Below are 55,473 nucleotides of genomic sequence, written 5' to 3' on the forward strand. Positions count from 1 at the left end.
CCGTCAGCCAGAAAAGATCAGACATGGTCACCGCTCGATTTTCGAACCGTGAATCACGCAGCAAAGCGGAAATCAATGGGTCCTGACCCTAACCGTACTGATGGCGCGCCGCCGTCCATCGGTATCCGTCAGCGGCTGTTTCCAGATATCCCAGACCGGGAAGAGAGATGTGCGACCCGCCCATCATTATGCGATCCGCAGCAACCATATCCATAGTCTTGACGCGGGTTTCACGTGCCAAATCCTGATCAGTGTCAAAGCCAATGGTCACGGCGGGCATAGCGAGTTGCACCGCTGGAACATGAACAATGTCGGCCGCAATAAGCAGGACATCGCCGTCACTTTCGAGCATCAGGCCCGTATGGCCGACGGTGTGGCCGGGCAGCGCCATAGTCGAGAGCCCAGGAGCGATTGCGGTTTCTTCAGCGCCAAAAGGCTCAATCCGTTCGCCAAAACCATCGAGGGCGGAGCGTGCAAGGTCAAACGCAGCTTTGAAGGCATCGGGAGCCTGCGCCTGAATCTCCTCGCTGGTCCAGAAATCGATGTCAGCGCTCGCTACCCGGAGTGTCGCGTTCAAATAAGGATTACCAGCTGGCGAAACCGTGCCGCCGATGTGATCGCCGTGCAGATGGGTGAAGACCACCGTGTCAATAGCGGCCGGATCAAAGCCGAGGGCGTTCATCACGGAGGGCAACTTGCCAAGGGTCGGTCCGAAGATTTCGCCGGTCCCCGCGTCGACCAATATTTTTCTATCACCAATTTCGACCAAAAACGCATTGACCGCGCTCGGATGCGCGTCGGTGGCTATGTGCGCATTGTCGAGCAAGGTCGCGAACTCTTCCGGTGTTACACCGGAGAGCATTTCAGGTCCGATCGAAATGAACCCATCGGACAGCACGTGCACCGTCGCCGAGCCCACCTGGTAGCGCCGCGCCGCTACGAGGCCCTCCGCTCCGAGGGGCGCGACGTTCCACCCCAATGCAGCGAGGCCCGAAGTGATGCCTGTTCCGGCCAAGAATACGCGTCTGTCCATGATTGTTCTCCCAAATTTCTCGAGACTACCCCTCACTGTTGCTACCCTAGCAGTAATGGGGACGGCGTGACACTAAGGTTGAATGCGGCGCCCGTTGAAAATTCAGTGATCGGCCAATCGCCGCTCGGTCTAGGCGAGCTCTGCAAAGGAAATCCATTGATTGCCGCGCAATCGACAAAGGTCCGGTATCACTGGCTGCGCTGCAACGCCCAAGTGTTCTGGCGAACGACCGCTTTGGGCCGTCCTCAAGAGAGCGCTCTAGTCCTCAAACGAAAATGCTGCGCTTGCCTAAAGGTCTGCCTTAAATCCAGGCCGGACGTGTCGAATGCGCTTCAACCGACTTTCTTGGAGTACATGTGCGAATTCGTTGTTGAAAGGTCAGGTGATAATTCGAAACCTGCCTTTTCAAGCACCCGAGCGCTTGCCGGGTTTTCAATGCTGACACCTCCCAGCAGCCTCACCGGGCCGTCCTTTTCTGCCGCTGACACCAAACCTTGGACGAGTTCTGTTGCGACCCCCTGACCCCAAGTTGCTTCACCGAGCAAATAGCCAATATGAAGTTCTGGCGCTTGCGAGTCACTGGGGTCGGACGCCAAAATCAACAGTCCGACTAATTCGGAGCTGTGCCTCCAGTTGACACGAAAAACGTCGCTTTCCTCAGCGCGTTCGTCCACCCAAGAAGCAATGTCGTCATCTCCGCTCAGGTGCAGAGGTGATGGAAGATGCTCAAGCACACGGCGTGACAATATCGCAGACAAAGCAATCTCCAGCCCTCGGCGCGCTTCCCGGTCTCCCAATGTCGATTGCCAACTGTGAACCGAAAGCCTTTCAGTGAGGAACGGATCCATGTGTCAGGTACCAGCATTTGAACTGAAGATGTCGTGAAGATACCGGATCACGGTGAAAAGTCGAATGTCCGTTTCGTCCGCAAAGTAGAAGTTCAAGCAAGTTGCAGCGAAAGACCGCTCTGCGGACAAAGTTGCCGTAGACTCATCGCTTTCTGATGACTGGTCTCAGCCCTAAGCGGACCTTCAAAATCCGACTTTGCAATTCTAGTGTTGCGGACAAGTTAGGCCGCGTACTGCCAAGCTCTGTTTCAGTTCATTTTGCCTGACAACGTTTGTGTCGGCAGTTGTCCAAAGAGTGCTCTGTAGTCTCGCGCGAACTGACCCATGTGCCAAAATCCGTAAGCGTTTGCGATGTCCGATATACTCTCCTCTGGCGAGCAGGATACCAGTTCATGGCGCACAGCACCGAGACGGGCTCTTAGATAAAACTGCTTGGGGCTCACCCCATATGTTTCCTGAAACGCGCGACGAAGAGTGCATGCGGATACCTGAATATCTGCACATACTTCACCGATTGACACGTTATCCATCAAATGGGCCCGCATGAACTCAACGGCTTGTTGTGCTAAACGGGTTCTATTTTTACTGTTTCGCCGATCACTCCATTTTTCGCCTACCACCAGCATTTCCAGAAGCTCTAAGATCATATCACTCTCTTCACTATCAGAGCTTGGTCCGGCCGCTGATCCAATTAGAAAGCGCGCTTTGTTTTTGACTAAGGAATGAAGCTTGCCAGCGTCGCTAACGAAAGATCTTATAGCGTCATTTCGCACGGTGCTGATATCAAGACCGCAATCGTTGGCGATCCGTTGAGCCCTTCGGATGTCGATGCCAAAGGTCAGGCCTGTGAGCGTTGAATTGCTCACGCCTTCAAAAGGGTCTCCGCTACCAAAATTCATCAGAGCGGTGTCTGAGGGTGAGCCGTTAAGCCAAGTCCGTACACTCCCTTTGTCTGGTAAGCCAAACGCTAGAATGTCAGGGCGAGAAACACCGGTTTGGTACACAGCCTTATCAAACGACAAATCAATCATTTGAAGGTCAAGACCTGCCCAAACGGATACCGAAGAGTTCATAGTTCCCTCTTCGATTTGGCGTAGCTCGACATCCCATTGGGACAGCTCGCGGAATTGCGAAGGGTCCTGCAAAAAAAGTGTGTTTGGGGCGCAGGTTTTTTTGGGGGCTGATCGTTTTTTGATGTCGTCCATTCCGCCCCGCAGGTAGTTTTCATGAAATGTTATTCGAATATGTAGGCTTGGACAATTGCAAGACAAAGCAGACAAATCGAGAGGGAAGAGGTTCGGACGCCCATCGTTGCCTGACGATACTGCGCGCACCGAACGCGTCGTAACGCTGCTAACCAAAAGCGAAAAAGAGTTGTTGCGCTCACAGGCTGAAGACAGCGAACTCTCCCTTTCAACCTTTTGCCATCATCTGATCCTTGAAGGTCTGAAAACAAGTAAATCATGAAACAGGGGTATCTCATGAAATCAAAACTGTTCCTCTCCGCGCTGGTCTTTGCCGGCTCCGCTATCACGGCGGCAGCTCAGGACAGCAATATCGTGCATGATGCGGAATACTATGTGCTGAAGCAGCAAAACGAAGCCGTTTGGGTCGAGAACGACGCACAGGTTGACCAACTGCTGGCCGATTTTCGTGAGAAAAACGGAGGGAACCCTCCAAACATCTTCTACATCCTTATTGACGATATGGGTTTTGGCGACATGGGTATGCCCGAGATGAACGCGATACGCGGGTATTCGACGCCCAATATCAACGCGCTCGCAGAGGAAAGCATGCGGTTTGCGCGCATGTATACCGAGCCGTCCTGTACACCGTCGCGGGTCGCCTTCATGACGGGTCGCCAGCCGTATCGCAATGGGATGGGCGATACGGCCGTCGACATTTCAGGTTTTGGCCTTGCCGATGAAGAAGTCACAATTGCCGAAGTTCTGAAATCCGTAGGCTACAACACCTCGCATGTTGGCAAATGGCACATGGGCGACATTCAGGAATCCTGGCCTACTTATCAGGGCTTTGACTACGCCGCGTTCCCCATCCATCAGCAGGGCCAGTTGGCCATCTTCAACGAAGATGCAGCCAAGGAAGAAATCACCATGGCCATAGGGGAAGACAACTACAATTCCAAATACACGCTGGATGATTGGTTTCGCCCTGATCCGGGACACATGATTACCGGCCTTGAAGCTGTTATTGGCGGGGAGGTTCGCGAAGTCCATATGGAACCGGGTGAGAAATGGACCCAGGACAAATACAATGAAATGAATATCCGCTATCAGGCACAGGCGATGGAACAGTTGCGCCTGCTAGCAGAACGGGATGAACCGTTCTTCCTGCAATACTGGCCGCTTGTCCCTCTGTCGACAACGCGCACGACGAGAGAGGCGTTCACGACACCCAACGGCGGTACATTCGTTGAAAGCATGGAAGAGCTGGATGAATGGATCGGGGTCATTCTGAACGAAGTCGATGCGCTGGGGCTCAGGGACAATACCCTAATCGTTTTGATGGGCGACAACGGTCACTTCACCAAATATGCCCCCGGCAGTGGGTTTTCGCCGCTGGTCTTCCGCGGCGGCAAGGCCGATACGTCTGAAGGAGGCGTTCGGGTGGACGCGTTTGCCCGCCTGCCCGGCTTGATCGAGGGAGACTCGATTGTATCTGACATTATTCATATCTCTGATTTGTTCACGTCAATTGCGCGTATCGGCGGAGCGATGGATGCCATCCCCCGCGACCGGATCATTGACGGTGTCGATCAGACGTCCCTGATGTTTATTGGCGATACGCATGGGCGCAGGGATCATGTACTGATCTACTCGATCAATTCGCTGAAAGAGGTGGTAAAGGAACACATCAAACTCAAAGTTCCGGCCAAAGGTGAAAATGCTATCGTGGCCAAGTTCTACAACCTGTTCCGCGACCCCCGCGAAGAACAGAGCGTATCGACCGAGATCGGAGCATGGGCTGGACACGAGTTTAACCGCATTATTGCCCGCCACCTGAAATTCAAGGAAATGTACCCCGATCAACCGGCCGCGACTGGACGTCCCTATGAAGGTATCGTGAACCTTCGTCCTGAAACCGTCGCAGCGGTGGATGCCTTTGTCGCCAAGCGGGACATTCAGCCCGACTAAAAGGTGAAGCTGATAAGAGTCATGCAAGCCCCGCATCAGATAATGATATGCTTGATGTGGGGCTTGGCATCCACAACAAAAATTCTGGAAACAATATGAAAATCCAAGCGCTTGTCCTTGCATTGGCGACTGGCATTGTTGCGGCCCCAGCAATCGCCGATGAAAACGCTTCAAACCCTTTGGCCGCAGTCAACAACACGGACATCCGGTATCAGTATTTTGATTTGGGCAACGGTGCTGACAAGCAGGACGCCTTTATAGATGGCGCATACATGCTGCGGCCTGATCTGAAACTGAAATATGAGTTGCACTACAACTCAACGGATGTGACTGGAACTCGGTTCACTGACTTTGAGAAATTGAGCCTCAAAGCGATCTATTTCCCTTCTCAGAGACCGCTCAACGAAACGTGGGCCATCAAGTCGGCCATTGGTCTGGAGTGGATACTGGACTTTGGCGACCCGGGAAAAGGGATCGGAACCGGGTCCGATCAAATTGCGCCTTTTGGCGGGTTCGCCTTTGCAAACACAAAATCAGGGCTGACGCTGATCCCACTGCTCCAGCATTTTGCTTCATACAATGGCCCGACGGACATAAACCAAACCGCGATGCGGTTGATTGCGCTACAACCGTTTGGCGATGGGTACTGGGCCAAGGCTGATATCAAAGCACCATATGACTGGGAGAACGATGCTTGGCCAGCGACCGCTGAGTTCCAGATTGGCAAGAACCTCAGTCCTGGCATCGCAATTTATGCTGATTTCCTCATCGGTATAGGTTCCGACCGCCCCTACGATAAAGGTGCCGGCTTAGGTTTGCGTTTCAACTACTAGTTCACCCACACCCAACCTCGGCGAAGATCATCTATGTCACAGTCCAGAACTCTGTTCAGCGATTTGTTTTCTGCGTTTATCTTGACCCTTCTTGGAACTGCCTTGAGCCAATCCCTGCCCGCTCCGGGTCGGTAGGAAACAAATTGGCGTCACGCCGCATCATTCTATCTGTTCACTCCGCTCTAAACTCGGGGAAGATCAACAGTCTCTGGGCGATCCGCTGAGTTGGATTTGAACCTTGAACCTGAATCCGTCGTTCGCGCTTCTAATCCCCAGCCATCGATGCTTAGGCCCAGAGTTCTGAGAAAATAGACTTCTAATACGATCTGTACCCAAGATTTTGCAAAGTCCGCTTTCTGCGCATTGCTGTCATTAGGACATCGCGCAGCATCGGTCAAAATGGGCTCAGTGCAGACGTTCGCACAGTTGCTGCGAATGACCGCTACGCGGACAAAGCGGACATATTCTTGCGCCGAATCTTGTCATCCGTATGCTCATTTTAACGACAGAAGAAACGGAGCATGCGCATACATGAAGTTTTTCTCCAGCAGATCTTTCTGGTCATTCTCAATGGTTTTGGTTGCGTTGACGACCTTACCAAGCCTTTCATTCGCACAAGTTTCGGAGAGTGTAACATCTCAAGTCATCTATGTTCCTTCCTATTCGCGAGTTTTTACGCAGGAGGGGCGCAGCGAACCGCTCTCGTCTACCCTCGTTGTGCACAACATTAGTCTGCAATCAGAGATCAAAGTTGAGCGCGTCGAATATTACGACAGAGCGGGGCAGCTTCTGGAAACTCTCATAAATGAGCCCGTTCAACTGATGCCATTTGGGTCGATGAATGCGCTTGTACCTATTGGTAGTGTCGGCGACGGGATTGGTGCGAACTTCATAGTTACTTGGTCGGCAGAAATACCGGTACTACCCCCCATCGTTGAAGCAATCATGGTCGGTGGAAGCGGCACTCAAGGGATCTCGTTTACAAGTCGAGGTCAGGTGTTGTCACAAAAACCGTAGCTCCCATCATCACTCTTGCTTCGACATAGCCAACTTGACCGTCAAGTTAGTGCTTAAGCACCAGTGACCAGCTCTCTGCCACTGCGGCTGGATCTAGCTTTGGGTTTCAGGCTGACATTGGTGCATTTGCTCAGAGGGCTACTCAGGGCGGAAAGCAGACAAAGCAGACTTAGGCAAAATATTAAATTGATCTGTTCCTTCATCGCCTTACGCTGGGGACAGGGAGGATCAGGTCATGTACCGCACATTCGTTTCTGCAATTTTTGTGGCCATTGCCACGACCTGCTCGGCGCAGGATTACGATATAGTCATAACGAACGGGCGGGTCATCGATCCTGAGACAGGATTGGACGCCATCCGAAATCTCGGGATCAACGGCGGCGAGATATCCGCAATCTCCGAGTTCGCCATGGAAGGTTCGTTGGAGATCGATGCAACTGATCTTGTTGTAGCGCCAGGGTTCATCGATTTGCATGCACACGGCATGAACTTGGGCGACATGCGTATGCAGGCGATGCAAGGCGTAACAACTGTTTTGGAGTTGGAGTCCGGTATCCTCCCTATTGCAGATTGGTATGCTGAAATGGAACGGCAGCAGACGCCACTGAACTATGGGGCGTCTGCCGCTTGGACCTTTGGCCGAATAGCTGCGTTCACAGGTGAAGGGCCTGTTGCCGAACTATCCTATTTTCAAGATGCGCAGAGGTTCGACGATTGGAAGACACAAATCGCTGATCCGCTTCGTATGGCGGAGTTGTTGGACTTAGTAGAGCAAGGATTGAAAGAGGGGGCATTGGGAATAGGCGTTAATGCAGGATACGCGCCTGGATACGGACAAAAAGAATACTTTGCTTTGGCAAATATGGCCGCTGACTATGGCGTGGCCACGTATACGCACGTGCGGTACGCATCGAATTTGGAACCGCAGGGGTCTTTTGAGGCAATAAAAGAATTGATTGCGAACGCCGCGCTTACAGGCGCACACATGCATATCTGTCATATCAACAGTTCTTCATTGGAAGACATCCACGCCACCCTTGATTTGGTAGAACGTGCGCAGGCTCAAGGCATTAACGTCACGGTAGAGGCCTATCCTTACGGTGCCGCGAACACCGTTGTAGGAGCCGCGATGTTCTCAGGAGACGGATGGCGAGAACGCATGAGCTCTACGGCACAGAACTTTCAACTGGGCTCAGATCGCATGACAGAAGAGGAGCTCACCGATTACCAGAACAACGAGCCTGGCACCTTTGTTACGTGGCATTTTCTGGACGAGAACGATCCTGATGCGCTCGCGCTATTGGATGCATCCGTTACCCACCCAGCAGTAATGATTGCCTCGGATGCGGTGTTCTGGTCCTACTTCGACGAAAGCGGGGCTGTTCTGAACTATGAAGGGAGTGATTGGCCACTTCCCGACAACGTTTTCAGTCACCCAAGGTCTGCTGGAGCGTTTACCAAAATCCTTCGGTCATATGTGCGTGAACGGGGTTTGCTGTCGCTCGAGGAGGCAATTCGCAAGATGTCCTTCATGCCAGCTTAAACGCTCGAGGAATTCGTTCCACAAATGAGGAAGAAGGGGCGGCTGCAAGTAGGAATGGATGCCGACATTGTCGCCTTTGACCCTACGACCGTATCAGATCTAGCCACATACGAAAACGCAAACCAACCCGCTGTTGGGGTGCAAGCCGTTCTCGTAAACGGCACGTTAGTTGTTGGTGATGGTGAACTCAAAATAGACGCTGACTCAGGTCAACCAATCCGCCGTAAGCTCGAAAGATAAGGTGACCGCTTTGGGCTCGATGCAGACATCTGACAATAATCGTCGGATGTCCAAGGCGAGATCGTAAGCGGACATTCGTTGACGGGGACTCTCTCCAGCACCGTGCCGTTCAAAGACTAGTGTCAGACTTTTCTCCTACGCCTGATCTGACGATATCCATCTCATCTGAGGGATAGGGCTCTAGCAGTTCAAACGCCCGCGCTGCGCTGCCATCCAACCAGACCTCATAGTCACTAGGACGGAGTATGACTGGCATTCTCTGCGGATGTATCGGACGCACAATTTCATTCGCTGAGGTGGTTATCACTGTGTACGCTGGAACCTCTTCTCGCCCTTCTTTGCCTTCGTATCGCGATACTTGCCACATCCCGGCAAACGCAAATGGTGGGCGAACCCCGGAGCCCTTGAGCGCGAACCAGTGGTATGTGGCTGGATTGCGCCCTTGCGCCTCGCAGAACGAACTTGCAGGTACGAGACAACGGCGCTCTTCGAAGCTGTTCTTCCACAGCCCGCTCTTCAGGACCTTGTCGTCCCGCGCATTGTTCCAGGCATGAGGTTGCAGGATGGCACCAGTCTTTTTTGATTTCTTGGTCGTTCGAAACCCCCATGACAAAGACACGAGTTCACGCGCCCCGTCTTCGTCTTTCCTGACGATGGGCGCCATGTGCTTTGGGTAGATTGCTGGAAGTGGTTCCGCGTTTCCGAGCCTGTCTTTTTCTAAAGCGACGTCGAATAGCTGCCGCATCGCATCTGCCGGGGTCGTATTCGAATAGAGGTTACAGTAAACCAGTGGCGGACCGAGGAGGATTCGAACCCCCGACCCCTTGATTCGTAGTCAATGCATATCCGACATGCACATACTTGAATCTACTATATAAACTATTGAATATAGTCGTTTTTATATAATTGATGATGACGCACGATGATTGACACTGACGCCTGATAACGTACATAGACTGACATATGACTGACACGAAGTGTAGGCACCTGGTAAAATGGCAATCAAACTTAGCGCCCGCAATCTGGCCGAGGCGCAGGCGGGGAAACTGATCTGGGATACTGAGGTTAAGGGCTTTGGCGCACGCAAAGCCAACAATGGGGATGTAACGCTATTCCTTAATTATCAGGTGCGCGGAACTGGGAAGTATAAGCGCCTCACAATTGGCAAGCTGGGCGAGTTGACGGTTGATGCGGCCCGCAAGAGGGCAGCCCAGATGCGGCTAGAGATACGCACAGGAGCCGACCCCAGCCAGCAGGCCGAGACAGCAACAGCCAAGGCCAAACACGGCGACACCTTGGGCCAGCTTGTCTCGCAATGGCTCGACAGCCCCAAGCACAATTGGAGTGCCAGCACCCGCGACGGCTACGTTGGAGCGATGCGCCGCGACGTTCTCAATTCTGACGCCGCCGACGTTAGAATAGGTGACGTAACACGCGCCGACCTGATGCGGATTGTGGACCGCGCGACAGACCGCAGTGCATCCAGTGGCGCGTTGACTTTCCGCACCCTCAACAGCTTTCTGACTTGGGCGGATAGCCGAGGGCTGACGGAGGTAACTTTACCAAAAGCCAGCAGAGCCGCACCCACGCCTAAGCCACGCACCCGAGTTATGGCTGAGGATGAGATTAAGGCACTCTGGGACGCCGCCGAGACTTTGACGCCTCTTACGGCAATTGCGGGCCGCCTCGCTCTGATGACCTGTATTCGCACAGGAGCCTTGCAACAATTGCAGCGCGATTGGATTCGACAAGACGGTATCGTCTGGCCTGCCGAGGTTATGAAAGGCAAGCGCGAGTTTTGGACGCCCCTTACGCCTTGGGCATACGACCAGATACGGCCCGTTCTCGCTCAAGAGGGCGCGGTATTCGGGCAAGGCACGACACGGCTAAAGCAGGCGCTGCCCACATGGCGCAAAGCGGCTGGTGTTGATGTCACGCTAAAACCGCACGACGTGCGCCGAGCAATGCGCACTTGGGCCGCCGCCAGTGGTTACGGTTTCGAGGCCAGCGAGGCGGCACTGGCGCACGAGGTGCAACGCACGGCATTGGACAAGGCTTACATGCAGCACGATTATTCCGATGAGGCCGCCGAGGTTCTGCGCGGTTGGCAAAATCATGTGCAGGAGTTGGTCGCGTGAGTAATTTAAAGGATACTTGGTGGGTGCAAATCACCTATCCCGAACAGAGAATGCTAGACGATATTCTGAGGAAACAAGTCGAGAGTATTAATTCTGAGGATGTCGAAGAGTACGACGCAACAACTATCGCAAGATATGCTCGGTTAGTTGAAAAAATAGGCTTCGAGCCAAAGCCGGAACTTGAGTTTTTGGAAAAAACAACGAAGCGCTATTTTCTCTCTTTCGACGAACGACAACAATTGTCCGCTTTGCTTTCGATAGAGAGCAACAGGCTTTTTGAAGTCGCGCATGAAAATATGGGCGATGATTCATCGGACAAAAGTCGTGGTGATGATTTTGAAATCGTTCGACAGAGTTTCGAAGGCATAGGCCAGCTAAGAGCGTTAAAGGACAGGTTAGGTGGTGGAATTTCCCTCTACTTTTATCCCCAAGAGTCCGAGGATGACGAGACCGCGAGGCTTAAGTATGATTGACTATGTAACGACACATTCGGAGGCTGGGTGGAAAAAACTAGCCTTTTTTACAATTGCGGTTTTTCTGCTCACGCTAGCAGAAGCAGCAAATGCTCAAACAACTTGCACGGTTTGGTTGGTTCGCGACAACATTGCGACGACTAATCTCTACAACCCAATGGATGAACGACCACAGACAGAAACTGTTACGTTCGACGAAGGTAAAATTACGACAAAACTGTCACTCTCCAATTGGATACTGGGCTATTCCGATGAGTGGGACGGAATTTTTTCCTGCACTGGGCCGCATGACAATATTTGCCATTCGAGACACGGCGATTGGTGGTCGGCAGACGAACTTGCAAGGAGTTACCAGCTAGATGTTTGGGGCAATTTCTTAACGTTTGCGGCAGTAGATCAGACGGGCCACATAACAACGTTGCTGTACCGCATTCAATCCTGTGACGGGCCGCTATGATTTACCAAGTGAACGAAGCCATAGACAGCCTGCGCACGAGGTGCAACGCACGGCATTGGACAAGGCTTACATGCAGCACGACTATGCAGAGGAAGCCGCCGAGGTTTTGCGCGGCTGGCAGCACCACATACAGGAGTTGGCAACGTGATAGACCCCGAATTTTATGGTCCAATAATTGTTAAAACGTTCGACCTCAAAGAAATGTTTAAAGAAGGCCGATTGGAGGAAGGTCTGGATGAAATTGAATCCGTTCTGCGTCAACTTAAGGAACGCAAGGATCAGATGTTAAATCGCGGGACTTATTCTTATGGACCAGCAATGGACGTGGCGTTGTGGGGGCAGAAAGCGTTACGGCTCCAAACCGGAACAGAAATCCACGACTTTCTAGATTCGATACATGGACTTTGGAGCGTGGTTTACCATCGCTCTCAAGATGCAGAGCGGCTGTTTGAATCAAACGCAGACGAAGGCGCGAGAATTGCTGCAAAAGCGGAAGGTGAAGCCCTTGAAATAATAATTGAAATTCTCGGGTCATTGAGCATTACGTTGTCTAGCACAGTAGGCCGTATATGATCGACGACATAACGGCAGCCATAGACAGCTTGCGCCCTCTGGTGCCTGAGTTTGACCGCGCGTGGTATGCGGCCCAGCGTGGCGAGGATTACCCAGTAGCGGATGAACTGGCGGTTGATGTGGTGGCGGTGCTTGAGGCTCTGGCCCGAGAGGCTGCCTCGGACATCCTTGCTCTTGGTCTCAACCCGGATGACAGGCAAGAATTACGATACGCCGTTGCACAAGGTGTTACGGCCCCTGCCCTCGCCTTCTATCTGCAGTGTTACGAGGCCAGCGCAACGTTTCGATACTGGGCCGATGAGGGCGACTTTGACGCCCAGCTTGGAGCCGTGGAACTTGCGGCGCACAAATGGCTGGGAAGTCTCAGCACAAGCCCAGAGGCCGCCGAGTTGCGCAGCGCCAAGGCACGGGCCGCGATAGCCGAGTTGCAGGTTAAGGGCCAGCAGAGCGGCAACACGCGCAAGGCCGCCAACACGAAAGCCCGCAAGGCCGCCGCCTGGGCCGTGTTCGGTCTCGACAAGCCGAGCGGCAAGAGTTTGGTTGCGAGGCTCAAGACAGCCACGCCCGAGCAATTGGAACGGCTGGCCGAGATTTACAGTTATGAGGATGAGGGCGAGTTTTTGGCCGACGCGATGGACAAAAACTCTGGGCTTCGTTCGTACCTGAAACGCGACAGCGCAGGGTAGCTGGCGGGGGGCAAGCATTGTCTGCCCCCCTTTGCTGTAGTGACAGACGCTCAAATCTGCCCACTATGGATTGTCACCGAGAATCACGAATTGTGAGGTGACACGATGCGACACGCACAGGCTGCCATATCCGAGCAGCTACTGACCGCCAAGGAAACCGCCAAGATACTGGGCATAGCGCACGAGACGCTTGCCAGATGGCGTGCGCAAAAGCGCGGCCCCCGCTGGACGCAAACGGGCCGTTACATTCGTTACAGACGCTCTGACGTTGAAGCGTGGCTATCTGATGATGATGAGGCCGCCTGATGTTCGATATACAAACCTATCTTGATGTCATGCTGGCTGGCGGTTGCGAGGAAATGTGCGCCGCTGATGATAGCCTGCAACAGCACCTTCTATCCCTGCCCGCTGGGATAGCCCGCGCCAAGGCTCTGATTGAGGCAAAGGGCGCGGTACTCAACGCAGAACATGGCGACGATTGCCGCACGGACCTTTGGCTTTTGTCTGATGACATTCACCTGAACAGTTTCCTGCGTGGTGCGGATAAAATGGCCGAACTGGCGAAAGAAGTCCGAGTCCTACTCGCCCAAACGTAACGAGGCGGCCACCGCAGCCGCCCCGCTTAGTCAGTTTTCGTGATCAATTGAAACGCGATTACGATAACGGACTGGGCGTTTTCCGACAAGGAAATCCCCAGATGCGAATTCAATGGACGCACGACAAACCGAACGAGGGATATTGCGGCCTCATCCGTGTGAGGATTTGGGAAGCAATACCCAAAGTCTCTTGGAAAGCCTCAGCAGAGGCATTGGAGAAAATTCCAAGTACTTCCTATTTGCGCCCCAGTGGCCATGTAATGACCGAAATGCACGCGACCGAGGAACAGGTGCGTGCCGCCGCCGTGATGCTGTGTGCGCGTCTGATGGCGGATGAGGTGGCGGCATGAATGTGCAGCACATGAGCAACCGAAACGACATTTGGCAACGCGCCTTTGCCGAGCGGAACTGGCTGATATTTGCCGTTACCGAGGCGAACCCCGAGACAGGCAAAACGGGCAAATACCCGACGATGCCCAACGGCGTGCGGTATCCATACAGGAAAGATGACGCCGCGCGGTTTACCCACGCCGAGGTGCAGCTACACCTTGGTTTGCCACGGCCCGAAAACCTAACGTCGATCAATGGCGACAAGATCATAGGTTTTGAGACTGGCTATCTGTCACGGCCCGACTCGGTTCTCGCTCTTGCCGATCTGGACAATTGCCGCGACCCCGTAACAGGTGCTGTGTTGCCTTGGGCAACCGAGATATTGAACCAGACGCTTACCTATGCCGAGGCCAGCGTATCTGGCACGGGCGTGCGCGTTGCGATGCAGAGAATGCAGGGCGATGAGCAACACAGCAGCAAGGAAGCGAACGATTGCGGGTTCTTTGCCGATGGGGGCCGCGCCGCCGTCCTGACGTTCAAACCGCTGCAAGGCTACAATGTCCAGCCAGCCCCAGCACCAGCCCTGCGTGATGCTATCCTTGCCCGTCGCGGCCCTATAGCTGCCGGGGGTGATGTTGCCACGTCTGAAATTGAAGCAACGGTATCCCCTGCCCTTATGGCCGCCCTGTTGAATGCTCTGCCCAATGACGGGCCGCCGAACGGCAGCAAGAAAAAGCGCGGCCTCACCTATGACGATTGGATAAACGTAGCACTTGCCGTGTGTAACAGCTTGGGACATGCCGAGGGGTGGCCGATCTTTGACGCTTGGAGCCAGAAAGCCGAGAAATACGACGCCAAAGAAACCGCAAAGGAATGGAAGGGTCTAAAGCCTGATGGCCGCCTGACACTCGGTCGTGTTCACTACCTCGTTGAGCAGGCCAATGGCGGCACATTACCGCCCGAGGTGGCGCGTCTCATGCAGGAGCGACGTTTGGAGCCTCACAAAGCCATTATGCCGACGGCAGAGGCGGCACTGGCGAACCTGCAACGGACAGCGTTGCAGCCCGTTCTGCAGCCGCAGGTGGTGAGCGGGTATAAGGGCAAGCGCACGTCCAAGCAGTTTACAGACGGATACGAGCCTTTTGATTATCTCTTGGATGGTGTCCTTCAAACTGGGCGTATTCAGGCCCTGACGGGCTTTACGGGCCACGCCAAAACAACAACCGCCCTGCATCTGGCCATTGCCGTTGCACGAGGTGCGCAGTTTTGCGGGCAGGATACGTTGCAAGGGTCCGTTTACTTTCTGGCAGGCGAGAACCACGACAATACGCGCGTTCAGTATCTGGCCGCCTGTCACGCTCAAGGCATCGATCCAGCCAAATTGCCAATCTACTGGCACGAGGGACCATTCAATGTTCAGCAGGACGGATGGCAAATCATTGCCGATGTGACGGGCATAAATGACTTGCGTCTGATTGTTGGCGACACGCACCAAGCGTTCTTTCAGGGCGACAGCGACAACGACAATATGCAGATGTTGGAAGCCGCGCGACAGTGGCGGCCACTCACCCAGCAAATCCCCAGCCGCCCGACAGTCATCATTCCCACGCACCCGAGCGGCAAGACAGCGGACAGGCAAAATCTCGTGCCGCGTGGTGGCGGCGCATTTCTAAATGAAATTGATGGCAACCTGACGACGTGGAAAGACGACATGTTTATCCGCATTCACTGGCAGGGCAAACACCGTGGCCCAGACTTCAAACCCATGACGTTTGAATTGGAGTTGTACAAGGACAGCAAGGTTTCTGACGCTAAGGGCCGCCCGTTGCAGGTTCCTGTGTTGACCGAGACGACCGACGGCAAAGTTGTCGATAGGGAAGCCGTTGCTCGTGTCGCTGAGTTACGCATTCTTGCCCACCTGTCAGTCTATCCAGACTCGTCATATCGAAAAGTTGCCGAGGGTACGTCAATCAGCAAATCAACCGTCGAAAGACGTATCAAAGGGATGATTGATGACAAGCGGTTAAAGCTGCTGGGTAAAGGTGTCTATCAGGTGACGCCCAAGGGTGACGCTTTTGTGCAGGCAATACGTATAGACGATGAGGATATAGGTTCATGACGTTTCTATATCCGCAATCCTATACGAAAAGGGTGTCCCACACCCCAAAAAGGGCTGGGACATGTCCCACCCGTTGTCTCAGGGACAAAGCGTGTGGGACAGTGGGACAAAACACCGTTTTATCCCTGTGTTGCCAGGGATTTACGCGAATAAAAGTTGTGGGACAAAATTGGGCCAAACGTCTGTCCCGCCCCACTACGGTCCCTAGAAGGACCGTAGTGGGACAACGTGGGCCAAAACGGAACGTTCTAAAGCGTGTGAACTTTACGTGTTCAACGTGTGAGTACGTGTGCTGCCATGTCTGTTGAGCGTAAGAGCAAACGGCCAGAGGTGGCCCAGCGTAAGCGTTGGTACGGTACGGCACGCTGGAAGCGGTTGCGTGCAAGAGTGCTGGCCAACGGTCCAATCTGTTCAGTGTGTCTTGCTGTTCCTGCTGGCTCAGTCGACCATATCGAACACCGTCCTGACAACTCGACGTTCTGGGATGCCGACAACCTCAGACCTGTGTGCAAACCCTGCAACAGCAAGTTGCGTCACGCTGCTGATGCTAACACCAAGCCCAACTGCATAGGCCACCGCTCACAAGCGTGGGAGGGGTATAGGAAAATACCTAACGGGGAGTTCTCCACCGAACGCGGGGCAAAGGAATCACACACAGCGCCTGTTCGTGACCGAGTGACCGAGATTTTCAACCGTTACAAGAGAGGTGCGTAACGCGAATGCCTAACCCTACAACGTCCGAAAAATCGCAACTTACGGCGATTCAGAACCAAACAGCCGAAACCGCGCCGTTTGAGACGCCAATCATGCCCGAAAGTCTCAATCCAGCTTACTGGGCTGAATGGGATGGCCTCATTCGTCACTTGCACAGGCAAGAGGCTTGGACGCCCGAGAAAGCCAGCGTGGTTGAGACGTACATAATCAACCTCGCTGCGATCCGTAGCGCCCAGATGCGTATGACTTTGGATGGCGGCCCCATTGGGCCAGACGGAAAGCAGCACCCAGCGTCTGCAATTATCGTGCGGCACTCAGGAGCCTTGAACAAACTGGGCGAACAACTCGGGCTTGGTAAAGGCAAGCTGTTGCCCGTCAAAAAGGACGAACCGCAAAATCCTGGTAATTCGGTCTGGAAAGCCTGATGACTAGTATTTCACCACACGCGCCATGCAATGACCACAAGCAGGCAGATTTTCACAATCTCGGAAGCCTGAACATAAGTCGCATTGTTCTTTTCTCCACTTGCACTCGCCCTGAGTTGCTCAAGGATCGCGCCAAGAAGTTGATGTGTCTTTCTGTTTTCGTCCATCTCTTTGCTGTCTCACTTTTCGAACCGTTTGAAACCGACTTAGCACAAATCGTTGCGAAGAGTGCTGCGGGAAGCTGACCGTATGAGCTACATCCGCCCCGTAACGCCAGCCAATCCAGATTGGGCGCACGCACCAGACGCCCAGTCGCTTGTGCCTGTACTCGACCGAGACGCCGTGACAGCCGAGCGGTTCGTAACGCTGTGCGGAAAGTTTACGCTCACCCAAGGCCCAGCGGCTGGGGATCGATTAGAGCAACACTGGCTGCCGTGGCAACGCGATGCACTCAAGGCCAGCTTTCAAGTGCGCGAGTCGCTCTGGGTTCTGGGTAAGGGCAGCGGCAAATCTGTAAGCGTGGGTGCCTTTGCTCTGGGCTATGTCATGTTGTCCTCAATTCTCGGGATCAACACGCGAGGGCAGGTTGTCATCATGGCCGCGAATATTGAAGGCGCAAAGATCGTGTTCAACCACATCCTAGAGGCCATTCTGGCGGATGATGAGTTGCGCCCCCAATTCCGTAGTAACGCCCAGTCCAAGAGCCTGACGCACGTCACGAGCGGTATCGTCATTCAAATTATCTCGTGCTCTATGCGTAACGCAGTGGGCCGCCGCCCTGTGTTACTGATCTTGGATGAGTTGCACGAGATGGCGCAACTGAGTGACGCAACCGCCGCGATCAATCAGCTGCGGCAAGGCGGCGCGAACTGGGGCCGAGACTTCAAGGTTCTCGCTATTACAACAATGAGTATCGAACCGCCCCAAGGTGAATTTAAGCGCCAGCTTGCTTATGCGCGATCCGTACGAGGCGGCGACATACAAGACCCCGACTTTCTGCCCTTGCTCTACACCTTCCCGCTAACCGAGCGACCCGACCTTGATCCGCTGGACCCTAGCGAGTGGTGGCGCGGTATGCCCTCGCTGCGCACTGCCGAGCAACCCGGCACGATGGACGCCGCCGAGTTGGAACGAGAGTTACGGCAAGCGGCTGATGCTGATGACCAAGAGTCCTTTGCCCTCACCTTGTCCCAGCGTCTTGGGATTGAGCGAAACGACAGCGCCGCCAATGCGGAAAGCATCCTGCACTTGCACTTTGACAAATGCCCGCGCCTGATACCGAGCGGCCCGTATGATTTCACCGCCGTGGGTATCGATGCAGGGGGATTGGATGACCCAGCCGCCGTATGCGTTGCCAGACGCCCCAAGACCGCCCAGCGCCGCCTAGAATTGACGGTACATCAGTTTCTCACCCAGACGGGTTATGACCGCGCACCCGATAACCTGAAAGAGACATACGACGCCGCCGTAAAGAACAAGACGTTACACATTCATGAAACGGCAGAGGCGATGCAGACCGCCATGTTCGATCTGGTGGCCCAAGCTGGCTGTGATGTTGTGGGCGGCGATGAGCACGGCCAGACGGGCTTTGCACAGGCGTTGCGTGACGCCACGGGCAAGAGGTTTGAGGCTGTGCCGCAAACGTGGGTACTAGGCGCAGCCCTCGCCAGCTTAGAGGCGCGTTTACTTGATGGCGCAATCTCGCACAGTCATTGCCCCCTTTTACTCGCAAACGTTGAAAATCTTTTGGTTGAGGAACTGGCAAACGGAAACCGCAGGCTCAAGAAACGTGACAACCGTTTGAGCGGCCAAGGATACGCCAAGATCGATGGCATCATATCCGTAATCAACGCAACGGCCCTCATAGATGAGCATGGCCACCGTGCGTTTGATGCTGGGCGACTTATTGGATGACCCAATATGGACAACTGGGAACAAAACCAGCTTATTGCAGCAGAAGAGAATCCAATGTGGAGAATACAATTGTCACGCGAAAGACCCGTCGGACTGCCATTTTCACAAGTGTATTTGAAAAGTGACGAACTGGTTGATGATAGCGAACGCTTTAGGAAGCGCCTATCAATGGCTGTGCATCACATTTCATTGGAATCCAAGGGTTACAGAGATTTAGGAAGGTACTTGGAAGGAAAACTTGGCGTAGATGGCCCGGTCTTTACCACCACACCGCTACACGATTGGAAAAAATTTTATCTTAGACTGGAAATCAGGGACGTACTGGACAGCATTACACGCATACACGAGTACTTTGCACGCCAAACAGATGCCGTAGAAAAAGTTCTAGGGAAGCAATTCTCATCATCTCAAACCCATGTAGCGCTAAGGTCTTTTCGTGCCACAATTCAGGAAATCTTCGCTGAAGAACCCATAGGGTATGAACTTGACGAAGAATTTGGAGTTCATTTCAGGGTCGACACCGCTTTCAGCTTAGAAAAGCAAAGCGCGATAAAAGGCCTCTCTGGAAAACAGTATGGACCAGCCAGAGAATACATAGAGAAAATTGACGACTGTTTGATGCAATCGCCAGCGGATGGAACTGGCGCAATACGAAACGTATTTTTTGCTGTTGAAAACGTAGGTAACCAACTGCTCGGGACAAGACAGTTTGATGGAAAGGCTATCAACGCACTCAAAAATCTCCTTGCAGTAAAATACCAAGATGGTTTGGACGATCACCTAAAAGCCGCTAACGCAACAATGGCACAGAGTTTCGGCAGTTGGGTTTCTGCATGTCATAACTACCGACATGAGAAAGGTACCGAGAAACCCCACCGACCTCCTGAGGACTTGGCTATTTTGTTGGTGAACCAAGGCTTTGGTTATGTGAGGTGGCTGGCGGCCTTAAATAACTGAAACACGCTCAAGTGGAGCGCGATTGCGACCCCAATTTCATCCGCGTTAGCGACATCCGATGCAGACTTTCTTCCCGACACAGTTTTTTTGTTTGTATTAGCTTGAAACTAATACTAATTCCGCTGCGGACAACTACATGGCGAGGCGTGCGGTGGCACTAAATCTGACTGACGAAGAACAATCTAAGATTGTTGGAAGCGAAATGAACAGCGAAGGAGCGATTGACTTAGTATTCGGAGCTGCGTTGGGGGCGTATTTAGGGTCCAGCATAGACCACAGTAGTTTTGAAACAAATCAAGCAATAACACTTGGCGGATTCCTACTCTTACTCTGGCTGTTTGTCTTTTTGTCAAAACTTGGAGCGCGAGCATTAGCATTTCGGAGTATCTGGGCGGCGATTGCATTGCTTATAGTTGCCGGGATCGGTGCTTGGACTTCAGGTTACCTTCTAGAATATATATCCGCAGGCAAGGCCTTGTTCTTCCGAACAGTTATCTTTGCATGGATAATCAGCAATGTTGTCTCCGCTATGCTGATAACCTTTAGCCGTGGTGGCGTGAAGGATGGAATTCGGAACAACTGAGCCGATAAAGACAATGTGAAGGCGGCCTCGAATACGCGTGGTCGCCAATTTTTTTGGCATAATATGCCTGGGCATTTTAACTAACAATACCCAGCTCGAACAATCCTCGCCCTCGCTTCCGGCGTTTCCAAACGGCGGTATCGGCCACCTGAGTACCGGCGGCAATCCAGCGCGTGTCCGGCAGCGATTGAGGCCGCGCCTATGTCTTCCCCATCTACGTAGCAAACGCCCACCCAGCGGTCGTAGGTACGTTCACCGTTAAGTTTGCAGGTCACGGTCTGGCCGCGCAGATGATCCGTCATCCACTGCTTTGCAGCCATCCCGGCGCTTGTACTTAATTCCGGCCCATCTACGCCGTTTAGCCTCACCGGAACGCCCTGAACGACTATCGTGTCTACGTCTCGGACTCTGGCGATACCTTCCACTGTGCGCCGGTCGGTTGGGTCTGGATCGAAGCTAGTCAGAAAGACCGCGACACCGATTAGAGCGGCCATCCAAACCATTACCGACCGTCTTGGTGTTGCTGGACGCGGCAAATTAAGGCGCGATCTGCGACGAAATGGAACGACGTTGCCTTTGTATCGGCGGGCAGAAAAAAAGTGACGGGCAGAGCCGATCAGCGAAATGATCAGAATGAGACCGATTACGAATGCCAGCATATGAAGTGGGTTATTAAAATGAGACAAGGCTGTTCCGAAGGCTCCTAGTAGAACATTTGCACACTGGTAGCTGGTAAATGGCAAACAAGGCTCACGAAGTCTTTGCGTTCAAACGACAAAAAAAGACTATTCCCCAACATTTTGGCGAAAATTCGCAAGCCAATTTAGGCGCTTGATACCACATGCATCTCGATCGCGAACTTCACCCACAAAAGGAATTCTAAGTTATGTTGACCAACGTCGGCCTACCAGGTCTTTTGATCTTACTATTGGTATTCGTACTTCCTATTTGGTTGATTATTCGGGGAAGCAAACGCAAAGCAAACGAGCAAAAACGCATTGCCGACGCGCTCGAGGAAATCGCGAAGTCCAAGGACAATGAAAAACCTGACTAAGCCAACGCGCACAATAGGCGTTGGAGCAGACCGCCATGTACCAGATCAACCAGGTTGAACAAAGCGGCAAACGTGCCGGATGCGCCCGAACTGCTGCCACCCACGATGAGATGACCGATGAACGAACCAATGTTCCAGTTGATCCTTACAGCAGCCATTGTCGGCTTGATCCTTTGGGTAATCTTCCGACCAAAGCGATGAAACAGTTGACGATCCGGCGCGCAACTGAACATCCTAGCCACATGACCAACGATCAGAAAACCAAGCCTGAACGCGTGACAAAAAAACCGTCACGTGAAGAGGTTAAGGCAACAATCAAACGCACCACCAAAGACATGAAAGACGTGCTGGACCGGCTGGCCGACAAGTAATGATCTATGAAATAACCTACGAAGACGTTCTGCTGGTCTATTGCGACTTTATGCGTGTGCCAGATGCTAAACCGTTTATCAAAAGTGAACACAGCATTCAAAGCGCAATAGCCCGACCTTACGCTTCGTTCGGCGGGGAAAGGATGTACCCAACCCTGCACGAAAAGGCTGCGGCGTTACTACACGGTTTGGCCAAGGCACACGGGTTTCACGATGGAAACAAACGCGTAGCAGCGCACATCACCGTAACCATGATCCGTTTGTCTGGGTACGACCTATCACCAGTTTCAATCGACTTCATGGATACGATTGTCGTGCGGTTGGTTGAGGGCAGCATGTCACAGGAAGCGGCTGCGTTCTGGTTTCACATAGTGATCGATTGACCAGCGACCAATTGGACAGGATCAAATGCAAATTGATGAGGATTGATAACTGACATGGATGGGATCGTAAGTGTACTGTTTTTGATCGTCCTGCTGGTTTTAGTTGTCTGGCTGTACATCCTGCCGATCACGATGGCTGGAAGGCGGAACCGATCCGGTTTGATCTGGTTTCTGATTGGTCTTGTCGGATCGCCCTTGCTGGCCATCTTGTTGTTGCTCGCATTGGGTGACGCACCAGAGCAACCATCGGCCTAGCAATACCTAGGGTAATCGACCACGTGATGGATACGGGCTTTGATGCCTGGTCGTCTAGAGAAATGACACCCGCTGCACTGAGGCGGTGTACCGGCTTTTGATCCAACCAGTGTAGCGACCCGTAACACACATGCCCCATTTAGTCTGGGCAGTCCCATGGTCAGACTAAATCCCCGCGTTGCCTATCATCCCAGATTAAGGTGACGCGGGGAACTTTGATCCGCCCCGTGATCCCTGTCGTAATTTAAGTACCCCTAACTGCAACCCGCGTTGTTCAACTGGTTTCCTTCCGAACAATGCGGATTTTGGGGGTATGAGGGGGTAACGAGTTTTCTGTCACCAGTGGCCGACCGGACCTTTTAACTCTGGTTCGGTCGGTAAAAGACGGTCTTATGGGTTTAGTCGGTGATCAAGCGCTGTAGTGCTTGTTCGAATAGTTCATTTCGCCCTCACAGTTCAGTAGCTGGTGGCCTTGATCACTAATTTGAGCAATGTGGTATCCCTCTCGCTCAACAGCTTTTTTGAGACCCGTAACACGTTCCAAAATCGTGAACACCGGCCAGACATCGGCGGCCATCATCGCGGTAATATATCGGTCTTTCTCTGTTTTGCTTCGTTCTTGTGTGTGACCACTAAATCGGCGTCTTCGGTCGTTTGTTTGACCGACGTAGAAGATATTTTCAGTTCTTGGATCACTGATTGAATAGACCCAGTAAGTATCGGTAAGCCTGCCTAACGCACGCTCTTCTTTGCTTTTTCGCGGCACATTCATTACTCCAATAGCATTTCTTATATTTTACTTTGACTTACGGCGAAGTTTTTGCAAGCCCACGCAGGCCATTGATATGTGATCTTGCGCCAATCAAATATGCCCAACTGGGCCTTGTAATTCCGGTTCAATCGGCAAGGTGTGATCGGGCGGTTCAACACCGTGCTTTTCCAGCCATTCCAACACTTCACCCCATTGGGTCTGGATGCTTGGTGCGCTGCGATACTCGCGCAACTGTTCCAACCGACATTTCAGGTCATAAGGAATCGTGCGGGGCCATTTCTTCATGGCAAGATGTTCTACTTTTGTTCTTACTGTTGTCAACAGCCCTTGGCTTGCACTCGACCTACGAGGAACAACGCCAGCCTAAACTTGGCTTTTTTCAACTGTTGCGTAGCTACAAGATTTCTACCTTTTGTTCACAAGGACCGTTTTTAGCGTGTCCATCAGTTTAGTGATTTCTTCAAAGTCATCGTTGCCAAGATGACGAAATGCCCACCAAGCGTCGTAAGTTTGTTCGATGATTTTCAGACAGTTTAGCATTATTGAAGGCATGCCACTTACTTCGATGCTCCAACCTTTCGGTTCGAAATGTGAGAAATCGTTGCGAATTTCGAACAGCCTTTTGAACGCGCGTTTCTGTTCTGCACTAAATTCCAAAACGCACCCAGCACGCTCAAAACGCTTGTCCTCTCGTCGTGCACGTTTCAATAGTTCATGTGGGTTTGCCAACTTTGGCCTTTTGGGCAATTCATCGTGGCGGCCGTTTTGCAAGGCATCCATGGTTGCTATTGCATCGTCTTCTGTAAGCGCTCCGACCTGCATCGTACCTGACAAATGACAAGTCAATGCGCCGTTAACAGCGCTAGCCATGGCGATAGCAGCCCATTTCCAACAGTGTATGTTGCCCGACACGACCCGTTCCATCTGATGCAATACTTCGCTCAGCGAAATCAAAACGTCATGCGCCTCATCTGTGGAAAGGTAGTTCTCGTTGTCGGTCATCACTCTGTTGCTCCCAAATCCTGTCATCCCAAGCGACTAAGTCCTAATTGACCGCACCGCCATCGTTATCAGCAGGTAGATAAAAAGAACCAAGAAACCGACGGTACCCATCGACCCGATCGGTTTCTTTTCTATCGGGAAGGCGACGCGGAACACACCGTACAGGTTGAGAAGCAAAAATCTTGGCGCGATCTGCCAAACGTTCAAGCGGATGCCTTGGAACCCAGTGCAGACGTTTGCGCGGCTGCTGGGCTGAAACTGGCCGAGCGAATCTTACGGGATGAATTGAAGCGCCGTGACTGACATCAGACTGACACAGCCCTTTTGCCAATTATCAAATTTCCGCCAAGTCATTGATTTAATGGCGGACCGAGGAGGATTCGAACCCCCGACCCCTTGATTCGTAGTCAAGTACTCTATCCAGCTGAGCTATCGGTCCGCGTTGGTGAAGCGGTGTTTAGACCCGGTGCGGGAGACGTGCAAGCCGATTCTGCAAAAAATCTTCAAAAAGTTAGATCGCCGCGTGGGAGGCTTATTTCAAAGGTTGTACCGGTGGGTCCGGTCTCTTTCAGCACAAGATCTCCACCATGTCCGCGCACCAGTTCCTGTGAAATCGCAAGCCCAAGGCCCGAGCCCCCCTTGCGTACGCCGCCTTGGAATGGCGTGAACAGATTCTCGCGGGCTTTGGGCGGTAGGCCGGGGCCGGTATCGCGGATTTCGATGCACCAGCTGGCCTCCATGGCGCAGCCGGTGACAGTGACGCGCCCGGGTTTGCCTGAGGAGACCAGAGCCTGCCGGGCATTGCGCACAAGGTTCATGATCACGCGGAAGAGCTGCTCTGGGTCTGCGCGCACGACCAGATCGTCGGGCACCTCGTTCACGATTTCGACGCAGGCATCGGCAACGGCCAACTGCTCGCTGGCGGCAACATCTTCGGCGATGTCGCGGACGCGCACCATGGTCAGGGTCGGTGCAGGCTCTTCCGCGCGGCCAAAGGCAAGGGTACTTTCACACAGCGAAACCGCACGCGTGATTGAGTTGACCAGCTTGGGTGCCATGCGGCGGACCAAGGGGTCATCGCTGGCTTCGATCCGGTCGGTGAACAGTTGTGCAGAGGTCAGAATATTACGCAGGTCATGGCTGACCTTGGCCACCGCACCACCCAGTTGCGCCAGACGCTCGCGTTGTTTCAGCGCCTGCGTTAGGTCGGTCTGTAACATCTTCAGGGCCTCTTCCGCCTCACGCAGTTCGGTTACTTTGGAGTTAGGAGAGATTATGCCGCGCGCATCCTCGGGCGCGCTGGCATAGCGCTTCATATAGCCGACAACGCTTTTGATCGGGCGTACCAGCACAACGCGCACAGCAAGGAACAGGAAGAAAGCCGTGATTATCGAAATAACGAAGGACAGACCCAGAATACGCAGCCCGTAATCCACCATCGCCATGCGCAAGGGCATGCTGTCTATGGTTACCTCGATTAGTAGACCGGCGCCTTTGACTGGCTCACCGATCACGCGGATGACCTCATTCTCAGTGGTGAAAATACGGGTCATCGCATCGCGGATCAGGATCCATGGGCCCGCGTCTCGCAGATCATAGGTGTTGGTGATCTGTTCCGGGATAGGCGAAGACAGCATCAGCTGCCGCACCTCATCGCGCCGCAGGACGACGTTATAGACACCCGCATTTGCCAGCAGCTCGGCCTCGAGATCGTCGGCGAGCATATCATCGGCCAGTAGCGCCAAAGACGCGATCTGCGCGCGTTCCAACCGGTTCAGCAGGAAGTCTTCCCGGAAACGCGCGATGGACGGCACAAAGATCAGGACCTCGGCCAACATCACGAAGACCGTCGTCAGGATCAGAAATCGGCCGGACAGCGAGTTCAATTGGCGCTCCTCTTCCGGTCAGGGGATCCAGCGTTGCACGAACCTGACCACGCGTTTAACCGTCTGATTCTCAAACAGCCTTGGCGAGAAATAAGCCCCCGCCACACGTTTGTTAACCTCTCCGATCGTCGGATAGGGCGAAACCATCGCGGCGATCTGTCCCATCTTGAGGTTATTGGCCAGCGCAAGGGACCACAAGTTGATCAGCTCTCCGGCCTGATGACCAATGATTGTCGCGCCCACCGGGCGTCCTTTCACGACCATGACCTTGATGAACCCTTTTGTCTTACGCTCGGATATGGCGCGGTCATTGTGGTGATAGTCGAACCGGGCAACCTCCATCGCGTCGCCATGCTGTTCACGAGCCTGCGCCTCTGTCAGGCCAACTTGAGCCAGTTCGGGGTCCGTATAGGTAGCCCAAGGGATGTGAGATGTCTTGGCCTTTGATGGCAGACCAAACAGGGCCGAGCGGATGATAATGCCCGCATGATACCCCGCCACATGGGTGAATTGCAGACCACCCGCCACATCGCCGATGGCATAGACCTTGCGATTGGACGTGCGCAGAGCGTCATCCACCTTGATCCCCGTGCGCGTTCGGTCGATCCCTGCGGCCTCTACGTTCAGGCGTTCGACATTGGCCTTGCGTCCGGCTGCCATCAGAAGATGGGTCCCGGCAAAGATGTCTCCGTTCTGGGTGACAACTTCGACCGCGCCAGCCGAGCCTCGGATTTGCGCGACCATGGCTTGTTCCTGAATGTCGACACCTTCGGCCCGCAGGGTCTCCAGAACGAGGGCTGCAGCCTCGGGGTCATCCTTGCCCAGCGCCTTTGCGCCTTCGATCACGGTGACCTTGCAGCCCAGCCGGATATGGGCCTGCGCCATCTCCATCCCGATGGGGCCGCCGCCGATGATCAACAGGTGGTCGGGCTTATCCTTCAGATCAAAGATGGTTTCATTCGTGTAGAATGGCACCGAGTCCAGCCCCGGGATCGGCGGCACAAGCGGCGATGATCCGGTGGCGATGACAACCCGCCGGGCGGTGATCACGTTCTCACCGGCCTGCACCTGTGTCGGAGACAGGAAGGTGCCAAATTCGCGGATCACCTTGACGCCGAAGCCCTCGAACCGTTCCTGACTGTCCATCGGCTCGATCTGAGCGATGACATCGTGCACGTGATCCTTGGCGGCGGCATAGTCCACTTGCGGCACAACATCGGCCACGCCAAAAGGCGCAGAATACGCCTGCCCATAAGCCATCTTGCCACTTGCGATCAGGGCCTTGGAGGGGACACAGCCAAAGTTCAGGCAATCCCCGCCCATCTTGTGGCCTTCCAGCAGAATCACATCGGCCCCCATCTGCGCCGCCCCTGCTGCAACCGACAAACCGCCCGACCCGGCGCCGATGACCAGGATATCTGTTTTCAGCTCTTTCATGGAATTCAGGCGTCCTTTTTGCCGCGCAGGGCTTTGATCAGAATGGGCAGAGCGGCCAATACGCACAAGCCTATGATCGGACCGATAACAAAAGGTTCCCAAAGCAGCGAAACATCCGGCGTTTCGCCGCGATCAAAGACACCGCCTAGGCCGACGCCGATCCAGGTGTAGACGATACCACCCGGAATGATGCCCAGCGCCGTGGTGAACAGGAAGTTGCGGAACTTCACGCCCACCAATGCCGGGACCAGATTGGCCACAAAGAACGGAACCACGGGCACAAGACGCAGCAGGAACAGGACCGAGATCTCATTCTCGCGCAGGCCGTCCTTGAGTTTCTTGATGGTCCCTTCCGAGGATTCGAGTCGCGCCGTCAACGACTCACCCAAGCCCCAGCGCGCAGCCAAGAAGATGGCGGATGCGCCGATGGTTGCCGCGAATACGTTGAACGCGGTGCCTGCGAACAGGCCGAACAGGAAACCACCGGTCATCGAAGCGACGGCGGCCCCGGGCAGGGAAAACGCCACGATCACGATATAGATCCCAACGAAAGCTGCGGCCATGGCCCAGTAATACTCATCCCGCCAGGCCAACAGGGCCTCGCGATTGTCGCGCAGGGTTTCAAAACTCAGGTAGTCCCCAAGGGTGAAGAACCCCACCGCGGCGACGGTCAGGATCACAAGCAATGGAATATGGCGCGCAAACCCGCTGCGCGGTGCTTGGGTTGTTTCGCTCATCTGGCTGTCCGGCTTTGATTGTTTCATTCTGACCCCAACATGCGCTGCCTCGTGGTCCTGCAACAGGCCCCTCACGCGGCCTTGAACTCTGTGGCAGGGAATGTGAGGGTTCGGGGCGCAAAAAACCGGATTCTGAAATCTTTTGACCGGCCAGGTTACAGAATTGTTGCAAAAGGCGCGAAAACCCGTGCCTTGGGGTTTGACTTACCCCCCGCTTGGCAGTAGAGGACGGGCTTCGAACACTCGGGCCAGGCGAATCCGCGCCGCACCCACCGCTATAGATTGGAGACGGAGCGATGAAACGCACCTATCAGCCTTCGAACCTGGTTCGCAAACGCCGCCACGGTTTCCGCGCGCGCATGGCCACCAAAGCCGGCCGCAAAATCCTGAACGCGCGCCGTGCACGCGGCCGCAAATCGCTGAGCGCGTAAACCGCCTCACCGATCAGGTTATGAACATGACGCCGCCGGAGGCCCCTGAGGATGGTATCAACCAACCGAGGGTCAAGCCCCCGGCGGCGTCCGTTTGCGCGCCCAAACCTCTGACCGTTCTCAAGAATCGTTCTGATTTCCTGAAAACGGCACGGGCGCGTCGGCAAGGCACATCCTCGATGATGGTGCAGGCCCGCAAGCGTGCGCCGGATGAGGGCGCAGGCATTCGCATCGGGTTTACCTGTTCCAAGAAGGTCGGCAATGCGGTGGCCCGCAACCGCGCCAAGCGCCGCCTGCGTGAAGCAGCCCGCGCCGTACTGCCCACACAGGGGCATGAGGGCTGGGACTATGTCCTGATTGGCCGCGCCGAGGTCACCGCCGGGCGGGCGTTTGACGCCATGCTCGACGATCTGCGCTATGCGCTGCGCAAGATTCACTCCCCTCGCAAATGACCCTGCTGGCGCGCATATTTGCTCTGCCCGTGCGCGCATACCGGTTGGTTTTCAGCCCCTGGGTCGGATTCAATTGTCGCTACCAACCGACGTGTTCGGCCTATGCACTGGAAGCGCTAGAGAAACACGGCGCGATCAAGGGCGCGTGGCTGGCCGCCCGTAGAATCGGGCGCTGCCACCCATTGGGCGGTACGGGGTATGACCCAGTGCCCGAGAAATCCGAAGACGATTAGACCAGCGCCAGATTCCCTCGGTCCGTGAACCTTCGGGTCGGGATGACTTCCCGATCCAACTTACCCAGCAGAGAGTGGTGCAAATCTTCGTAGAACCGAGGCGAGTCGAAATACCAGCTGTGGCTGGCGGATGGTCCATCCGGGTAATCCGCGCGATTGTCATTGAAAAACTTGCCGCAATACAGGTTAACCGCCTTTTCAGGATGGTCCGAGGGCATACCCACCCGCCCTAATCTGCGCGAAACGCCCACGCGCTTGACCTCAGAGATCGAAAGAACCTCATCAAACGGGCTGTAGTAGCAGGTCAGCCTCGTACACCGCCGCATCAAGGATGAGGTCTTGGCGCTGCCTTCCCGGAAAGACTTGGCCGAAACATCCGCCGCGACAAAGGCGATCTGGCTTGTGGTCCAGCTGTGTTGGGCGATCTCATGGTCGTCATCGGCGTAATCCATAGCCTCGCGCACCAGAAACGTCCCCATCGAATACGCCAGAACGTGAACATTGTGGGGGCAATCCGGGGTCTGCATTTTGGACAAACGTCTGATCCCGTCATTGAACAGCTTATCCGCCGAGCGACGCGCATCGGCTCTGTCCGAGCTATAGCCCAAGACGGATCCATCGCTTGGCCAGTCAAAGCTGACGATCACACCTTTGAAACCATGGGCCTCAAGCCCTTTGCGGATCTTGCGGTGCCGCTCCAACATCTCGAACTGCTCGGTGTTGAAACCATGCACGAAAAATACGATATGGCCTTTTTCGTGATCCGTCGCCCCGACGGCCTGCTGCACCTTGTCCAGCCAGTCCGAAATTCGGATTTCATGTTTGCGCGCCGGTGTCTTTACGTTGGACGGGATCGCCAGATAGCGCGCCTTGCCCAGTCTGTTGGAATAGGTATTGCCGCTGCGTCCGCGGACGGTAAAGAAATAGTCCATTTTAAACTCCGTTAGTAAATCCGCAGAGCATAGCACAGGCGGCGCTTTCCCCAAAAACTGGCCCGGGTTCACGACACCTTGCCCACGCGCATCCTGCGCTGTAATCACGGCCCATGTTTGATGAAGCCGACGATATCCATCCGCTGTTTGCTGGCGCGCCCTCGACGACCGAGTTCAAGAAGCTGCGCAAACGCATCGTGCGCCAGACCCGTGAGGCGATCGAGCAGTACGGGATGATCGACCCCTCCGCCCATGACAAGGACGGCAAGCCGCCACGCTGGCTTGTCTGCCTGTCAGGCGGCAAGGACAGCTATACCCTGCTTGCCGTTCTCTATGAGCTGAAATGGCGCGGGTTGCTGCCGGTCGATTTGCTGGCCTGCAATCTGGATCAGGGGCAACCCGGCTTTCCCGCCACCGTCCTGCCCGAGTTTCTGGAACGGATGGGTGTTCCCCACCGGATCGAGTATCAGGACACCTATTCCGTTGTGATGGACAAGGTCCCTCAAGGCCGGACCTATTGCGCCCTGTGTTCGCGCCTGCGCCGGGGCAACCTGTATCGCATCGCGCGGGAAGAGGGCTGCTCGGCCGTAGTGCTGGGCCATCACCGCGACGACATTCTGGAAACCTTCTTCATGAACCTGTTCCACGGCGGGCGTCTGGCAACCATGCCGCCCAAGCTGGTCAATGAAGAGGGCGACCTGTTCGTCTTCCGCCCGCTGGCCCATGTGGCCGAGGCCGATTGCGAGAAATTCGCCAAGGCAATGAACTACCCGATCATTCCCTGCGATCTGTGCGGCAGTCAGGACGGTTTGCAGCGACAACAGGTCAAACACATTCTCGATCAGTGGGAAAAGAACAGCCCCGGCCGCCGTCAGGTCATGTTCCGCGCGTTGACCAACGCCCGCCCCTCCCATTTGCTGGACCCGAAATTGTTCGACTTTTCAGGGCTTTCCTTGGATTTCAGCAAAAAAGACGAAAATTCTGCTGAAATTCCGCAGTTGCGTTAACGTCTGACTCAGACTGGTTTCCTACCGTTCACCTTGAGCGTTCGATGCCCAAGGCCTGGAATAGTTATGCGGAACCTTCCTGATTTTGACCGTTTTCTGCGTCCTGTGACCTCTGCCCTCAGCGGGCCATCTGCGCTGGCCTTTCTGCCAGCGCTCAGCCTTGGCGCGTTTTGGCTGGGCGGCGAACGCGCGCTTGTCAGTGTGACGCTTGGGGTGCCGTTGATGTTCGCGGTGGCAGGGAGTGTGGACAGTCAGGCGAAAACGCATGCAGCGCAGGCAATCGGGGGTGTGCTGCCAAGTGATCAGTTCAATCTGGCCCTGTCAGAAAAGCTTGAAATCGCGCACCAGCAAGAGGCTGGTACAGCCTGCATCGCCATTGCAATCGACGGCTTTCCCGAGGTTGTGGATATTCACGGCCAGGCCGCCGCCGATCACATCCACCAGCAGTTCTCTAGCCGGGTTCTTTCGATGATCCGCGACGATGACATTGCGATGTTGGTCGGGGACGATGGTTTGATGATCGGGCTGCATCCGTCGCAACAGTTGGATCTCGAGGCTTGTATTCAGATGTCAGGGCGCATCCAGTCTGCGGTAGAAGAGCCGATCATGCTCAATGGAATCGGCCTCTACCTGACCTGTTCGATTGGGTTCAGCATGAACAAAACTATCTCTGGCGATACGGTCTCGGACTGGAAAGCCGCCAGCACCGAGGCGCTGACCGAGGCACAACGCAGCGGGCCCTCGACGATTCGGGCCTATTCCTCCGAGACCCGGCGCAGGTCACTGATCCGCAGCAATCTGCGTAAAGAGTTCGAGGCGGCGCTGGATCATGGCGATATCCGCCCATGGTTCCAACCACAGGTATCCACGGATACCGGCCGCGTTACGGGTTTTGAGGCGCTGGCTCGATGGGAACATCCGCAGAAAGGCGTGCTAAGCCCACAAGTCTTCCTGCCCTTCGCCGAACAAGCCGACTTGATGGAGCGTTTGGGTCAGGCCATCCGGCACCACGCCTTCACCGCCATGCGGGCCTGGGACAGGGCGGGCGTTATTGTGCCGCGTATAGGCGTCAACTTCTCTTCGGATGAGCTGCGCGCACCGGGTTTGATCGACCGCCTCAAATGGGAGCTGGATCAATTCGATCTGACCCCCGACAGACTGACCGTCGAAGTGTTAGAGACCGTCTTTTCCCGCCGCCCCGACGACGTGATCACCCGCAATGTTACCGGCCTTGCAGCTTTGGGGTGCTGTATTGATCTGGATGATTTCGGCACCGGCCATGCCTCGATCGCGTCGATCAAGCGGTTCAATGTCACGCGGATCAAAATCGACCGCTCATTCGTTGCCAAATCCGATCAGGACCCCAGTCAGCAACAGATGGCCAGCGCCGTCCTGACCATGGCCGAACGCTTGAATCTGGAGACGCTGGCGGAAGGGGTCGAGACACCGGGGGAGCATGCCCTGATGGCCCAGCTTGGATGTGATCACGTGCAGGGCTTTGGTATCGGCAAGCCAATGCCGTTCGAAAAGACGCTGGACTGGATGGCCGCGCATAACGGCAAGATGAACGGGGTTCCGAAAATCGGACGCCAAACCGGCTGAATTCCGTGAAAGAGTGCCCCGGAATGCCACGGCGCGACGAATTTGCAGCCGATTCCGCTTGACCTTTGGGCCTGCACTCTGTTGAACCCTGCGGGTGTCTTTCACTGCTCAAGGTGGCTGTCCCAGATGGACGATCAGAACAAGAATCTCATCCTTGCAACCGCGCTCAGCTTTCTCGTGATCCTGGTCTGGTTCGTGTTGTTCCCTCCGCCGGAACCCACGCCCGGAACGGAACAGACCGAGATAGCGGCAACCGAAGGGTCCGAGATTCAAACGCCCAGCGCAAGCGGTACCGGAACGGTTGGCGAGGCAACCGCAACCGCGGAAGAGGCTCAGCCCGAAGAACAGGCCCCGCGCGTTGCGATTGATACGCCCCGTCTGAAAGGCAGCCTGTCGCTGTCGGGCGGCCGCATTGATGAGCTGTTCCTGAAGGATTACAAAACCTCTCTTGAGGAAGGCGCACCGATCGTCGAACTTCTGGCCCCTGTCGGGTCGGATTCGGCCTACTACGCCCTCTATGGCTGGGCCCCCGGATCCGGTGTGAGCGGCACGGACGTTCCCGGCCCCAACACCCTTTGGACCCTTGAGCAGGGCGAGACATTGGGCGTGGACACCCCCATCACTCTGGCGTGGAACAACGGCAACGGCCTGACCTTCCGCCGAACAGTCTCGGTGGATGAAAACTACATGTTCTCGGTGACCCAGTCGGTCGAAAACGCCACCGGCGCCGAGGTCAGCATGGCCCCTTACGGCATTCTGGCCCGCCATGGCATTGGCGAAGACGGCGATCTGCCGGGCCTCAAGAACTTCTTCATCCTGCATGAAGGGGTGATCGGCATGGCCGACGGAACCTTGACCGAGGTCGACTATGGCGATGTCCGCGACTTTGACATCGACCCGAACGAACGCGCTCAGGCCGAGGTCTATCAAGTCAAAGAGGACGGCTGGATCGGGTTCACCGATCACTACTGGATGACAACACTGATCCCCGAGCCCGGATCGGCCTTCAAGGCGGCCGCAAAATACGACTCGCGCCGCAAAATCTATCAGACCGAAACCGTGCTTCCGACCCTGACAGTGGCTCCGGGTGCGACGGAAGAGGTCAGCACCCGACTGTTCGCGGGCGCGAAGGAATGGGAAGCCATTCGGGAATACCAATCCGAGGGCGTTCAGAAATTCATCGACAGCATCGACTGGGGTTGGTTCTTCTTCCTGACGAAACCGATTTTCTGGCTGCTGCACAACATTAACCTCCTGATCGGCAACATGGGATGGTCCATCATCGGCCTGACGCTGATCATCAAGGCAATCCTGTTCCCGCTGGCGTTCAAATCCTACGTCTCGATGGCGAAGATGAAGGAGCTTCAGCCGCAGATGGAGGCCTTGAAAGAGGCTGCGGGCGACGACCGGCAGAAGATGCAGCAGGGCATGATGGAGCTGTACAAGAAGGAAAAGGTAAACCCCGCCGCGGGCTGTTTGCCGATCCTGATGCAGATCCCGATCTTCTTCTCGCTGTACAAGGTGATTTTCGTCACTATCGAACTGCGTCAGGCCCCGTGGTTTGGTCCGTTCCAGGACCTCAGCGCGCCGGACCCGACCTCGATCTACAACTTGTTTGGCTTGTTGCCCTGGGCCGCACCCGCGCCCGAAAGTTTCCTTGCGCTGATCTTTATCGGGATCCTGCCCCTGCTGCTGGGTATCTCGATGTGGCTACAGCAAAAGCTGAACCCGGCGCCAACCGATCCGACACAGGCGATGATCTTTGCCTGGATGCCGTGGGTCTTCATGTTCATGCTGGGCGGGTTTGCCAGCGGTCTGGTGGTTTACTGGATTGCCAACAACACCATCACCTTCACCCAGCAGTATCTGATCATGCGCAGCCAAGGATATAAGCCGGACGTGTTCGGCAACATCAAGTCCGGCTTCAAGCGTACGCCGAAGACGGACGGCAAATGAGCGGGCAGGTCTCAGCCATCTGGCGGCACCCGATCAAGAGCCATGGGCGAGAAGCCCTGACCGAGATCACTGTACTCCCCGGGCAGACCATGCCCGGGGATCGTGTTTGGGCCGTCGCGCATGAGGCTGCCAGGACCGACGGCTCGGAATGGGCACCCTGCGTAAATTTCAGCCGCGGTGCGAAGGCGCCCAAGCTGATGGCAATCTCGGCCGAATCCCACGGCGACAGCGTGACCCTTCGCCACCCTGATCGTCCGGATCTGAGCTTTGCACCCGATACCCAGCAGGACGTGTTTTTGGAGTGGGTCAAACCACTGATGCCTGCGGATCGCGCAGCATCGGCGCGGATCGTGCGTGTGCCCGGTCGGGGAATGACCGACAGTGATTTCCCCTCAATCAGCCTGTGCAACATGGCCAGCCACCGCGCGGTCGAACAGAAGCTGGGTCGTGAGCTGTCGCCTGTCCGCTGGCGCGGCAATATCTGGTTCAATGGCCTGCCCTTGTGGGAGGAGTTCGATTGGCTCGGGCGTGAAGTTCAGATTGGACAGGCCGTGTTCCACGTGCGCGAACGGATCACGCGCTGTCTGGCGACCACTGCAAACCCCGACACGGGCGAGCGGGACGCAGATACACTTGGTGCCCTGAACAGCTGGGTCCATCAGGATTTCGGCGTTTATGCCGAGGTGATCCGAGGCGGTGAAATCCGCATTGACGACAAGGTTCAACTGCTATGACTGCCCTGCCCTTTCCGCTTGCCGAAGATCCTGACGCGTTCGCGCTGGAGCGTGGGCGCAAGCTGTTTGCAGGTGAATCCGAGTTCGTCAAAGGCGTCGTCGCGATGAACGGCCTACCCGCCCCCGACCGGCTTGAGGTCTGTTTTGCTGGACGCTCGAATGTCGGAAAGTCCAGCCTGATCAACGCGCTGACCGGCACCAAGGGCCTCGCGCGCGCCTCAAACACACCGGGCCGCACGCAAGAGATCAACTTTTTCACCCAAGGTCCTGAGCTGTATCTGGTGGACCTGCCCGGCTATGGCTACGCAAATGCTCCGGTCAAGGTAGTTGAGAAATGGCAGCGGCTGCTGAAACAGTATCTTAGCGGGCGGCAAACCCTGCGTCGCGCCTTTGTTCTGATCGACTCACGCCATGGGGTGAAGCCTGTGGATGATGAGATCATGAAGCTGCTGGACACCAGCGCCGTGACCTTTCAATGCGTCATGACCAAGACCGACAAGGTGAAGGCCAACGACCGCGAGAAAGTGCTGAACCAAGTGCGTAAAGCCCTGTCCAAACACCCTGCCGCCTACCCCGAGATCGTTTTGACATCCTCGGAAAAAGGGGATGGGGTGCCGACGCTACGCTCTATCATTGCCCATCTGGAATGACCCTAATCCTGCGCGTCTTTGGTGTTCTGACCCTGCTTGCACTGCTCACGACCAGTGCAATTCCGCAGGGCTGGATGCCTGCGCAAGGCAATGACGGCAAGATCCTACTGGTGCTTTGCACAGGTGAGGGAATGGTCGAGCAATGGGTCGATCTGGACCCGGACGATCCAATCCATGATGAGCATGACACGCGCTCCATGTGCCCTTTTGCGGGGCTCACTGCGGATGCCAATTTGCCCGGGTTTGAGTTGATCATTCTGGCGGATTTCCAACTGCAGCCGCGCTGGGATCATTCCGATTTCACCCATCGAAGTGCGGGGTTTTACGCCCGCTATGATGCGCGGGGACCACCCCACTCCTCCTGAAACAGCGAAACCTTGTTTTTACCCTGCGCGTACCTGCGCGCGAGGGATGTCTGTATATGGAGATTTCAAATGGCAATGGATAGCCAAACTTCGGGCACGGCCCCGATGCAGAATACAGCTGCGCAAAAATTCTACTTTGCCGCGTGGCGGTGGCATTTCTACGCCGGGATTTTCGTGATCCCGTTTCTGATCATCCTCGCCGTCACCGGTTTGATGATGATGTTCATAACCCAGTTTGACGGGCGCGATGGCGAGAAAATCGCCGTCACGGTCGAAGGCAAAGCCCTGCCCGTCTCGCAACAGGCCGAAGTCGCTTTGGCCGAGGTTCCCGGGCAGGTCGTCGAATGGATCGGTCCCAAGGCCGAGGATCTGGCGACCGTCTTCCGCGTCAAAACCGATGCAGGCCAACGCTTGGTCGCGGTCGATCCTTACGCCGGTCAGGTGCTGGAAACCTGGGATCGCCGTGCCGGATGGTATGATCTGGCGGACAATATCCACTCGACCCTTCTGATCGGTACCACTGGCGACCGCATCCTTGAAATCGCAGCAGGATTGAGTCTCGTTCTTGTGTTCACTGGCCTCTATCTTTGGTGGCCGCGCGGCAATGTGATGGCGGGTTTTGTACCCAACCTCCAGGCGCGAGGGCGCGCATTGTGGAAGTCCCTGCACGCGGTGGTCGGCTTCTGGATGTCACTCTTGCTGGTCGTCTTCCTTGTCTCGGGCCTGTCTTGGGCTGGGGTCTGGGGCGGTATGATTGTTCAACCCTGGAGCAGCTTCCCAGCCGAGAAGTGGGACAACGTACCCTTGTCGGATGAAACCCACGCCAGCATGAACCACGGTCATCAGAACGATGTGCCGTGGGCGCTAGAGCAAACACCCATGCCTGCCTCTGGCTCTGACGCCGGAATTCAGGGCGTGCCAGAGGGCACTGTAATCGACATCGACGCCCTGGTCGCATTGGGGACCGCATTGGAGATAAGCGGGCGATTCCGCGTGGCCTATCCGGGCGGCGAGGATGGCGTCTGGACACTCAACCGCGACAGCATGAGTAGCGACTCGACCGATCCGGTGAACGACCGAACAGTCCATGTCGACCAGTACACCGGCAAAATCCTGGCCGATGTCCGGTATGAGGACTATTCGCTGATGGGCAAATCCATGGCAGTCGGAATCCCATTCCATATGGGGTTGATGGGCACGTGGAACTTCATTCTCAACGTGGTGTTCTGCCTGTCGGTGATCTTCGTCTGCGTCTCGGGCGTGGTGATGTGGGTCAAGCGCCGCCCGCAAAAGGCGCGTCGTCTGGCGGCTCCACCGATGCCAGCGGAACTCCCGCTGTGGAAAGGCGCGGTCCTGATCGGGCTATTCACAGCTATGGCTTTCCCGCTGGTAGGGCTGACCCTGTTGGGTGTACTGGCCTTCGACCTGCTGATCCTCAGCAATATTCCCGCGATGAAACGCGCGATGAGCTGATCTGAACAGGGGCCGCGCCAACCCGGTGCGGCCCGCATAGCCTGCATTTGCTGCGGTATGGTCTTGGCAGTCCGGTTCAAACGCCCTAACAGGGTGGATCAGAGGACAGACAGCCATGAAGACACGAGACATGAACCGGGATTGGATCGCCACCGCCGCAACCCTGAACAGCGCGTTGCCCTATTTGCAGCGCTATGATGGCGCGATTGTCGTCATAAAGCTGGGCGGCCACGCTATGGGCAGCGATGAGGCGATGGACAGCTTTGCCCGCGACGTCGTGCTAATGCGGCAGGTCGGGGTGAACCCGGTGATCGTGCATGGCGGTGGACCGATGATCAACGCGATGCTCAAACAGCTGGACATCCAGTCCGAGTTTGTAGGCGGCAAACGCGTCACTGACAAAGCGACGGTCGAAGTGGTCGAGATGGTCCTCTCCGGCCTTGTGAACAAGCGGATCGTGCAGGCGATCAACCGTCAGGGCGGCACCGCTGTGGGCCTGTCGGGCAAGGACGCCAACCTGATGACCTGCGAACAGACCGATCCTTCGCTGGGCTTTGTGGGGTCTCCGTCGAAGATGGACCCCAAGGTCCTGCACGACCTGTTCTCGCATGACGTCATCCCGGTCATCGCACCACTTGGCGCGGGCACCGAGGGCGAGACCTTTAACGTAAACGGCGACACAGCTGCGGGGGCTATCGCCTCGGCGCTAAAAGCCGACCGCCTGCTGCTGCTGACGGACGTCTCGGGCGTCAAGAACGCCGCTGGCGACGTGGTGACTGAGCTGAAGTCTGGTCAGATCCGTGAAATGACTCTGGAAGGCACCATTGCCGGTGGTATGATCCCAAAGACCGAAACCGCGCTGGATGCGCTGCATAGCGGCGTACGCGCGGTGGTTATTCTGGACGGGCGCGCGCCCAACGCAGTCCTGCTGGAGCTGTTCACCGAACACGGCGCCGGGTCGCTGATACGCCCCGACTAATACCAAACCGGAGGAGATATGACCCAACAGCCCGCCTCCTCTCACAACATTTATGACCGTGTCGAACACGCAGCGCAGCGGGTTGGGCTGATCGTCATGGGCGCGCTGCACCCGCGTCAGGTTCAAGCGAAACAACTGGATGGCGGAACGCTGATCCTTTTGGGCGCAGGGCCCGAGTTCTGGCCCCAGTTGAAAGCCGCGCCGGAATGGCAGGGCAAGGACCCGGTAGATCGTTGGTCACTCCGTGTGGTTGGGCAATTGGCACAGGAATTGGGCGCCGAGGCGCATTTTCCCTTCGGCGGCCCTCCATACGCGCCGTTCATTGACTGGGCGTTGAAATCCGGGCGAACCTTCAGCAGCCCGGTGGGCGCGCTGGTACATGACCAGATGGGCATGATGATCTCATTGCGCGGCGCGCTTCATTTCGACGATGAATTCGCGATTCCCCAAGCAATCGCCCCTTCGCCCTGCACCTCATGCCCAGCGCCTTGCACGCAGACCTGCCCGGTGGGTGCGCTGAATGATCAAAGCTTTTACAATGTCGACGCCTGCCACGCTCACCTTGCCACGCCCGAGGGGCAGGTCTGCATGACCGGAGGATGCCTCGCGCGCCTCTCCTGCCCTGTCAGCACCCGCGCAGGCCGAGACCCGGACCAATCCGCACATCATATGAGGGCCTTTCATCCGTCATGACACACACCCTGATCCTGACCCGCCATGCCAAGTCCAGCTGGGATGACCCCAACCTTAGCGATCATGAGAGACCACTGAACAAACGTGGGCGAGCGTCAGCCCCGGCGATTGGATCTTGGCTCAAGAATAACGGCTGGGTTCCGGATGAACTTCTGAGCTCGAACTCTGTCCGCACGCGCGAGACTTGGGACCACATGGGTCTGAATGCTGAAAATGCCTATTACGCCTATGACCTCTATCTGGCGGGGCCGGATGCGATGCTGGCTGAGTTAAAGACGGCAACAGGCCGAACCGTGATGATGCTGGGTCACAACCCCGGTATTGCCCAATTCGCGGCTCAGCTTGTCGAAACCGCGCCCGAGCACGCTCGGTTCGACGACTACCCGACCTGCGCCACAACGGTAATCCAGTTTGAGATCGACAGGTGGTCTGACATCCAGAAGCAAAGCGGCAAGGTCTTGGGCTTCGCGATCCCGCGCGAGCTTCTGAAATGAAAAAAGGCGGGGCAAAACCCCGCCTTTCCTTTGATGTAATCTCGATCAATGTCCGAGGATCTGGCTGAGGAACAGCTTGGTGCGTTCGCTCTTCGGGTTGTTGAAGAACTCTTCCGGTTCGTTCTGTTCCACGATCTGGCCGGCATCCATGAAGATCACGCGGTTGGCGACCTGACGGGCAAAGCCCATCTCGTGGGTCACACAGAGCATGGTCATGCCTTCTTCGGCCAGCTCAATCATGGTGTCGAGCACCTCTTTGATCATCTCGGGGTCCAGCGCCGATGTCGGTTCATCAAACAGCATGATCCGCGGCATCATGCAGAGCGAGCGGGCAATCGCCACACGCTGTTGCTGACCACCGGAAAGCTGACCCGGGTACTTTAACGCCTGATCGGGGATCTTCACCTTTTCAAGGAAATGCATCGCGCGCTCTTCAGCCTCTTTCTTGGGCGTCTTGCGCACCCAAATCGGGGCCAGCGTGCAGTTCTCCAGAATGGTCAAATGCGGGAACAGGTTGAAGTGCTGAAACACCATACCAACCTCGGACCGGATCTTGTCGATGTTTTTCAGGTCATTCGACAGTTCGATCCCGTCCACCACGATCTTGCCCTGCTGGTGTTCTTCCAGCGCGTTCAGGCAGCGGATCAGGGTGGATTTGCCCGAGCCGGACGGGCCCGCGATAACAATCCGCTCGCCTTGGTTGACGGTTAGATTGATGTCGCGCAGCACGTGAAACGAGCCGTACCACTTGTTCATTCCGCTAATGTCGATGGCGACCTCGTCGCTCACCTGCATCTTCGAGCGGTCGATTTCGCGGTCAATTGCAAGTTCAGACATGTGTTGAACTCCTTAGTGATGATCGGTGGCAAGGCGACGCTCGAGCCACTGAGAATATTGAGAGATGCCGTAGCAGACGACGAAGAACAGAAGCGCGGCAAAGCCCAGAAGTTCCCAATAGACGCCGTTCCATTCGGTTGACGCCAGGATGGGGCCCCGGATCATGCCCACCAGATCGAACATCGAAATGACCGAAACCAGTGTGGTGTCCTTGAACAGGCCAACGGCCACGTTCACGATACCAGGGATCGAAATCTTCAGAGCCTGCGGCAGGATGATCAGACGCATCGCCTGAGGGTAATCCAGACCAAGGCTGTCTGCTGCTTCATACTGTCCACGTGGAAGCGCTGCCAGACCGCCGCGGATCACCTCGGCGATGTAGGCGGCTGAGAACATGGTGATCATGATCACAACGCGCAGGAACAGGTCGACCGTGCTGTCAGGCGGGAAGAAGTAGGCCAGCATCACCGAAGCCACAAACAGCAGCGTGATCAGAGGCACGCCACGGATGAATTCGATGAAGATAACGCTCACCCACTTGATCAGCGGCATGTCGGACTGGCGGCCCAGTGCCAGGGCGATGCCCAGCGGAACCGACAGTGACACACAGGTGACACCCAGCATCATATTCAGCATGAAGCCACCAAGATCACGGCTGGGAACAGCTGTAAGCATCGCGTCTTCAGAAGCACCTTCCGGTATCAGCGCTCCGCCGACATTCCAAACGACAAGCGCCACAACGATGGCCCCGAAGAAGCCGGCCGCAAAGCTGTTCTTGCCGAATTTCTGGAAAACCGCGCCGCCCGCGACGCAACCCAGCAGAGCCACAAGCGGGACCAGAATGGTGCCACCCCAGATCAGCCAGAATGCAATGAACGGGTAGAGCGCTGTGAAGATCAGCATCTTCCGCGGCAGGTCGAAAAACAGCACCGGCGCAAAGGCCACCAGCATCAGCACAAAGGCCAGGTTGGGGCGCCAGTAAGCGTCAACCGGGTATTTGAAGCCGTAGATCAGCTGTGGCCAGCGTTCGGTCAGAACCGCGAAACACGCGCCTGTCTTGCCACCCAGAATCTCTCGACACTCTGCCAGCGAGTTCGCATTCCACACCCCGTTCAGAATCCACGGCAACGTGTTCTTCAGAAGGATGTAGATCAGGATCAGCGACAGAACCGTCAGGATGGTGTTGGCAACGCCAGAGAACAGATTCTCACGCAGCCATTTGACCACGCCCGTCTCATTCGCCGGGGGCGGAGAGGGAGGGATGGTACCTTCGGCCACGAAAGCGATCGGATTGGTTGTTTGATCGGCCATGGCTCAGCGCTCCTTCAACTTGACGGATGCGTTGTAGACGTTCATCACCATCGAGATTACCAGCGAGGCGGTGAGGTAGAACAGCATCAAGAGCAGAACACATTCGATCGCACGACCGGTCTGGTTCAGGGTGATACCGCCCAGCGTCGCGGTGATATCCGCGTAGCCCACGGCAATCGCCAGAGACGAGTTTTTGGTGATGTTGAGATACTGCGAAATCAGCGGCGGAATAATCACCCGCAGCGCTTGCGGCAGAATGACCAGATTCATGATCCGACCCTGACGCAGACCCAGAGCGGCCGCAGCCTCGGTCTGACCTTTTGAGATCGCCTGAATACCGGCCCGCACGTTTTCCGCGATGAAGGCCCCAGTGTAGATCGACAAAGCGAACCACAAAGCGATCAGAGGACCACCAACCTTGATACCTCCGCTGAAGTTAAAGCCCTTCAGCGCGGGAATGTCCCAAGTCAGGCCCATCAGAACCATCAGCAACGCAAACGGCACCAGCCAGACGCCCAGCTTCACCAGCAGCGTTCTGGGGCGTTCACCGGTCTCTTCCTGCTTCTTGGTCGCCCGCTTTTCGATCTCGCGCGAGGCGAACCATGATCCGACCAGACCGGCAATCACCAGCAGCCAGTTCAGAATGGTTGCACTGAACAGGCCATACGCGAATTCCGGACGGGGGATATAGACCCCACGGTTGGTGAAGGCGAAGGCATCAAACAGCATGCTCGACGTCGGGTTGTCACCGCGGAACGCCCGCGGCCCCGGCAGAACGGCCGTCATGATCGTGAAGATGATGATGATCCAGATCAGAACCGGAATGTTGCGGAAGATCTCGACATAGACCGCCATCAGCTTTGAGACGAGCCAGTTGTTCGAAAGCCGCAGAACCCCGGCGATCACTCCGAATATTGTTGCGGTGATACAGGCCAGAAACGCCACGAGCAGCGTGTTCAAAAGCCCCACAACCGCAGCCCGCCCATGCGAGGACTGGCTGTCATATTCGATCAGACGTTGGTTGATGTCGTACCCGGCGGAATCGCCGAGGAATGTGTAGGATATGTTCAGGCCGGCGGCCCGAAGGTTCTGGATCAGGTTGTTGCCCAGATACCAAATGGATAGCGCAATGGCGATAGCCGCGATCACCTGAAAGGTCAGCGATCTGTAGCGGGTATCGTTTATGAGCATCGACAGCCGAAAATCAGCTTTCGGCGGGTCAGTCATAGTCGACATATTTTGGAATCCCCGTAGCTAGCGGACTTTGTTTTTATGGCGAGGTTGTCCCCGCTCTGCGTCCGTTCGCGTAAGCTTTAGTGAAAAAGGGCGCAGGATGTCCTGCGCCCTTCTCCGTGGATGTCTTAGCGGAAAGGCGGCGAGTACAGCAGGCCGCCTTCGGTCCACTGAGCGTTCAGGCCGCGTGCCAGACCGATCGGAGTTTCTTCACCGATGTTCTTGGCAAACACTTCACCATAGTTGCCGTCCGCCTTGATGGCGCGCATGGCCCACTGAGCGTCCAGACCCAGCATCTCGCCCAGAGTACCTTCGGTGCCCAGCAGACGGTTGACTTCCGGGTTGTCGGTCCCAGCTGCCAGCTCGTCGATGTTTGCCGAGGTCACGCCCAGCTCTTCAGCCGAGACCAGTGCGTTCAGGGTCCAGCGGACAACATCGCCCCACTCGTGATCGCCGTGACGGACCAGCGGGCCCAGCGGCTCTTTCGAGATGATTTCGGGCAGCAGGACGTGGTCACCAGGGTTTTCGAACGTGGCGCGGGTTGCGGCCAGGCCCGAAGCGTCGGTGGTGTAAACGTCACATGCGCCAGCCAAGTACTGCTGCTGCGCTTCGGCGTTGGTTTCGATCGGAACCGGCTCGTAGCTGATGTTGTTGGCACGGAAGAAATCGGCCAGGTTCAGCTCGGTGGTAGTGCCGGTCTGGATGCAGACGGTTGCGCCGTCCAGTTCCTTGGCCGAGCTTACGCCCAGCGCCTTGGGAACCATGAAGCCCTGACCGTCATAGTAGTTCACGCCGGTGAATTCGAACTTCAGGTCGACGTCGCGGCTGAAGGTCCATGTGGTGTTACGGGCCAGCATGTCGATCTCGCCCGAGGCCAGAGCGGTGAAGCGCGTCTTGCCGGTTGTCGGAACGAATTCAACTGCGTTTGCGTCACCTAGAACAGCGGCGGCAACGGCACGGCACAGCGATACGTCGAAGCCTTTCCATTCGCCATTCGCGTCAGGTGCAGCGAAGCCAACCAGACCGGTGGTCACACCACAGTTCAGAGTGCCGCGCGCCTTGACGTCGTCTACAGTTCCCGCCGCGGCAGCACCTGCGGCCAGACCGGCCACTGTTGCCGCGCCCAAGATTACGGATTTTTTCATTTTTACCTCTTCCTGATTTTCCGCCCCGGTAAGGGCGGCTCTGCCCGGCATAGTGGATGCCGGAAAGGTTACCCCAAAGGTGTCTCCCCTTTAGTGGGCTTGAGTTTGGTCGCATTCATAAACAAACGTCAAGGGTCGGATCAGGGAAAACGATGGGTCTCCGCCTCTCGATTAGGCAGATGCGTAAAAAAACCAACGTTGGAAGGATCAAACAGAGAGATCGAAGAAGGTCTTGGCGTGCAAAAACGCGGCTTTCTTTGTTTCCGCCACGGCGTGGGCTTCGTCATCATGGCCCCATTGTTCGATCTGCCAGGCCTCATCAAGTCGCGAAATGCGCCATATCTCGTCCGGTTTGCGCCAACCCTGCGCCGCCGCAAATCCCAGAATCAACGACCCAGACAAGCTGACCAAATCGTGGAAAGCCGCCAACTGAAACGCGTCCAGCGCATGGACCTGCTGACGCAACTGCACCAATGCCTCAGCCGATTGGGGTCGGTGCAGTACACCCGCCACGGGAATCAGTCGGGCCTGCAGGGTCTCGGCGGCCCAGTCCAACGCGGGATCCCAGTCTGCGGCCTGACGCTCCTGCAGTTCCTGAGGATGGGTGGCGCGATAGCACAGCAGATCGGAGTCGCCATAGTCCGCCAGCATATCCGCTACTTCGCCGTGCTGGATGCGCACCTTGTCAATCGCCGCATTGGCCGAGCGGGTAAAGGGCATGGTGGTCGGGTCCACCTCTTTGTCTTGCGCATCCCATTCAGCAGCGACGGCTTCGGCCATCGCTTTGGTCGGCAGAATCAATGCGGCCTTGGCCGGCGTTTTGACCCGGCGGCCATCCAGCTCGACCGTATAGCCATCCTCGGCCTCGACCGCGGTGCTGTTTGTCCAAAAGCGTTTCGGTTTCCAGTCGCTCATGTCTTCACTTCCAAAGAGTGGCCAGCGCATCCGGCAGCTGGTCGAATGTTTCAATCACACAAGAGGCCGCACTTAGCGCAGCAGTGTCGTGGTACCCCCACGACACCCCAATCCCGGTCACGCCTGCAGCGGCGGCCATGTCCATGTCAAAGCTGGTATCCCCGATCATGACCGCATGCGCAGCCTCAACACCGGTTTCCGCCAACGCAGTCTGAACCATCGAGGGATGAGGTTTTGAGGGGTGATGATCCGCCACTTGACGGGTTACGAAATAGCGCTCCAGCCCATGCGCTTCGATCAGCGCATCCAGACCGCGTTGCGATTTGCCGGTGGCGACGCCCAGCAGAATCTCGGGCACCGCATGCAGGGCTTCGATCGCATCGCGTGCACCGGGATAAAGGGGGGAACTCGCCGCGCCAAGATCCAGCCGGTGCGCGTGATAGGCCTGCTTGTACCCTTCTACCAATTGCGCCTGAACCGTCGTCGACTGCTGTGGCACAAGCTGCGCAATGGCCAAAGGCAAAGACAGACCAACAATCGACAGAATGGCCTCGCGGCTTGGCACCTCGACCGAGGCGGCCTGAAAACTGGTCGTCATCGAATGGACGATGCTGCCCTGACTGTCGACCAGCGTGCCATCGACATCGAACAGGACCAAACGCAGCGGTGCGCTCATTGCAGCTCCTCGAAGGGGTCGTCGGCGGCAAGGTCTTCGGTCCAGCCAAACGTGTCCCAGCTGTGCTTCATGTGCTCGGGCAGAGGGGCCTCGACCGTGATCGGCTTACGGGTCATCGGGTGCTGGAAAGACAGGCGCCGTGCGTGCAGGTGCAGCTTTTTGCTGATAATCCCACCCAATTGCGCGCCCCAGCCATCGCCGAGGTTTTCCTGACCCGAGCCACCATATTTGCCGTCGCCAATGATCGGATGCCCGATCGCGGCCATATGCGCGCGCAACTGGTGAGTCCGGCCCGTGATCGGCTCCATCGCAACCCAAGCGGCGCGGCCCGCGACACGGTAGAGCGTTGCGTAGTGGGTATGCGCCCGCTTCGCCCCCGGCGTGCTGTCGATGTCGCCCATATGGACGGGGATCATCTTCTCACCCTCGCCCTGCTTGCCATGGCCCGAGGCCTTGACCAGACCGGTCTTGATCTCGCCCAGATAGGGCGTCGGCACACCGGCGACTAGCGCCCAATAGATCTTGCGTGTATCGCGGTGGCGGAAGGCAGCAGTCAGCCCCTTTGCAGCCTCTCGCGTGCGGGCCAGCAGCAGAACGCCCGAGGTGTCCTTGTCCAGCCGATGGACCAGCCGCGGGTTCTCATCATAGCCAAAGCGCAAAGCCTCAGACAGGCTGTCGACGTGGCGGGTCTGGCCGCTGCCGCCCTGCACCGGCAAGCCGTGCGGTTTGTTCAGTGCCAAAACGTGATCGTCACGATAGATCACGCAGGACCGGATCATCTTCGCATCGGCCTCGGACACGCTGCGCTTCACCTCGGCAGGCTTGTGATCGGCATCCGGCAGCGGGGGCACTCGGACGACCTGCCCAACCTCCAGCCGGGTCGAGGCCTTGGCGCGGCTGCCATCCACACGCAACTCACCCTTGCGACACATTTTTTCGATCCGCCCCTGGCTGACATGCGGAAACAGGCGGCGCAGCCAACGATCCACACGCTGGTCTCCGTCACCTTCTGCGACCGTAATCATCTGCACGCCACTCATGCCATCGCCCCTTGTCCCGCGCGGCCGATCCGCCCAGAGTATCCTGTTACCACTATCCTAGAAAACATGCGCGTCTGTGGCCTGCAACGGGTCGAGAGTCAAGCAATCGTAGGTGTTTCAGATATTCAAGAAATCCCCATGTCGCCCGGCCCCGTCTCGGAACCGCCCTGCGCCTGCGGTCCCCTCGCGCCGGATCGCCTCCAGACCGTTGGCCCATTCAACCTTAAGCCCATCGCGCACCGACATCCCACGCGTTTCGATGATCGAGCGCCGGTCGGCCCGCACAGCCTCCTGCGGGAAACGGGCGATGTCGTAGGCCATGGCCTCGGCAGCGGCCCGCGCTTCTCCATGCGGCACGACTTTCTCTGCCAACCCGATCAGATAGCACTCCTCAGCATCAACCTTGCGCCCGGTCAGAGCGATCTCAAGCGCTTTGCCCTGCCCAACCAAGCGCGGCAAGCGAACTGTGCCGCCGTCCATCAGAGTAATTCCCCAGCGGCGACAAAAAACCCCAAGGTAAGCCGTCTCAGCCATCACCCGTATGTCGCACCACAAGGCCAACTCCATCCCACCGGCCACGGCTGCACCGTCGATGGCTCCGATGACTGGCTTTGACAATTCCAGCCGAGATGGCCCCATTGGCCCGAGCGTCGAGGTGGCGGATCCAATAGGAAAACTGTGTTTCTCGTAATAGGCCTCACCCAGTTCAGGGTCAGACAGGCTGGCGGCGAGCTTCAAGTCCCACCCGGCGCAGAAATTGCCCCCCTTCCCCCAGAAAACGGCAACCTTTGCAGGGCCGTGTTCGAACTCGAGAAACGCATCCACCAGAGCCTTCGCGTGATCCGGGTCAACAGCGTTCCGCGCCTCGGGCCGGTCATGGATGATGGTCCAAACGTCTTCGGTTTTGTCTATGGAAACGGGCATGACATGTCCTCCCTCATGGTCATTGACCCAAGGGAAGCCGGATGTGTGCCACCTGTCGCCTGTGACGCCACGGCAGCGCGAAATTGACCCTGCGTTACCCGCTGTTGCGCTGCGTGCGCAGCTTGGCGAAATAGTCCAGCCGCTTCTTCAACTCACGCTCGAACCCACGTTCGACTGGTTGATACAGCACAGGCCGCTTCATCGTCTCGGGGAAGTAGTTCTGACCCGAGAACCCATCTTCTGCATCGTGGTCATAGGCGTAACCGTCGCCGTAGCCCTGATCCTTCATCAACGAAGTGGGCGCGTTCAGGATATGCTTGGGCGGCGGCTCACTGCCCGATTGCTTCGCCAGGCGCATCGCGGCCTTGTAGCCCACATAGGCCCCGTTCGATTTCGGCGCCAGCGCCAGATAGACGAGTGCCTGCGCCAGCGCCAGCTCTCCCTCGGGCGAGCCGAGCCGTTCATAAGTCTCCCACGATTGCAAACAGATCACCTGCGCCTGAGGGTCGGCCAGACCGATATCCTCAACCGCCATGCGGGTGATCCGACGGGCCAGATAACGCGGGTCCTCGCCCCCGGTCAGCATCCGCGCAAACCAATAGAGCGCTGCGTCCGGGTCTGAACCGCGCACCGATTTGTGCAAGGCTGAGATCAGGTTGTAGTGCTCATCGCTGGATTTGTCGTATTTCGCCGCGCGCCGCATCAGGCGCGTCGACAGCGCATCCGAGTCCAGCGGTGCGTCAACCTTCCACGCGGCGACCTGTTCGATCAGGTTCAGCAAAGCTCGCCCGTCACCGTCCGCCATCTCGTGCAGTGCATCACGTGCGGCAGGCGTCAGGGGGAGCGCTTTGCCCAGCTCTTTCTCGGCCCGTTGGGTCAGACGTTCCAGATCAACAAGGCTCAGGCGCTCCAGTACCAGAACTTGCGATCGGCTCAAAACCGCGGCGTTCAACTCGAACGACGGGTTTTCGGTCGTGGCCCCGACCAGCAGGATGGTTCCGTCTTCCATATGGGGCAGAAACCCGTCCTGCTGGGCTTTGTTGAAGCGGTGGATCTCATCCACGAACAGCAACGTCCCCTGTCCGTTTTGACGCCGGATCTTTGCCGCTTCGAACACCTTTTTCAGGTCCGGCACACCGGTAAAGATCGCGCTGATCTGAACGAAATGCAGATCGGTTTCCTGCGCCAGCAATCGCGCGATGGTCGTTTTTCCAACGCCCGGAGGCCCCCAGAAAATCAGGCTGGACAGGCTGCCTGAGGCCAGCATGACCCCCAAGGGCGCATCAGGGCCCAGAACCTGCTCTTGCCCGATCACTTCGGCCAGCGTTTGTGGACGCAGGCGATCCGCCAAGGGGCGGTGCGGGTTCGCAGCTGGCTCGGCCGCGCCGGTATCGAACAGATCGCTCATGCGCTACAGCCGGAATCGCAGGGACAGGCTGCGGCCGCCACGTTGGATCAGCATGTTGATCCTGCGACCCGGATCGGTCAACGCGTGCACCACGTCCTTAGGGCGCGCGATGTCTGCGCCATTGATCGCCTCCAGAACGTCGCCGACACGCAGACCCGCGCGGGCGCCGTATGGGCCGGGATCTACAACAACGACACCGGATTGGGATAGTTTAAGCCCCAGATCAATGATCACAGCAGGGTTGACGCCCGAGACGGTCAGTTCGGGCAGCACTGTGCTTTCATCCAAGGTCGTCTTTTCGGCATCCGGCGTATCGGGCGCACGGATCAGCGCCACTTCGATGTCGTCGCTTTCCTCACCGCGCAAGCGGGTCAGAACGGAGGTGCCGCCGACCCCCGCCACGGACATGCGGAATTTCATCTCGGCCGGAGAGTTCACCTCATCCCCGTCCACATGTGTGACCACATCGCCAACTCGCAGCCCGGCCTCGGCCAGAGGGCTGAGGTCGTGCAAATCTGAGATCACAACGCCCATAGGGATCACCAGACCCAGAGACTCGGCAATGTCGGCGCTCATGTGCTGGCCACTCATACCCGCCCAGGGGCTGACAAAAACTTCATTGCCAGCTTGCGCCTGCCGCAGGAATTCGGCCACCAGATTGGCGGGGATGGCGAAACCGATCCCGTTTGAACCACCAGACCGCGTCAGGATCGAGGTGTTGATCCCGATCAGATCGCCATTCACGTCAATCAGAGCCCCGCCCGAGTTGCCCGGGTTGATCGCCGCATCGGTCTGAAGAAAATAGCCGCGCGCGTTCCCGGTCGCCGTGCCAGTGCGCGCCAATCCCGATATAATGCCCGAGGACACCGTCTGCCCGATCCCGAACGGGTTACCGATCGCCAAGGCCAATTCGCCCACCTCAACGTGATCCGAATCGCGCATGTTCAGGAAGGGCAGGTCCTGAGCCTCTTCCAGCCGCAGGATCGCGATATCGCTTTCCTCATGGCCCAAAACCACCTCGGCGGTGAATTCGCGCCGGTCTGTCGTGACCACACGGATTTCAGTGGCCGAGCCGACCACGTGGTAATTCGACACCACATATCCATCCTCGGACAAGATCACGCCAGAACCCAGCGAGTTCTGGACCCGCTGCTGAGGCTCTCCAAATCCGCGGCCAAAGAAATCCTGAAAGAACGGGTCCGAGAATAACGGCCGCGAGCGCCCCTGCCGCACGATCTTGGCATAGATGTTCACAACCGCAGGCGCGGCCTCTTTCACCACAGGGGCAAAACCAAGCGAGATTTCGGCTTGGGATTGAGGAACGCGCGTCTCGGCATGGGCGACCGAGGCAAGTGCAACCGAAACAGCGATGAAAATCCAGCGACGCATGAGGAACCTCAATCCAGTAAAGCCCTCTGGATATGCGCCGAGCGGATCGTCAATGCAAGAAGGCCAGTCGTCAGCCTTTTGCACCTTCGTCAAAAAACGGCGTCATCTGCGCGACAATGACCGCGTTCTCGTCCAGTGCCCGCTGCATCAAGGCGCGTTCATCAGGGTCGATGTCATGCCCCTGCGCCTCGCGCTCGGCCAATGTGCCATAGCCGGTCACGTCCAGAGGGGCCGTGTCGGCCTGTTTCAGGATCGCAACCGTTTCACGCACGGCCTCTGCCTCGTCCACGCCACTGGCAAAGCACATCAGGGCCGCTCCGGTCGCGCCGTCTGGCAGGCCGTCGCCCTCCTTGCGGCCGATCTGCACGAGCAGGGTATAGACTTGCTGACGAGAGGGTTTCTTTTGCTTTTCCATGCAGGGGGCCATAGACCTGCACCCTTGCACGGTCAAGCATTTGCATGGAGCTGACAACTCTGCATAGTGGTATTTTCACAAGCCACTAGGGATGTTTGATGACCTTTCCAGTTTTCATTACCGACTTTCCCAGCCTTGACGTTCCCTTCCCCGAGGACGTCGTGCAAACAGCCGTGATCCGCTCTGATGCCGGGCTGGTGGCGTTTTTCACTTTCCTTAAGGATTTTGAACTGCCGATGCACGCCCACAAGGCCCAATGGGGCACTGTCATCGAAGGTGAGGTAGAGCTGACGATAGGGACGGAGACCCGAATCTATCGCCCTGGCGACAGCTACTCCATCCCGGACGGCGTCGAGCATGGCGGTAAGATCAAGGCAGGCTCACGCGTGATCGACGTGTTTGAAGAGCCGGACCGCTATCCTGTCAAAGCCTAACAAAAAAGGCCGCAGCACAGGGCTGCGGCCAATCGTTTCGATGAAATGCGCTTAGTCTCGCAGCAATTCGTTGATCCCGGTTTTCGAGCGGGTCTTTTCATCCACCCGTTTCACGATCACCGCGCAATAGAGGCTGATGTTGTTCTTGGACGGCATCGAGCCTGCAACGACCACGGAATAAGGCGGAACCTCGCCATAGGTGACCTCGCCGGTCTCACGGTCGACGATCTTGGTCGATTTCCCGATGAACACACCCATGCCCAGAACTGAGCCTTCGCGCACGATGCAGCCTTCGACCACCTCAGAGCGCGCGCCGATGAAGCAATTGTCTTCGATGATGGTGGGGCCAGCCTGCATCGGCTCTAGCACGCCGCCGATCCCGACGCCGCCCGACAAGTGAACGTTCTTGCCGATCTGTGCGCAGGACCCGACGGTCGCCCATGTATCCACCATGGTGCCTTCGTCGACATAGGCGCCGAGGTTCACGAAAGACGGCATCAGTACTGCGCCCGGCGCGATATAGGCCGACTTGCGGACAACGCAGTTGGGCACGGCACGGAAACCGGCGGCCTTCCAGTGGTCTTCGCTCCAACCGGCGAACTTGCTGTCCACCTTGTCCCACCAACCACCGGCCTGAGGGCCGCCGGTCTGAATTTCCATGTCCTTGATACGGAAGCCCAGCAGAACTGCTTTCTTGGCCCACTGGTTGACATGCCAGTCACCGCTGTCCAGCTTTTCCGCAACGCGCAAAGCGCCGCTATCCAGCGCGTTCAGCGTGTCTTCGATGGCGTCGCGCTGTTCGCCTGTGGTTGCGGGCGTGATCGTATCGCGCGCCTCCCAGGCGGATTCGATGGCGGCTTCCAGTTGCGCATTGGACATTGGGCGTCTCCCTACAGAATCTGTTCGTGTCGGTGTGGCCTATACGAAAGCCAAGCCCACGGCGCAATGCGACGAACAGGGGCTCTTTTGCGGCGGAATTGTCCGACCCTCAGCTAGCGCGGCGGATATGGCGGATCAGGATGGTCGTTGCCGCGGCAAGATCCTTGTGTTTCAACGCCTGAACAATCGCCAGATGATCCTTGTCGACGCGCTGTTTCCACTTGGGTCGCCAATGGGCAAACAAGTGGCGTGCGCTGGCGATATGAAGGTCATCAATCGTATGCAGCAGACGCGGCATGCCGCAGGGCGTCAGGAGCGTCCGGTGAAAGACCCGGTTACGTGTTTCCCAGTCCGGCATGGTCTGCGCCTCGTCACACGCCATCCGCGCCTCATCCATGCGCTTCACATCACCGGGCGTCATGTTCTGCACGGAATGCTGCAGGGCCAAAGGCTCAAGCACCACGCGCATTTCGACCACTTCGCGCACCTCGGCCGGGTCGAGGACTGCGACCCGCATACCGCGCCGCGGTTCGCTTTTGGCAAGGCCATGCCCCTCGAGCCGCAGCAGAGCCTCGCGCACGGGGACGTGACTGGTCTCAAAGGCCTTGGCGATATGATCCTGGCGCAGCTTCTCACCGGCGTTCAGATCACCGGTGATGATCTGCTGCCTGAGATTTTCGTAGATTGTGTCGGCAATCGTTGCGCTCATGAATTATAGATAAAATCCTCAACCTGTTTTCACAAGGCGATAATTCAGCCTGCAAGCGGGTCCGGCGCAATGTTCCCACCGCAGATCAGAACGGCGACGCGTTCGCCCGGCTCTGGCGTGTAGGCCCCCGACATCAACGCCGCCAAGGCGGCGGCTCCGGCGGGTTCGACAAGGATACGATGCGCTTGCCACAACACGCGCTGCGCCTCAGATATGGCCTGATCGGAGACCAGCACCGACTCCATCCCTTGCGCCAGTTCAAAACAGATCGACCCGATCCGCCGCGCGCCCAGCGCGTTGGCCGCAACGCCGGAAACCGACACATCCACCGGCTCACCGGCCTGCAAGGCGGCGTTCAAAGCGCAGGAGGTCTCAGGCTCGACCGCCACGACCTTGCGTGCGCCTTGAAACCAGGCCAGAGCGCCCGCGATCAGCCCGCCGCCGCCCACGGCGATCAGGACGGTATCGGCCTCCAGCCCCTGCGCCTCCCATTCGGCAAAGCAGGTGCCCTGTCCGGCGACCGTAGCAGGTGCATCATAGGCGTGGATCTGCATTGCGCCGGTCTTGTCCTCATGCGCCTGCGCCATCGCCAGCGCGTTGGCATATTCGCCGGGCACAACGCTCAGATCCGCGCCGATCTGTTCGATCAGGGCAATCTTGGACGGGCCCGCGATCTCTGGCACAAAAATCTTGGCCGGATGCCCTAGCGCACGCGCCGCATAAGCCGCCGCCGCCCCGTGATTACCGCCCGAGGCCGCCACAACACCTGCTTGTGGCACCTCCATGCTCAGCAGCGTGTTGAACGCGCCGCGCGCCTTGAAGCTGCCAGTGTGCTGCATATGCTCAAGCTTCAGCTCGACCGGATAGCCGGGAATATGGCTCTCCATCACCGGGGTTGTCTGCGCGTGTCCGGCAATACGTTCTGCTGCCGCCTGAATTTCCGTCTTCCAATCCATTCTTGTCTTTCCGTGACTGGCACTCTGCCCGCGAACCCTATAGCTGTTTGTCAAACACGCAAGCAGGGATCGTTCACCAATGAGAGAAGACCGCCACAGCCCTTTCCGCGACGCGCAGACCGACCGCTCGACCGCGAGCGAGGTGCCGGACACGCCCCAGACGCGGTCTCCGGCCTATCGCCTTGCCTTCGCCGATGAGGAATTCCTGTGCCGCGATGAGCTGCGCCCGGTGCGTCTACAGCTGGAACTGCTGAAACCCGAGATGATCATGAGCGAGCGTGAGATCACCTCGACCATCGTCATGTTTGGCGGCGCGCGTATTCCGGAACCGTCGCAGAAACACACCGCCCGCACCGAAACGCTTGCCGGTCTGTCCCAGTATTACGACGAGGCGCGCGAGTTCGCGCGACTTATGACCGAGAAATCGAACGAAACTGGCTGCCGCGAAAACGTCATCGTCACGGGTGGCGGCCCCGGCGTGATGGAGGCCGGAAACCGCGGCGCGCAAGATGCAGGTGGGTGCTCCATCGGTCTGAACATCGTGCTGCCGCATGAACAAGCGCCGAACCTTTATGTGACGCCGGACCTCAGCTTCAACTTCCACTATTTCGCCATCCGCAAGATGCATTTCCTGATGCGCGCTCGTGCCATCACCATCTTCCCCGGCGGC

62 protein-coding genes and 2 tRNA genes (1 of these 64 only partly in view) are annotated in these 55,473 nt (G+C 56.7%); 36 read left to right on the forward strand and 28 right to left on the reverse strand.

Annotated elements, in window-relative coordinates; translation table 11 throughout:
• Nucleotides 1-88: 88 nt before the first annotated feature.
• The 3 genes from ACRZ95_RS20835 to ACRZ95_RS20845 all read right to left on the reverse strand — a co-directional run bounded on the left by ACRZ95_RS20835 (nt 89) and on the right by ACRZ95_RS20845 (nt 3,086).
• Complete coding sequence (locus ACRZ95_RS20835; RefSeq protein WP_170681044.1) at nt 89-1,033, reverse strand: MBL fold metallo-hydrolase; 945 nt, start codon at nt 1,031-1,033, stop codon at nt 89-91.
• A 332-nt stretch (nt 1,034-1,365) separates the two neighbouring features.
• Complete coding sequence (locus ACRZ95_RS20840; RefSeq protein ID WP_170637382.1) at nt 1,366-1,881, reverse strand: GNAT family N-acetyltransferase; 516 nt, start codon at nt 1,879-1,881, stop codon at nt 1,366-1,368.
• A gap of 248 nt (nt 1,882-2,129) precedes the next feature.
• Nucleotides 2,130-3,086, reverse strand: a complete 957-nt coding sequence (locus ACRZ95_RS20845) for a helix-turn-helix domain-containing protein (protein WP_170465794.1) — start codon at nt 3,084-3,086, stop codon at nt 2,130-2,132.
• Between the two features lie 106 nt (nt 3,087-3,192).
• On the opposite strand from ACRZ95_RS20845, the gene ACRZ95_RS20850 reads away from it, so the two are divergent.
• The 5 genes from ACRZ95_RS20850 to ACRZ95_RS20870 all read left to right on the forward strand — a co-directional run bounded on the left by ACRZ95_RS20850 (nt 3,193) and on the right by ACRZ95_RS20870 (nt 8,429).
• Nucleotides 3,193-3,348, forward strand: a complete 156-nt coding sequence (locus ACRZ95_RS20850) for a hypothetical protein (protein WP_170380012.1) — start codon at nt 3,193-3,195, stop codon at nt 3,346-3,348.
• Between the two features lie 14 nt (nt 3,349-3,362).
• A complete protein-coding gene (locus ACRZ95_RS20855) occupies nt 3,363-5,036 on the forward strand; it encodes a sulfatase-like hydrolase/transferase (RefSeq protein ID WP_170386664.1) in 1,674 nt (557 codons plus the stop codon).
• Between the two features lie 95 nt (nt 5,037-5,131).
• Entirely contained in the window at nt 5,132-5,869 is a 738-nt protein-coding gene (locus ACRZ95_RS20860; RefSeq protein WP_170681043.1) for a hypothetical protein, read from the forward strand.
• 531 nt (nt 5,870-6,400) lie between these two features.
• Nucleotides 6,401-6,886 (forward strand): DUF3124 domain-containing protein, encoded by a 486-nt coding sequence (locus ACRZ95_RS20865; RefSeq protein ID WP_170554133.1) that lies wholly within the window; start codon nt 6,401-6,403, stop codon nt 6,884-6,886.
• 235 nt (nt 6,887-7,121) lie between these two features.
• Nucleotides 7,122-8,429 (forward strand): amidohydrolase family protein, encoded by a 1,308-nt coding sequence (locus ACRZ95_RS20870; protein ID WP_480555516.1) that lies wholly within the window; start codon nt 7,122-7,124, stop codon nt 8,427-8,429.
• A gap of 349 nt (nt 8,430-8,778) precedes the next feature.
• Here ACRZ95_RS20870 and ACRZ95_RS20875 read toward each other — a convergent pair whose 3' ends face one another.
• Nucleotides 8,779-9,498, reverse strand: coding sequence for an SOS response-associated peptidase (locus ACRZ95_RS20875; RefSeq protein ID WP_480555531.1), 720 nt, complete (start codon nt 9,496-9,498; stop codon nt 8,779-8,781).
• A tRNA-Arg gene (locus ACRZ95_RS20880) sits at nt 9,460-9,528 on the reverse strand. Before ACRZ95_RS20880 ends, ACRZ95_RS20875 begins: the two co-directional genes overlap by 39 nt.
• Before the next feature lie 136 nt (nt 9,529-9,664).
• Here ACRZ95_RS20880 and ACRZ95_RS20885 point away from each other — a divergent pair.
• The 13 genes from ACRZ95_RS20885 (at nt 9,665) to ACRZ95_RS20945 (ending at nt 20,634) form a co-directional block, all read left to right on the forward strand.
• Entirely contained in the window at nt 9,665-10,807 is a 1,143-nt protein-coding gene (locus ACRZ95_RS20885; protein WP_170681039.1) for an integrase arm-type DNA-binding domain-containing protein, read from the forward strand.
• The gene (locus ACRZ95_RS20890; protein WP_170681037.1) at nt 10,804-11,280 is read left to right on the forward strand and encodes a hypothetical protein; all 477 of its coding nucleotides are present in this window, start codon (nt 10,804-10,806) and stop codon (nt 11,278-11,280) included. Before ACRZ95_RS20885 ends, ACRZ95_RS20890 begins: the two co-directional genes overlap by 4 nt.
• On the forward strand, nt 11,273-11,737 hold the full coding sequence (locus ACRZ95_RS20895; RefSeq protein ID WP_170681035.1) for a hypothetical protein: 465 nt from the start codon (nt 11,273-11,275) through the stop codon (nt 11,735-11,737). The genes ACRZ95_RS20890 and ACRZ95_RS20895 overlap by 8 nt, the downstream gene beginning before the upstream one ends.
• A 144-nt stretch (nt 11,738-11,881) precedes the next feature.
• The gene (locus ACRZ95_RS20900; protein WP_170681033.1) at nt 11,882-12,310 is read left to right on the forward strand and encodes a hypothetical protein; all 429 of its coding nucleotides are present in this window, start codon (nt 11,882-11,884) and stop codon (nt 12,308-12,310) included.
• Complete coding sequence (locus ACRZ95_RS20905; protein ID WP_170681031.1) at nt 12,307-12,996, forward strand: hypothetical protein; 690 nt, start codon at nt 12,307-12,309, stop codon at nt 12,994-12,996. The genes ACRZ95_RS20900 and ACRZ95_RS20905 overlap by 4 nt, the downstream gene beginning before the upstream one ends.
• A 105-nt stretch (nt 12,997-13,101) precedes the next feature.
• Nucleotides 13,102-13,302, forward strand: a complete 201-nt coding sequence (locus ACRZ95_RS20910) for a helix-turn-helix domain-containing protein (RefSeq protein WP_170681029.1) — start codon at nt 13,102-13,104, stop codon at nt 13,300-13,302.
• The gene (locus tag ACRZ95_RS20915) at nt 13,302-13,592 is read left to right on the forward strand and encodes a hypothetical protein (RefSeq protein WP_170681027.1); all 291 of its coding nucleotides are present in this window, start codon (nt 13,302-13,304) and stop codon (nt 13,590-13,592) included. The genes ACRZ95_RS20910 and ACRZ95_RS20915 overlap by 1 nt, the downstream gene beginning before the upstream one ends.
• 361 nt (nt 13,593-13,953) lie before the next feature.
• On the forward strand, nt 13,954-16,041 hold the full coding sequence (locus tag ACRZ95_RS20920; protein WP_170681025.1) for an AAA family ATPase: 2,088 nt from the start codon (nt 13,954-13,956) through the stop codon (nt 16,039-16,041).
• A 719-nt stretch (nt 16,042-16,760) separates the two neighbouring features.
• On the forward strand, nt 16,761-17,180 hold the full coding sequence (locus tag ACRZ95_RS20925; protein ID WP_170681022.1) for a P27 family phage terminase small subunit: 420 nt from the start codon (nt 16,761-16,763) through the stop codon (nt 17,178-17,180).
• Nucleotides 17,180-17,425, forward strand: a complete 246-nt coding sequence (locus ACRZ95_RS20930; RefSeq protein ID WP_170681020.1) for a hypothetical protein — start codon at nt 17,180-17,182, stop codon at nt 17,423-17,425. Before ACRZ95_RS20925 ends, ACRZ95_RS20930 begins: the two co-directional genes overlap by 1 nt.
• Nucleotides 17,426-17,429: 4 nt before the next feature.
• Entirely contained in the window at nt 17,430-19,094 is a 1,665-nt protein-coding gene (locus tag ACRZ95_RS20935) for a terminase TerL endonuclease subunit (protein WP_170681018.1), read from the forward strand.
• Between the two features lie 6 nt (nt 19,095-19,100).
• Nucleotides 19,101-20,051 (forward strand): hypothetical protein, encoded by a 951-nt coding sequence (locus ACRZ95_RS20940; protein WP_170681016.1) that lies wholly within the window; start codon nt 19,101-19,103, stop codon nt 20,049-20,051.
• Nucleotides 20,052-20,202: 151 nt separating this feature from the next.
• Nucleotides 20,203-20,634, forward strand: coding sequence for a hypothetical protein (locus ACRZ95_RS20945; RefSeq protein WP_170681014.1), 432 nt, complete (start codon nt 20,203-20,205; stop codon nt 20,632-20,634).
• An 80-nt stretch (nt 20,635-20,714) separates the two neighbouring features.
• Here ACRZ95_RS20945 and ACRZ95_RS20950 read toward each other — a convergent pair whose 3' ends face one another.
• A complete protein-coding gene (locus ACRZ95_RS20950) occupies nt 20,715-21,137 on the reverse strand; it encodes a thermonuclease family protein (protein WP_480555519.1) in 423 nt (140 codons plus the stop codon).
• Nucleotides 21,138-21,723: 586 nt separating this feature from the next.
• Between ACRZ95_RS20950 and ACRZ95_RS20955 the strand changes: the two genes are divergently transcribed.
• Genes ACRZ95_RS20955 through ACRZ95_RS20965 form a run of 3 tightly spaced genes read left to right on the forward strand, consistent with a single transcriptional unit; the run spans nt 21,724 to nt 22,697 of the window.
• Nucleotides 21,724-22,059, forward strand: a complete 336-nt coding sequence (locus tag ACRZ95_RS20955; RefSeq protein WP_170681012.1) for a hypothetical protein — start codon at nt 21,724-21,726, stop codon at nt 22,057-22,059.
• On the forward strand, nt 22,059-22,442 hold the full coding sequence (locus ACRZ95_RS20960; protein WP_170681010.1) for a Fic family protein: 384 nt from the start codon (nt 22,059-22,061) through the stop codon (nt 22,440-22,442). The genes ACRZ95_RS20955 and ACRZ95_RS20960 overlap by 1 nt, the downstream gene beginning before the upstream one ends.
• A gap of 54 nt (nt 22,443-22,496) precedes the next feature.
• The gene (locus ACRZ95_RS20965) at nt 22,497-22,697 is read left to right on the forward strand and encodes a hypothetical protein (RefSeq protein WP_170681009.1); all 201 of its coding nucleotides are present in this window, start codon (nt 22,497-22,499) and stop codon (nt 22,695-22,697) included.
• Between the two features lie 409 nt (nt 22,698-23,106).
• Here the strand turns inward: ACRZ95_RS20965 and ACRZ95_RS20970 are convergent, their stop codons facing one another.
• The 7 genes from ACRZ95_RS20970 to ACRZ95_RS21000 all read right to left on the reverse strand — a co-directional run bounded on the left by ACRZ95_RS20970 (nt 23,107) and on the right by ACRZ95_RS21000 (nt 28,531).
• Complete coding sequence (locus tag ACRZ95_RS20970; protein ID WP_170681008.1) at nt 23,107-23,463, reverse strand: GIY-YIG nuclease family protein; 357 nt, start codon at nt 23,461-23,463, stop codon at nt 23,107-23,109.
• A gap of 96 nt (nt 23,464-23,559) precedes the next feature.
• On the reverse strand, nt 23,560-23,754 hold the full coding sequence (locus tag ACRZ95_RS20975) for a hypothetical protein (RefSeq protein WP_170681007.1): 195 nt from the start codon (nt 23,752-23,754) through the stop codon (nt 23,560-23,562).
• A gap of 120 nt (nt 23,755-23,874) precedes the next feature.
• Nucleotides 23,875-24,471, reverse strand: a complete 597-nt coding sequence (locus ACRZ95_RS20980; protein ID WP_170681006.1) for a hypothetical protein — start codon at nt 24,469-24,471, stop codon at nt 23,875-23,877.
• 362 nt (nt 24,472-24,833) lie between these two features.
• A tRNA-Arg gene (locus ACRZ95_RS20985) sits at nt 24,834-24,910 on the reverse strand.
• Between the two features lie 64 nt (nt 24,911-24,974).
• Complete coding sequence (locus ACRZ95_RS20990) at nt 24,975-26,357, reverse strand: ATP-binding protein (protein ID WP_480555521.1); 1,383 nt, start codon at nt 26,355-26,357, stop codon at nt 24,975-24,977.
• A gap of 18 nt (nt 26,358-26,375) precedes the next feature.
• Nucleotides 26,376-27,794 carry an FAD-dependent oxidoreductase gene (locus ACRZ95_RS20995; RefSeq protein ID WP_170681005.1) on the reverse strand — a complete coding sequence of 473 codons (1,419 nt, stop codon included), beginning with the start codon at nt 27,792-27,794 and terminating at the stop codon, nt 26,376-26,378.
• A gap of 5 nt (nt 27,795-27,799) precedes the next feature.
• Nucleotides 27,800-28,531, reverse strand: a complete 732-nt coding sequence (locus ACRZ95_RS21000) for a TVP38/TMEM64 family protein (RefSeq protein WP_170376065.1) — start codon at nt 28,529-28,531, stop codon at nt 27,800-27,802.
• Nucleotides 28,532-28,827: 296 nt separating this feature from the next.
• Between ACRZ95_RS21000 and rpmH the strand changes: the two genes are divergently transcribed.
• The 3 genes from rpmH to yidD are packed head-to-tail and all read left to right on the forward strand — an operon-like array spanning nt 28,828 to nt 29,647.
• Nucleotides 28,828-28,962, forward strand: a complete 135-nt coding sequence (gene rpmH / locus ACRZ95_RS21005) for a 50S ribosomal protein L34 (protein ID WP_005980833.1) — start codon at nt 28,828-28,830, stop codon at nt 28,960-28,962.
• Nucleotides 28,963-28,988: 26 nt separating this feature from the next.
• Complete coding sequence (rnpA, locus tag ACRZ95_RS21010; RefSeq protein WP_170681004.1) at nt 28,989-29,414, forward strand: ribonuclease P protein component; 426 nt, start codon at nt 28,989-28,991, stop codon at nt 29,412-29,414.
• Nucleotides 29,411-29,647, forward strand: coding sequence for a membrane protein insertion efficiency factor YidD (gene yidD / locus ACRZ95_RS21015; RefSeq protein ID WP_170459835.1), 237 nt, complete (start codon nt 29,411-29,413; stop codon nt 29,645-29,647). Before rnpA ends, yidD begins: the two co-directional genes overlap by 4 nt.
• Here yidD and ACRZ95_RS21020 read toward each other — a convergent pair.
• Nucleotides 29,644-30,579, reverse strand: a complete 936-nt coding sequence (locus ACRZ95_RS21020) for an alpha/beta hydrolase (protein ID WP_170681003.1) — start codon at nt 30,577-30,579, stop codon at nt 29,644-29,646. The genes yidD and ACRZ95_RS21020 overlap by 4 nt on opposite strands.
• A gap of 113 nt (nt 30,580-30,692) precedes the next feature.
• Between ACRZ95_RS21020 and ttcA the strand changes: the two genes are divergently transcribed.
• The 10 genes from ttcA to ACRZ95_RS21070 all read left to right on the forward strand — a co-directional run bounded on the left by ttcA (nt 30,693) and on the right by ACRZ95_RS21070 (nt 40,532).
• Entirely contained in the window at nt 30,693-31,586 is an 894-nt protein-coding gene (ttcA, locus tag ACRZ95_RS21025; protein WP_170667876.1) for a tRNA 2-thiocytidine(32) synthetase TtcA, read from the forward strand.
• 66 nt (nt 31,587-31,652) lie between these two features.
• Complete coding sequence (locus tag ACRZ95_RS21030; protein WP_170681001.1) at nt 31,653-33,188, forward strand: GGDEF domain-containing phosphodiesterase; 1,536 nt, start codon at nt 31,653-31,655, stop codon at nt 33,186-33,188.
• A gap of 126 nt (nt 33,189-33,314) precedes the next feature.
• The gene (yidC, locus tag ACRZ95_RS21035; protein WP_170680999.1) at nt 33,315-35,144 is read left to right on the forward strand and encodes a membrane protein insertase YidC; all 1,830 of its coding nucleotides are present in this window, start codon (nt 33,315-33,317) and stop codon (nt 35,142-35,144) included.
• A complete protein-coding gene (locus tag ACRZ95_RS21040) occupies nt 35,141-35,878 on the forward strand; it encodes an MOSC domain-containing protein (RefSeq protein WP_170680996.1) in 738 nt (245 codons plus the stop codon). The genes yidC and ACRZ95_RS21040 overlap by 4 nt, the downstream gene beginning before the upstream one ends.
• A complete protein-coding gene (gene yihA, locus ACRZ95_RS21045) occupies nt 35,875-36,528 on the forward strand; it encodes a ribosome biogenesis GTP-binding protein YihA/YsxC (protein WP_170680994.1) in 654 nt (217 codons plus the stop codon). Before ACRZ95_RS21040 ends, yihA begins: the two co-directional genes overlap by 4 nt.
• Nucleotides 36,525-36,893 carry a DUF2946 domain-containing protein gene (locus ACRZ95_RS21050; protein ID WP_170680992.1) on the forward strand — a complete coding sequence of 123 codons (369 nt, stop codon included), beginning with the start codon at nt 36,525-36,527 and terminating at the stop codon, nt 36,891-36,893. The genes yihA and ACRZ95_RS21050 overlap by 4 nt, the downstream gene beginning before the upstream one ends.
• A 69-nt stretch (nt 36,894-36,962) precedes the next feature.
• Nucleotides 36,963-38,366 (forward strand): PepSY-associated TM helix domain-containing protein, encoded by a 1,404-nt coding sequence (locus tag ACRZ95_RS21055; RefSeq protein ID WP_170680989.1) that lies wholly within the window; start codon nt 36,963-36,965, stop codon nt 38,364-38,366.
• A gap of 115 nt (nt 38,367-38,481) precedes the next feature.
• A complete protein-coding gene (gene argB, locus ACRZ95_RS21060) occupies nt 38,482-39,345 on the forward strand; it encodes an acetylglutamate kinase (RefSeq protein WP_170680987.1) in 864 nt (287 codons plus the stop codon).
• Between the two features lie 18 nt (nt 39,346-39,363).
• Complete coding sequence (locus ACRZ95_RS21065) at nt 39,364-40,038, forward strand: ferredoxin (protein ID WP_170680985.1); 675 nt, start codon at nt 39,364-39,366, stop codon at nt 40,036-40,038.
• Nucleotides 40,035-40,532: a histidine phosphatase family protein gene (locus ACRZ95_RS21070; protein ID WP_170680984.1), complete on the forward strand. Its 498-nt coding sequence runs from the start codon at nt 40,035-40,037 to the stop codon at nt 40,530-40,532. Before ACRZ95_RS21065 ends, ACRZ95_RS21070 begins: the two co-directional genes overlap by 4 nt.
• 45 nt (nt 40,533-40,577) lie before the next feature.
• Here the strand turns inward: ACRZ95_RS21070 and ACRZ95_RS21075 are convergent, their stop codons facing one another.
• The 11 genes from ACRZ95_RS21075 to ACRZ95_RS21125 form a co-directional block, all read right to left on the reverse strand.
• Nucleotides 40,578-41,369, reverse strand: coding sequence for an amino acid ABC transporter ATP-binding protein (locus ACRZ95_RS21075; RefSeq protein WP_170528808.1), 792 nt, complete (start codon nt 41,367-41,369; stop codon nt 40,578-40,580).
• 12 nt (nt 41,370-41,381) lie between these two features.
• Nucleotides 41,382-42,680 carry an amino acid ABC transporter permease gene (locus ACRZ95_RS21080; protein WP_170662995.1) on the reverse strand — a complete coding sequence of 433 codons (1,299 nt, stop codon included), beginning with the start codon at nt 42,678-42,680 and terminating at the stop codon, nt 41,382-41,384.
• A gap of 3 nt (nt 42,681-42,683) precedes the next feature.
• On the reverse strand, nt 42,684-43,916 hold the full coding sequence (locus ACRZ95_RS21085) for an ABC transporter permease subunit (protein ID WP_170680982.1): 1,233 nt from the start codon (nt 43,914-43,916) through the stop codon (nt 42,684-42,686).
• A 125-nt stretch (nt 43,917-44,041) separates the two neighbouring features.
• Nucleotides 44,042-45,058, reverse strand: a complete 1,017-nt coding sequence (locus ACRZ95_RS21090; RefSeq protein ID WP_170375963.1) for an amino acid ABC transporter substrate-binding protein — start codon at nt 45,056-45,058, stop codon at nt 44,042-44,044.
• 207 nt (nt 45,059-45,265) lie between these two features.
• Nucleotides 45,266-45,973, reverse strand: a complete 708-nt coding sequence (locus tag ACRZ95_RS21095) for an ATP12 family protein (protein WP_170680980.1) — start codon at nt 45,971-45,973, stop codon at nt 45,266-45,268.
• A 4-nt stretch (nt 45,974-45,977) separates the two neighbouring features.
• Entirely contained in the window at nt 45,978-46,649 is a 672-nt protein-coding gene (locus ACRZ95_RS21100) for an HAD-IA family hydrolase (RefSeq protein ID WP_170680978.1), read from the reverse strand.
• Nucleotides 46,646-47,689, reverse strand: coding sequence for an RluA family pseudouridine synthase (locus tag ACRZ95_RS21105; RefSeq protein WP_170680976.1), 1,044 nt, complete (start codon nt 47,687-47,689; stop codon nt 46,646-46,648). The genes ACRZ95_RS21100 and ACRZ95_RS21105 overlap by 4 nt, the downstream gene beginning before the upstream one ends.
• A gap of 117 nt (nt 47,690-47,806) precedes the next feature.
• Nucleotides 47,807-48,613: a crotonase/enoyl-CoA hydratase family protein gene (locus tag ACRZ95_RS21110; RefSeq protein ID WP_170680974.1), complete on the reverse strand. Its 807-nt coding sequence runs from the start codon at nt 48,611-48,613 to the stop codon at nt 47,807-47,809.
• 94 nt (nt 48,614-48,707) lie between these two features.
• The gene (locus ACRZ95_RS21115; RefSeq protein WP_170680972.1) at nt 48,708-50,021 is read right to left on the reverse strand and encodes a replication-associated recombination protein A; all 1,314 of its coding nucleotides are present in this window, start codon (nt 50,019-50,021) and stop codon (nt 48,708-48,710) included.
• A 3-nt stretch (nt 50,022-50,024) separates the two neighbouring features.
• Nucleotides 50,025-51,410, reverse strand: a complete 1,386-nt coding sequence (locus ACRZ95_RS21120; protein ID WP_170680970.1) for a trypsin-like peptidase domain-containing protein — start codon at nt 51,408-51,410, stop codon at nt 50,025-50,027.
• Between the two features lie 70 nt (nt 51,411-51,480).
• The gene (locus ACRZ95_RS21125; protein WP_170375977.1) at nt 51,481-51,825 is read right to left on the reverse strand and encodes a hypothetical protein; all 345 of its coding nucleotides are present in this window, start codon (nt 51,823-51,825) and stop codon (nt 51,481-51,483) included.
• Between the two features lie 98 nt (nt 51,826-51,923).
• Here ACRZ95_RS21125 and ACRZ95_RS21130 point away from each other — a divergent pair, with 98 nt between their 5' ends.
• Entirely contained in the window at nt 51,924-52,259 is a 336-nt protein-coding gene (locus ACRZ95_RS21130; protein WP_170680968.1) for a cupin domain-containing protein, read from the forward strand.
• Between the two features lie 51 nt (nt 52,260-52,310).
• Here ACRZ95_RS21130 and dapD read toward each other — a convergent pair whose 3' ends face one another.
• The 3 genes from dapD to ACRZ95_RS21145 all read right to left on the reverse strand — a co-directional run bounded on the left by dapD (nt 52,311) and on the right by ACRZ95_RS21145 (nt 54,803).
• Entirely contained in the window at nt 52,311-53,138 is an 828-nt protein-coding gene (gene dapD / locus ACRZ95_RS21135; RefSeq protein ID WP_170680966.1) for a 2,3,4,5-tetrahydropyridine-2,6-dicarboxylate N-succinyltransferase, read from the reverse strand.
• A 109-nt stretch (nt 53,139-53,247) separates the two neighbouring features.
• The gene (locus tag ACRZ95_RS21140) at nt 53,248-53,847 is read right to left on the reverse strand and encodes a GntR family transcriptional regulator (RefSeq protein ID WP_170556267.1); all 600 of its coding nucleotides are present in this window, start codon (nt 53,845-53,847) and stop codon (nt 53,248-53,250) included.
• Nucleotides 53,848-53,891: 44 nt separating this feature from the next.
• Nucleotides 53,892-54,803, reverse strand: a complete 912-nt coding sequence (locus tag ACRZ95_RS21145) for a threonine/serine dehydratase (protein WP_170680964.1) — start codon at nt 54,801-54,803, stop codon at nt 53,892-53,894.
• 79 nt (nt 54,804-54,882) lie between these two features.
• On the opposite strand from ACRZ95_RS21145, the gene ACRZ95_RS21150 reads away from it, so the two are divergent.
• Nucleotides 54,883-55,473: the 5' portion of an LOG family protein gene (locus ACRZ95_RS21150; RefSeq protein WP_170459791.1), read on the forward strand. It continues 252 nt past the right edge of the window; only the first 591 of its 843 coding nucleotides appear in the window; it begins with the start codon at nt 54,883-54,885; its stop codon lies beyond the right edge, outside the window.

The organism is Ruegeria sp. AI3 (assembly GCF_056541245.1).

Bases quoted from the DNA above. Each gene is read 5' to 3' on its own strand.
- ACRZ95_RS20835 (WP_170681044.1), bottom strand. From the start codon at position 1,033: ATGGACAGACGCGTATTCTTGGCCGGAACAGGCATCACTTCGGGCCTC.
- ACRZ95_RS20840 (WP_170637382.1), bottom strand. From the start codon at position 1,881: ATGGATCCGTTCCTCACTGAAAGGCTTTCGGTTCACAGTTGGCAATCG.
- ACRZ95_RS20845 (WP_170465794.1), bottom strand. From the start codon at position 3,086: ATGGACGACATCAAAAAACGATCAGCCCCCAAAAAAACCTGCGCCCCA.
- ACRZ95_RS20855 (WP_170386664.1), top strand. From the start codon at position 3,363: ATGAAATCAAAACTGTTCCTCTCCGCGCTGGTCTTTGCCGGCTCCGCT.
- ACRZ95_RS20860 (WP_170681043.1), top strand. From the start codon at position 5,132: ATGAAAATCCAAGCGCTTGTCCTTGCATTGGCGACTGGCATTGTTGCG.
- ACRZ95_RS20865 (WP_170554133.1), top strand. From the start codon at position 6,401: ATGAAGTTTTTCTCCAGCAGATCTTTCTGGTCATTCTCAATGGTTTTG.
- ACRZ95_RS20870 (WP_480555516.1), top strand. From the start codon at position 7,122: ATGTACCGCACATTCGTTTCTGCAATTTTTGTGGCCATTGCCACGACC.
- ACRZ95_RS20885 (WP_170681039.1), top strand. From the start codon at position 9,665: ATGGCAATCAAACTTAGCGCCCGCAATCTGGCCGAGGCGCAGGCGGGG.
- ACRZ95_RS20895 (WP_170681035.1), top strand. From the start codon at position 11,273: ATGATTGACTATGTAACGACACATTCGGAGGCTGGGTGGAAAAAACTA.
- ACRZ95_RS20905 (WP_170681031.1), top strand. From the start codon at position 12,307: ATGATCGACGACATAACGGCAGCCATAGACAGCTTGCGCCCTCTGGTG.
- ACRZ95_RS20910 (WP_170681029.1), top strand. From the start codon at position 13,102: ATGCGACACGCACAGGCTGCCATATCCGAGCAGCTACTGACCGCCAAG.
- ACRZ95_RS20915 (WP_170681027.1), top strand. From the start codon at position 13,302: ATGTTCGATATACAAACCTATCTTGATGTCATGCTGGCTGGCGGTTGC.
- ACRZ95_RS20920 (WP_170681025.1), top strand. From the start codon at position 13,954: ATGAGCAACCGAAACGACATTTGGCAACGCGCCTTTGCCGAGCGGAAC.
- ACRZ95_RS20925 (WP_170681022.1), top strand. From the start codon at position 16,761: ATGCCTAACCCTACAACGTCCGAAAAATCGCAACTTACGGCGATTCAG.
- ACRZ95_RS20930 (WP_170681020.1), top strand. From the start codon at position 17,180: ATGACTAGTATTTCACCACACGCGCCATGCAATGACCACAAGCAGGCA.
- ACRZ95_RS20935 (WP_170681018.1), top strand. From the start codon at position 17,430: ATGAGCTACATCCGCCCCGTAACGCCAGCCAATCCAGATTGGGCGCAC.
- ACRZ95_RS20940 (WP_170681016.1), top strand. From the start codon at position 19,101: ATGGACAACTGGGAACAAAACCAGCTTATTGCAGCAGAAGAGAATCCA.
- ACRZ95_RS20950 (WP_480555519.1), bottom strand. From the start codon at position 21,137: ATGGTTTGGATGGCCGCTCTAATCGGTGTCGCGGTCTTTCTGACTAGC.
- ACRZ95_RS20955 (WP_170681012.1), top strand. From the start codon at position 21,724: ATGTACCAGATCAACCAGGTTGAACAAAGCGGCAAACGTGCCGGATGC.
- ACRZ95_RS20960 (WP_170681010.1), top strand. From the start codon at position 22,059: ATGATCTATGAAATAACCTACGAAGACGTTCTGCTGGTCTATTGCGAC.
- ACRZ95_RS20965 (WP_170681009.1), top strand. From the start codon at position 22,497: ATGGATGGGATCGTAAGTGTACTGTTTTTGATCGTCCTGCTGGTTTTA.
- ACRZ95_RS20975 (WP_170681007.1), bottom strand. From the start codon at position 23,754: ATGAAGAAATGGCCCCGCACGATTCCTTATGACCTGAAATGTCGGTTG.
- ACRZ95_RS20980 (WP_170681006.1), bottom strand. From the start codon at position 24,471: ATGACCGACAACGAGAACTACCTTTCCACAGATGAGGCGCATGACGTT.
- ACRZ95_RS20995 (WP_170681005.1), bottom strand. From the start codon at position 27,794: ATGAAAGAGCTGAAAACAGATATCCTGGTCATCGGCGCCGGGTCGGGC.
- ACRZ95_RS21000 (WP_170376065.1), bottom strand. From the start codon at position 28,531: ATGAGCGAAACAACCCAAGCACCGCGCAGCGGGTTTGCGCGCCATATT.
- rpmH (WP_005980833.1), top strand. From the start codon at position 28,828: ATGAAACGCACCTATCAGCCTTCGAACCTGGTTCGCAAACGCCGCCAC.
- rnpA (WP_170681004.1), top strand. From the start codon at position 28,989: ATGACGCCGCCGGAGGCCCCTGAGGATGGTATCAACCAACCGAGGGTC.
- yidD (WP_170459835.1), top strand. From the start codon at position 29,411: ATGACCCTGCTGGCGCGCATATTTGCTCTGCCCGTGCGCGCATACCGG.
- ACRZ95_RS21020 (WP_170681003.1), bottom strand. From the start codon at position 30,579: ATGGACTATTTCTTTACCGTCCGCGGACGCAGCGGCAATACCTATTCC.
- ttcA (WP_170667876.1), top strand. From the start codon at position 30,693: ATGTTTGATGAAGCCGACGATATCCATCCGCTGTTTGCTGGCGCGCCC.
- ACRZ95_RS21030 (WP_170681001.1), top strand. From the start codon at position 31,653: ATGCGGAACCTTCCTGATTTTGACCGTTTTCTGCGTCCTGTGACCTCT.
- yidC (WP_170680999.1), top strand. From the start codon at position 33,315: ATGGACGATCAGAACAAGAATCTCATCCTTGCAACCGCGCTCAGCTTT.
- ACRZ95_RS21040 (WP_170680996.1), top strand. From the start codon at position 35,141: ATGAGCGGGCAGGTCTCAGCCATCTGGCGGCACCCGATCAAGAGCCAT.
- yihA (WP_170680994.1), top strand. From the start codon at position 35,875: ATGACTGCCCTGCCCTTTCCGCTTGCCGAAGATCCTGACGCGTTCGCG.
- ACRZ95_RS21050 (WP_170680992.1), top strand. From the start codon at position 36,525: ATGACCCTAATCCTGCGCGTCTTTGGTGTTCTGACCCTGCTTGCACTG.
- ACRZ95_RS21055 (WP_170680989.1), top strand. From the start codon at position 36,963: ATGGCAATGGATAGCCAAACTTCGGGCACGGCCCCGATGCAGAATACA.
- argB (WP_170680987.1), top strand. From the start codon at position 38,482: ATGAAGACACGAGACATGAACCGGGATTGGATCGCCACCGCCGCAACC.
- ACRZ95_RS21065 (WP_170680985.1), top strand. From the start codon at position 39,364: ATGACCCAACAGCCCGCCTCCTCTCACAACATTTATGACCGTGTCGAA.
- ACRZ95_RS21070 (WP_170680984.1), top strand. From the start codon at position 40,035: ATGACACACACCCTGATCCTGACCCGCCATGCCAAGTCCAGCTGGGAT.
- ACRZ95_RS21075 (WP_170528808.1), bottom strand. From the start codon at position 41,369: ATGTCTGAACTTGCAATTGACCGCGAAATCGACCGCTCGAAGATGCAG.
- ACRZ95_RS21080 (WP_170662995.1), bottom strand. From the start codon at position 42,680: ATGGCCGATCAAACAACCAATCCGATCGCTTTCGTGGCCGAAGGTACC.
- ACRZ95_RS21085 (WP_170680982.1), bottom strand. From the start codon at position 43,916: ATGTCGACTATGACTGACCCGCCGAAAGCTGATTTTCGGCTGTCGATG.
- ACRZ95_RS21090 (WP_170375963.1), bottom strand. From the start codon at position 45,058: ATGAAAAAATCCGTAATCTTGGGCGCGGCAACAGTGGCCGGTCTGGCC.
- ACRZ95_RS21095 (WP_170680980.1), bottom strand. From the start codon at position 45,973: ATGAGCGACTGGAAACCGAAACGCTTTTGGACAAACAGCACCGCGGTC.
- ACRZ95_RS21100 (WP_170680978.1), bottom strand. From the start codon at position 46,649: ATGAGCGCACCGCTGCGTTTGGTCCTGTTCGATGTCGATGGCACGCTG.
- ACRZ95_RS21105 (WP_170680976.1), bottom strand. From the start codon at position 47,689: ATGAGTGGCGTGCAGATGATTACGGTCGCAGAAGGTGACGGAGACCAG.
- ACRZ95_RS21110 (WP_170680974.1), bottom strand. From the start codon at position 48,613: ATGCCCGTTTCCATAGACAAAACCGAAGACGTTTGGACCATCATCCAT.
- ACRZ95_RS21115 (WP_170680972.1), bottom strand. From the start codon at position 50,021: ATGAGCGATCTGTTCGATACCGGCGCGGCCGAGCCAGCTGCGAACCCG.
- ACRZ95_RS21120 (WP_170680970.1), bottom strand. From the start codon at position 51,410: ATGCGTCGCTGGATTTTCATCGCTGTTTCGGTTGCACTTGCCTCGGTC.
- ACRZ95_RS21125 (WP_170375977.1), bottom strand. From the start codon at position 51,825: ATGGAAAAGCAAAAGAAACCCTCTCGTCAGCAAGTCTATACCCTGCTC.
- ACRZ95_RS21130 (WP_170680968.1), top strand. From the start codon at position 51,924: ATGACCTTTCCAGTTTTCATTACCGACTTTCCCAGCCTTGACGTTCCC.
- dapD (WP_170680966.1), bottom strand. From the start codon at position 53,138: ATGTCCAATGCGCAACTGGAAGCCGCCATCGAATCCGCCTGGGAGGCG.
- ACRZ95_RS21140 (WP_170556267.1), bottom strand. From the start codon at position 53,847: ATGAGCGCAACGATTGCCGACACAATCTACGAAAATCTCAGGCAGCAG.
- ACRZ95_RS21145 (WP_170680964.1), bottom strand. From the start codon at position 54,803: ATGGATTGGAAGACGGAAATTCAGGCGGCAGCAGAACGTATTGCCGGA.